This is a genomic window from Rufibacter latericius, from assembly GCF_003721515.1.
Lineage (GTDB): Bacteria > Bacteroidota > Bacteroidia > Cytophagales > Hymenobacteraceae > Nibribacter > Nibribacter latericius.
The window spans coordinates 57,672-115,342 of record NZ_RJJD01000007.1 but is presented as its reverse complement, the minus strand read 5'-3'; the positions used below and the strand labels follow the sequence as shown (position 1 = coordinate 115,342).

The 57,671-nt window shown below is 47.5% G+C and carries 52 protein-coding genes (2 of these 52 cut by a window edge); 26 read left to right on the top strand and 26 right to left on the bottom strand.

What is annotated here, in order from left to right:
• The 10 genes from EFB08_RS12020 to EFB08_RS11975 form a co-directional block, all read right to left on the bottom strand.
• Window positions 1–1,768, bottom strand: partial view of a carbohydrate-binding protein gene (locus tag EFB08_RS12020; protein WP_123127213.1) — the 5' portion only. It extends 764 nt beyond the left edge of the window; 1,768 of the gene's 2,532 nt are visible here — the first part of the coding sequence; the start codon lies at window positions 1,766–1,768; the stop codon falls past the left edge of the window.
• A gap of 982 nt (window positions 1,769–2,750) precedes the next feature.
• A complete protein-coding gene (gene rplT / locus EFB08_RS12015) occupies window positions 2,751–3,095 on the bottom strand; it encodes a 50S ribosomal protein L20 (RefSeq protein WP_123127212.1) in 345 nt (114 codons plus the stop codon).
• 84 nt (window positions 3,096–3,179) lie between these two features.
• Window positions 3,180–3,374 (bottom strand): 50S ribosomal protein L35, encoded by a 195-nt coding sequence (gene rpmI, locus EFB08_RS12010; protein ID WP_062545238.1) that lies wholly within the window; start codon window positions 3,372–3,374, stop codon window positions 3,180–3,182.
• Between the two features lie 24 nt (window positions 3,375–3,398).
• Complete coding sequence (infC, locus tag EFB08_RS12005) at window positions 3,399–3,929, bottom strand: translation initiation factor IF-3 (RefSeq protein WP_223808873.1); 531 nt, start codon at window positions 3,927–3,929, stop codon at window positions 3,399–3,401.
• A gap of 111 nt (window positions 3,930–4,040) precedes the next feature.
• Window positions 4,041–5,978, bottom strand: a complete 1,938-nt coding sequence (gene thrS, locus EFB08_RS12000; protein ID WP_123127211.1) for a threonine--tRNA ligase — start codon at window positions 5,976–5,978, stop codon at window positions 4,041–4,043.
• 46 nt (window positions 5,979–6,024) lie between these two features.
• Window positions 6,025–7,095, bottom strand: coding sequence for a tetratricopeptide repeat protein (locus tag EFB08_RS11995; protein WP_165864875.1), 1,071 nt, complete (start codon window positions 7,093–7,095; stop codon window positions 6,025–6,027).
• A gap of 105 nt (window positions 7,096–7,200) precedes the next feature.
• Complete coding sequence (locus tag EFB08_RS11990) at window positions 7,201–9,687, bottom strand: DUF5686 family protein (RefSeq protein ID WP_123127209.1); 2,487 nt, start codon at window positions 9,685–9,687, stop codon at window positions 7,201–7,203.
• 288 nt (window positions 9,688–9,975) lie between these two features.
• A complete protein-coding gene (locus EFB08_RS11985; protein ID WP_125077724.1) occupies window positions 9,976–10,767 on the bottom strand; it encodes a tetratricopeptide repeat protein in 792 nt (263 codons plus the stop codon).
• 61 nt (window positions 10,768–10,828) lie between these two features.
• Window positions 10,829–13,582: a DNA gyrase/topoisomerase IV subunit A gene (locus EFB08_RS11980; protein ID WP_123127207.1), complete on the bottom strand. Its 2,754-nt coding sequence runs from the start codon at window positions 13,580–13,582 to the stop codon at window positions 10,829–10,831.
• Window positions 13,575–15,446 (bottom strand): DNA topoisomerase IV subunit B, encoded by a 1,872-nt coding sequence (locus EFB08_RS11975; RefSeq protein WP_123127206.1) that lies wholly within the window; start codon window positions 15,444–15,446, stop codon window positions 13,575–13,577. The genes EFB08_RS11980 and EFB08_RS11975 overlap by 8 nt, the downstream gene beginning before the upstream one ends.
• Before the next feature lie 320 nt (window positions 15,447–15,766).
• Between EFB08_RS11975 and EFB08_RS11970 the strand changes: the two genes are divergently transcribed.
• The 3 genes from EFB08_RS11970 to EFB08_RS11960 all read left to right on the top strand — a co-directional run bounded on the left by EFB08_RS11970 (window position 15,767) and on the right by EFB08_RS11960 (window position 19,077).
• A complete protein-coding gene (locus EFB08_RS11970) occupies window positions 15,767–16,864 on the top strand; it encodes an AI-2E family transporter (RefSeq protein WP_123127205.1) in 1,098 nt (365 codons plus the stop codon).
• A gap of 160 nt (window positions 16,865–17,024) precedes the next feature.
• A complete protein-coding gene (locus EFB08_RS11965) occupies window positions 17,025–17,495 on the top strand; it encodes a PA2169 family four-helix-bundle protein (RefSeq protein WP_123127204.1) in 471 nt (156 codons plus the stop codon).
• A gap of 160 nt (window positions 17,496–17,655) precedes the next feature.
• The gene (locus EFB08_RS11960) at window positions 17,656–19,077 is read left to right on the top strand and encodes an exonuclease domain-containing protein (protein WP_123127203.1); all 1,422 of its coding nucleotides are present in this window, start codon (window positions 17,656–17,658) and stop codon (window positions 19,075–19,077) included.
• 34 nt (window positions 19,078–19,111) lie between these two features.
• Here EFB08_RS11960 and EFB08_RS11955 read toward each other — a convergent pair whose 3' ends face one another.
• Window positions 19,112–20,401 (bottom strand): hypothetical protein, encoded by a 1,290-nt coding sequence (locus EFB08_RS11955; protein ID WP_125077723.1) that lies wholly within the window; start codon window positions 20,399–20,401, stop codon window positions 19,112–19,114.
• A gap of 399 nt (window positions 20,402–20,800) precedes the next feature.
• Between EFB08_RS11955 and EFB08_RS11950 the strand changes: the two genes are divergently transcribed.
• A complete protein-coding gene (locus EFB08_RS11950) occupies window positions 20,801–22,417 on the top strand; it encodes a hypothetical protein (protein ID WP_227006315.1) in 1,617 nt (538 codons plus the stop codon).
• 114 nt (window positions 22,418–22,531) lie between these two features.
• On the opposite strand, the gene EFB08_RS11945 is transcribed toward EFB08_RS11950, so the two are convergent.
• Both EFB08_RS11945 and EFB08_RS11940 read right to left on the bottom strand, forming a co-directional pair.
• On the bottom strand, window positions 22,532–23,089 hold the full coding sequence (locus EFB08_RS11945; RefSeq protein ID WP_123127201.1) for a GNAT family N-acetyltransferase: 558 nt from the start codon (window positions 23,087–23,089) through the stop codon (window positions 22,532–22,534).
• Window positions 23,090–23,097: 8 nt separating this feature from the next.
• On the bottom strand, window positions 23,098–24,177 hold the full coding sequence (locus tag EFB08_RS11940; RefSeq protein ID WP_123127200.1) for a DNA topoisomerase IB: 1,080 nt from the start codon (window positions 24,175–24,177) through the stop codon (window positions 23,098–23,100).
• A 196-nt stretch (window positions 24,178–24,373) separates the two neighbouring features.
• On the opposite strand from EFB08_RS11940, the gene EFB08_RS11935 reads away from it, so the two are divergent.
• Both EFB08_RS11935 and EFB08_RS11930 read left to right on the top strand, forming a co-directional pair.
• The gene (locus EFB08_RS11935) at window positions 24,374–25,234 is read left to right on the top strand and encodes a M48 family metalloprotease (RefSeq protein WP_227006314.1); all 861 of its coding nucleotides are present in this window, start codon (window positions 24,374–24,376) and stop codon (window positions 25,232–25,234) included.
• Between the two features lie 53 nt (window positions 25,235–25,287).
• The gene (locus EFB08_RS11930) at window positions 25,288–26,487 is read left to right on the top strand and encodes an App1 family protein (protein ID WP_123127199.1); all 1,200 of its coding nucleotides are present in this window, start codon (window positions 25,288–25,290) and stop codon (window positions 26,485–26,487) included.
• A gap of 154 nt (window positions 26,488–26,641) precedes the next feature.
• On the opposite strand, the gene EFB08_RS11925 is transcribed toward EFB08_RS11930, so the two are convergent.
• Together EFB08_RS11925 and mtgA are read right to left on the bottom strand one after the other, a co-directional pair.
• Complete coding sequence (locus EFB08_RS11925; RefSeq protein ID WP_165864874.1) at window positions 26,642–27,046, bottom strand: hypothetical protein; 405 nt, start codon at window positions 27,044–27,046, stop codon at window positions 26,642–26,644.
• Window positions 27,047–27,384: 338 nt separating this feature from the next.
• Window positions 27,385–28,116, bottom strand: a complete 732-nt coding sequence (mtgA, locus tag EFB08_RS11920) for a monofunctional biosynthetic peptidoglycan transglycosylase (protein ID WP_123127197.1) — start codon at window positions 28,114–28,116, stop codon at window positions 27,385–27,387.
• Between the two features lie 121 nt (window positions 28,117–28,237).
• On the opposite strand from mtgA, the gene EFB08_RS11915 reads away from it, so the two are divergent.
• Both EFB08_RS11915 and EFB08_RS11910 read left to right on the top strand, forming a co-directional pair.
• Window positions 28,238–28,873, top strand: a complete 636-nt coding sequence (locus EFB08_RS11915; RefSeq protein WP_123127196.1) for an LON peptidase substrate-binding domain-containing protein — start codon at window positions 28,238–28,240, stop codon at window positions 28,871–28,873.
• Between the two features lie 49 nt (window positions 28,874–28,922).
• Window positions 28,923–30,149: a metallophosphoesterase family protein gene (locus EFB08_RS11910; RefSeq protein ID WP_123127195.1), complete on the top strand. Its 1,227-nt coding sequence runs from the start codon at window positions 28,923–28,925 to the stop codon at window positions 30,147–30,149.
• On the opposite strand, the gene EFB08_RS11905 is transcribed toward EFB08_RS11910, so the two are convergent.
• A complete protein-coding gene (locus EFB08_RS11905; RefSeq protein ID WP_123127194.1) occupies window positions 30,124–31,011 on the bottom strand; it encodes a diacylglycerol/lipid kinase family protein in 888 nt (295 codons plus the stop codon). The genes EFB08_RS11910 and EFB08_RS11905 overlap by 26 nt on opposite strands.
• Window positions 31,012–31,090: 79 nt before the next feature.
• The gene (locus EFB08_RS11900; protein ID WP_123127193.1) at window positions 31,091–31,897 is read right to left on the bottom strand and encodes a M48 family metalloprotease; all 807 of its coding nucleotides are present in this window, start codon (window positions 31,895–31,897) and stop codon (window positions 31,091–31,093) included.
• A gap of 232 nt (window positions 31,898–32,129) precedes the next feature.
• Here EFB08_RS11900 and EFB08_RS11895 point away from each other — a divergent pair, with 232 nt between their 5' ends.
• Window positions 32,130–32,321, top strand: a complete 192-nt coding sequence (locus EFB08_RS11895; RefSeq protein WP_123127192.1) for a hypothetical protein — start codon at window positions 32,130–32,132, stop codon at window positions 32,319–32,321.
• Window positions 32,322–32,409: 88 nt separating this feature from the next.
• Here EFB08_RS11895 and EFB08_RS11890 read toward each other — a convergent pair whose 3' ends face one another.
• Window positions 32,410–33,207 (bottom strand): murein L,D-transpeptidase catalytic domain family protein, encoded by a 798-nt coding sequence (locus tag EFB08_RS11890; protein ID WP_165864873.1) that lies wholly within the window; start codon window positions 33,205–33,207, stop codon window positions 32,410–32,412.
• A 135-nt stretch (window positions 33,208–33,342) separates the two neighbouring features.
• Here EFB08_RS11890 and EFB08_RS11885 point away from each other — a divergent pair, with 135 nt between their 5' ends.
• Window positions 33,343–33,753: a hypothetical protein gene (locus EFB08_RS11885; protein WP_125077722.1), complete on the top strand. Its 411-nt coding sequence runs from the start codon at window positions 33,343–33,345 to the stop codon at window positions 33,751–33,753.
• Between the two features lie 67 nt (window positions 33,754–33,820).
• Here the strand turns inward: EFB08_RS11885 and EFB08_RS11880 are convergent, their stop codons facing one another.
• Both EFB08_RS11880 and EFB08_RS11875 read right to left on the bottom strand, forming a co-directional pair.
• The gene (locus EFB08_RS11880; RefSeq protein ID WP_125077721.1) at window positions 33,821–34,573 is read right to left on the bottom strand and encodes a hypothetical protein; all 753 of its coding nucleotides are present in this window, start codon (window positions 34,571–34,573) and stop codon (window positions 33,821–33,823) included.
• Between the two features lie 414 nt (window positions 34,574–34,987).
• Window positions 34,988–35,452 (bottom strand): DUF4199 domain-containing protein, encoded by a 465-nt coding sequence (locus EFB08_RS11875; protein ID WP_165864872.1) that lies wholly within the window; start codon window positions 35,450–35,452, stop codon window positions 34,988–34,990.
• A gap of 313 nt (window positions 35,453–35,765) precedes the next feature.
• Here EFB08_RS11875 and EFB08_RS11870 point away from each other — a divergent pair, with 313 nt between their 5' ends.
• A complete protein-coding gene (locus tag EFB08_RS11870) occupies window positions 35,766–37,394 on the top strand; it encodes an ABC-F family ATP-binding cassette domain-containing protein (RefSeq protein ID WP_123127187.1) in 1,629 nt (542 codons plus the stop codon).
• A gap of 93 nt (window positions 37,395–37,487) precedes the next feature.
• On the opposite strand, the gene EFB08_RS11865 is transcribed toward EFB08_RS11870, so the two are convergent.
• Window positions 37,488–37,637 carry a lmo0937 family membrane protein gene (locus EFB08_RS11865; RefSeq protein WP_123127186.1) on the bottom strand — a complete coding sequence of 50 codons (150 nt, stop codon included), beginning with the start codon at window positions 37,635–37,637 and terminating at the stop codon, window positions 37,488–37,490.
• Window positions 37,638–37,696: 59 nt separating this feature from the next.
• Window positions 37,697–37,849 (bottom strand): lmo0937 family membrane protein, encoded by a 153-nt coding sequence (locus EFB08_RS11860; protein WP_123127185.1) that lies wholly within the window; start codon window positions 37,847–37,849, stop codon window positions 37,697–37,699.
• Between the two features lie 276 nt (window positions 37,850–38,125).
• Between EFB08_RS11860 and EFB08_RS11855 the strand changes: the two genes are divergently transcribed.
• Window positions 38,126–39,016 carry a 3-hydroxyacyl-CoA dehydrogenase family protein gene (locus tag EFB08_RS11855; protein WP_123127184.1) on the top strand — a complete coding sequence of 297 codons (891 nt, stop codon included), beginning with the start codon at window positions 38,126–38,128 and terminating at the stop codon, window positions 39,014–39,016.
• 212 nt (window positions 39,017–39,228) lie between these two features.
• On the opposite strand, the gene EFB08_RS11850 is transcribed toward EFB08_RS11855, so the two are convergent.
• Window positions 39,229–40,047, bottom strand: coding sequence for a 2,3,4,5-tetrahydropyridine-2,6-dicarboxylate N-succinyltransferase (locus EFB08_RS11850; RefSeq protein WP_123127183.1), 819 nt, complete (start codon window positions 40,045–40,047; stop codon window positions 39,229–39,231).
• A 47-nt stretch (window positions 40,048–40,094) separates the two neighbouring features.
• Here EFB08_RS11850 and EFB08_RS11845 point away from each other — a divergent pair, with 47 nt between their 5' ends.
• The 9 genes from EFB08_RS11845 (at window position 40,095) to mnmE (ending at window position 49,465) form a co-directional block, all read left to right on the top strand.
• A complete protein-coding gene (locus tag EFB08_RS11845; protein ID WP_123127182.1) occupies window positions 40,095–41,237 on the top strand; it encodes a glycosyltransferase family protein in 1,143 nt (380 codons plus the stop codon).
• A 65-nt stretch (window positions 41,238–41,302) separates the two neighbouring features.
• On the top strand, window positions 41,303–42,313 hold the full coding sequence (locus EFB08_RS11840; protein WP_123127181.1) for a 3-oxoacyl-ACP synthase III family protein: 1,011 nt from the start codon (window positions 41,303–41,305) through the stop codon (window positions 42,311–42,313).
• A 6-nt stretch (window positions 42,314–42,319) separates the two neighbouring features.
• Window positions 42,320–42,979: a metal-dependent transcriptional regulator gene (locus EFB08_RS11835; RefSeq protein ID WP_123127180.1), complete on the top strand. Its 660-nt coding sequence runs from the start codon at window positions 42,320–42,322 to the stop codon at window positions 42,977–42,979.
• 22 nt (window positions 42,980–43,001) lie between these two features.
• Entirely contained in the window at window positions 43,002–43,946 is a 945-nt protein-coding gene (locus EFB08_RS11830; protein ID WP_227006313.1) for a metal ABC transporter solute-binding protein, Zn/Mn family, read from the top strand.
• Between the two features lie 407 nt (window positions 43,947–44,353).
• Window positions 44,354–45,157 carry a metal ABC transporter ATP-binding protein gene (locus EFB08_RS11825; protein ID WP_123127178.1) on the top strand — a complete coding sequence of 268 codons (804 nt, stop codon included), beginning with the start codon at window positions 44,354–44,356 and terminating at the stop codon, window positions 45,155–45,157.
• Window positions 45,154–46,446 (top strand): metal ABC transporter permease, encoded by a 1,293-nt coding sequence (locus EFB08_RS11820; RefSeq protein WP_123127177.1) that lies wholly within the window; start codon window positions 45,154–45,156, stop codon window positions 46,444–46,446. The genes EFB08_RS11825 and EFB08_RS11820 overlap by 4 nt, the downstream gene beginning before the upstream one ends.
• A complete protein-coding gene (locus EFB08_RS11815) occupies window positions 46,443–47,330 on the top strand; it encodes a metal ABC transporter permease (RefSeq protein WP_123127176.1) in 888 nt (295 codons plus the stop codon). The genes EFB08_RS11820 and EFB08_RS11815 overlap by 4 nt, the downstream gene beginning before the upstream one ends.
• A 221-nt stretch (window positions 47,331–47,551) precedes the next feature.
• Complete coding sequence (locus EFB08_RS11810; protein ID WP_123127175.1) at window positions 47,552–48,052, top strand: thioredoxin family protein; 501 nt, start codon at window positions 47,552–47,554, stop codon at window positions 48,050–48,052.
• A gap of 33 nt (window positions 48,053–48,085) precedes the next feature.
• Window positions 48,086–49,465, top strand: a complete 1,380-nt coding sequence (mnmE, locus tag EFB08_RS11805) for a tRNA uridine-5-carboxymethylaminomethyl(34) synthesis GTPase MnmE (protein ID WP_123127174.1) — start codon at window positions 48,086–48,088, stop codon at window positions 49,463–49,465.
• 187 nt (window positions 49,466–49,652) lie between these two features.
• Here mnmE and EFB08_RS23515 read toward each other — a convergent pair whose 3' ends face one another.
• Both EFB08_RS23515 and EFB08_RS11800 read right to left on the bottom strand, forming a co-directional pair.
• Complete coding sequence (locus EFB08_RS23515) at window positions 49,653–49,814, bottom strand: hypothetical protein (RefSeq protein WP_165864871.1); 162 nt, start codon at window positions 49,812–49,814, stop codon at window positions 49,653–49,655.
• A gap of 245 nt (window positions 49,815–50,059) precedes the next feature.
• The gene (locus EFB08_RS11800) at window positions 50,060–52,030 is read right to left on the bottom strand and encodes a glycoside hydrolase family 172 protein (RefSeq protein WP_123127173.1); all 1,971 of its coding nucleotides are present in this window, start codon (window positions 52,028–52,030) and stop codon (window positions 50,060–50,062) included.
• 673 nt (window positions 52,031–52,703) lie between these two features.
• On the opposite strand from EFB08_RS11800, the gene EFB08_RS11795 reads away from it, so the two are divergent.
• The 3 genes from EFB08_RS11795 to EFB08_RS11785 all read left to right on the top strand — a co-directional run bounded on the left by EFB08_RS11795 (window position 52,704) and on the right by EFB08_RS11785 (window position 55,366).
• On the top strand, window positions 52,704–53,063 hold the full coding sequence (locus EFB08_RS11795; protein WP_123127172.1) for a hypothetical protein: 360 nt from the start codon (window positions 52,704–52,706) through the stop codon (window positions 53,061–53,063).
• Between the two features lie 139 nt (window positions 53,064–53,202).
• Window positions 53,203–54,462, top strand: coding sequence for a cysteine desulfurase-like protein (locus EFB08_RS11790; RefSeq protein ID WP_123127171.1), 1,260 nt, complete (start codon window positions 53,203–53,205; stop codon window positions 54,460–54,462).
• 121 nt (window positions 54,463–54,583) lie between these two features.
• Entirely contained in the window at window positions 54,584–55,366 is a 783-nt protein-coding gene (locus EFB08_RS11785) for a pseudouridine synthase (protein ID WP_123127170.1), read from the top strand.
• A gap of 14 nt (window positions 55,367–55,380) precedes the next feature.
• On the opposite strand, the gene EFB08_RS11780 is transcribed toward EFB08_RS11785, so the two are convergent.
• Window positions 55,381–56,193, bottom strand: coding sequence for a hypothetical protein (locus EFB08_RS11780; protein ID WP_123127169.1), 813 nt, complete (start codon window positions 56,191–56,193; stop codon window positions 55,381–55,383).
• Window positions 56,194–56,809: 616 nt separating this feature from the next.
• Between EFB08_RS11780 and EFB08_RS11775 the strand changes: the two genes are divergently transcribed.
• Together EFB08_RS11775 and EFB08_RS11770 are read left to right on the top strand one after the other, a co-directional pair.
• A complete protein-coding gene (locus EFB08_RS11775; protein ID WP_123127168.1) occupies window positions 56,810–57,241 on the top strand; it encodes a CBS domain-containing protein in 432 nt (143 codons plus the stop codon).
• A gap of 84 nt (window positions 57,242–57,325) precedes the next feature.
• Window positions 57,326–57,671 carry the 5' portion of an NADH-quinone oxidoreductase subunit A gene (locus EFB08_RS11770; RefSeq protein ID WP_227006312.1) on the top strand. Its footprint extends 107 nt past the window's final position, so the window shows 346 of its 453 coding nt (coding positions 1–346); it begins with the start codon at window positions 57,326–57,328; its stop codon lies off the right edge, out of view.

Here is a 57,671-nt window from a genome sequence, read left to right as displayed (position 1 = left end):
GATTATACGTGGTGTTTCCGCTTTGAGAAGCTTGTACTGTTATGGTGCCAACTCCTGTTACAGTTAAAGTAGTACCGTTTAAGGTAGCAGGCCCGGATACTACCTTGAAGCTCACAGCTAAACCTGAAGTAGCGGTAGCAGTCAAGGCGAATGGAGCGACACCTAATACTTTAGAACCGATGGTTGGGAAAGTAATGGTTTGGCTTTTCAAGCCGGTTGATGTTCCGGAGATGCCTTTAAAGAAAGATGGGGTAGTATTCAGGGTTAAACCAGTGGAAGCTTGTTGGGTGCTTTTTCCGGTAGCATAGTAATCCCACTCAAAGCGATCCACTTTCGCCAGGTTCATGCCTGCCGGGAAAGAATAAGGCTGGGTATAGGTTTCTGTTTTGTCGTTCGGGTTTTTGGCCCAAAGCACGTATACGTACTCACCGTTCTTCACGAAAGCTGCTCCTTCAACAGCGGCCGGCATATTCAGGGAAGCGGTACGGCCGGCATCATAGTTGTATCCCTTCAGCATCATAGAAGTGGTTTTGAATCCTTTTCCAACTGGGGAAAGTTTCTCTGAACCGAAGGCATCTCTTGATAGGTTTTCGTAAAGGCCCATCAATTTATAATCACTGGTGATGGAAGTGCCTTCGGCGGGAGCATTCATGGCTTCGCCTACCCCATAGATCTGTATTTGTTTGATGCCGTTTTTCTGGGCAAGAACCAAGGCCTTGATCCCGAAGTTACGTTGCATCACATCTGAGCCATAACGCCAGTCAACAGTACGGCGGTTCAGGTTGGTCTCGGTTACAATGAAGTGCTTCTTAGGATAGGTTGTGCCGTTATAGCCGTGTTTTATCAAAACATCCTCCAACCATTTTTTATGGGTAATTACCTGGGCAGCCGCAAAGTCTGAGTTGTGCAGGTATTTGAAGCCTCCAATAGCATTGTCATATTTGCGAAGATTGTACGCAGGGTAAACGTGATAGCTCACCATGTCAAAATAAGCTCCGCCTTTGTTAGGGTACTGGCTTGACACGGCTCCGCCGTTAGGGTTATCGGTGTAACGCAGCATCGCGTCCAGGAACTCAGGGTAACCAATTCCGCCAGGAGTCACAAAATCATCTGGGTTGTATTTCTTAACTACCTCCCAGGTAATCCGAAGCATCCGTAGGTAATTAAAGAACGGGGCTCTGAAGTTTGACATCTCATTTGGCAAAGGCGCCCGAGTAAGCCAGTTAGCAAGCGGAGCAGAACCCAAGTCCGGCTCATTCACTACTTCCCAGTTCTTTACATACGGTCCGTAAGTCTGAACCAGTTTGTACACGTAGTTTGCGTAGTAGTTATTTGGGTTTACCGTACCGTCAGATTTCCAGATGGGCTCATACAGGTTTTTGAATGATTTGGAAGAGTTGGTACAACCCGGATAGGTTGTGAGGTCGCGGTGAGCTTCAGAAGGACCTTCCAGGAAAACGGTCACATCCTTCATGCCTAAATCTATGGCGTAGTACTTGAATTCATTCAGGCGGATGTTGTAGCCCCAGCGTTCTACAAAACTCTCGGGTAAGGTAGGGCGAACAGAATTTCCACCAGCTTTACTTACAATGGTAGCTAAGTTTTTGTCGTTCCAACCGTTGCCAAAAACACCCATGTTAGCGCCGTATCCGAACTCGGCATTATAGGGTTTCACGCTGACATTGGCATTGGGCTGCTGGGCAGAAACGTTAAAAGAGTTGAAAAAGAGGGTTGATGCGAGGATGGTGGAGTAAAAGCCTAATTTCATTTTTTCAAGTTAAAATTAATTAAGGGTTTAGGTGTAGGGGGCGGGATTGCATTGCTGCGATGGTTCAAAACTAAAGCAAATTATTTGGTTAAAAAACCAAAATTGACACAATACAAGTATATAGGTTATTGAATATAAGAATTTTAGGCTTAATCTAGTACTTATACTAACTGAATTGTTATATTATATACAAGTAATTTTATTAAAATAACCCAATAATTAAGTTGTTTAAAAAGTTTAGTACTTTTTAAACAACTTAATATCACAATCAAACATTTTTCGATTTTGTCTTCTAGAACTAAGCTTTACTGAAGCTTTTCAAGCTATATTGAACTTTGAAGGGATAGTAATCATGCAGCGTAACTAGTTTTTAAACAATTTTAAAAACTAGTTTTAGCACAAAACTAATAAGCCATCTTTAACTGTTATTACCAGAGTACTTAAGAACTGATTATCAGTAGATTAACTAAATGTAATTACATAGGTCACTTGACCTCCTAGAGATACTCCATCCAAAGCTTACCTAAGGGAGGGCGTAAGGTCGACCTTTTGCTTTAGTTTGGAGGAAAGGCATAAAATACCTTGCAGCAAAAAGACTATTTGTGGCTTTGACTTAGCGTTAATATTGTGGAAGATGGGAGACCCAGGTCAGGCAATTCTTATGTAATTCCTTGCATTGTAAAGGCCGCAAAGCATTTTAAAACGAAAGGAACCCAAACCCTTTATCAAGTGCACTAGAAGTAGACTCCGGCTTCTCTTGATCTATTCAGTCATTTTAGCTTTGGTTTTAGAAAACCGGCCCCAAAAGGAGTACTTTGATGTCAAACAGAATGCGTTATTATTATGGGCTAGAATCAGGAAGCTCTTGGATACGCTTAATTTATTTAAACTCTTCCCTTTTGGCTTCTGCAATCAGATTATTATAGGCACAAAAAAAAGCCCAGCATAGGCTGGGCTTTTCAAGAGGTATGAGCAGGAAAGCTTATCTTACTTTCTCAACAATTCCGGTGAAAGCTTCTGGATGGTTCAAAGCTAAGTCAGCCAAAACCTTACGGTTCAGGTTGATGTTGGCTTTTTTCAAACCGCCCATTAACTGGGAATAAGACAGACCGTTGATACGGGCTGCGGCATTGATACGCTGGATCCAAAGAGCACGGAAGTCTCTTTTCTTTGCTTTTCTATCGCGGTACGCATAAAGCAAACCTTTTTCAACCGCGTTTTTGGCTACTGTCCAAACGTTTTTTCTACGACCAAAGTAACCTTTGGCCATTTTCATGATTCTCTTTCTCTTGTGGCGGGCCGCCACGACATTGACCGATCTAGGCATTTCTACTTTTTTTTGGGGCTGGTGATCTCGGTTTAATTCTTAGTTACCAGTTCCCGATGAAACAATTGGAAAAATTGAATGTGATTAAGACGCAAGCATTCTTAACACATTGGCTTGATCAGCTTCGCTAACCAGTCCAGTGTGGGTCAGATTTCTCTTCTGCTTGGTGGTCTTTTTGGTCAGGATGTGGCTTTTAAAAGCATGTTTACGCTTTACTTTGCCAGTACCTGTCAGGGTGAATCGCTTCTTAGCCCCTGATTTGCTTTTCATCTTTGGCATTTGGGTGTATATAAAAGTGTACTGTTATTTTTTCACCTTTGGTCCAAGGAACAGAAACATCCGTTTCCCTTCCAGTTTTGGCAGCTGCTCTACTTTTGCTACGTCTTCCAGAGCCTGGGCAAATTTAAGCAAAAGTAACTCCCCGCGTTCTTTGAAGACAATTGTACGGCCAACAAAGTGCACATACGCCTTCACTTTTGCACCTTCCCCCAAAAATTGACGGGCATGCTTCAGCTTGAATTCGAAATCGTGGTCGTCTGTATTAGGGCCGAACCTGATTTCTTTCATCACCACTTTCGTGGTTTTCGCCTTCATTTCCCGCTGCTTCTTCTTTTGCTCGTATTTGAATTTTGAATAGTCAATGATACGGCAAACCGGCGGATCTGCTTTTGGAGAAATCTCCACCAAGTCCAGATTCTGTTCCGTTGCAAGACGGCGGGCTTGGTCTATGCTGTATACACCTGGCTCCACGTTCTCCCCCACTACCCGTACGTCACGGACGCCGGTGATGCGCTGATTGATACGATAAGGTTCTTCGACCTTGCCACGTGGCACGTAGCGTCTATTATTAGTAGAAATAGTTTTACCTCCTAAAGTTTAAGGTTTCACAATCAGGGTGCGAATATCGCCTTTTTCCCTATAAAATAAAAGTAATATTCAAAAATTTTAACTAAGCAGCTCTGCCAGTACCGCCCGGAAGTTGTCTACAAAGGCATCTACCCGCAGGGTTCCCATATCGCCTAAGCCGTGTTTACGAACCGAAACGATCTCGTTTTCCTGCTCCTTCTCGCCTACAATGATCATGTAAGGCACTTTGCTCACCTCGGCATCACGAATCTTACGACCAATTTTTTCATCACGGGTGTCAATGTACCCTCTGATGTCTTGCTCAGCTAATTGTTCGTTCACCTGGTGGGCGTACTCATGGTACTTCTCAGAGATAGGCAAAATGGCAACCTGATCTGGGCTGAGCCACAGCGGGAAATTACCACCACAGTGTTCAATCAAAACAGCCACAAAGCGCTCCAGAGAACCGAAAGGTGCCCGGTGAATCATTACCGGACGGTGCTTTTCATTATCGGCGCCAATGTACTCCAGGTCAAAACGCTCAGGTAGGTTGTAGTCTACCTGAATGGTTCCTAACTGCCATTTGCGGCCCAAAGCATCACGCACCATGAAATCCAGCTTAGGTCCGTAGAACGCAGCTTCACCTAGTTCGGTTACGGTTGGCAAGCCTTTCTCTGTAGCGGCCTCTATGATAGCGCGCTCGGCTTTCTCCCATAGTTCATCTGAACCGATGTATTTGGCTTTGTTTTCTGGGTCACGCAATGAGATCTGGGCAGTGTAGTTCTCAAAGCCAAGAGCCTTGAAGACGTACAACACCAGGTCAATCACTTTGGTGAACTCTTCTTTCACCTGATCTGGGCGGCAGAAGATGTGGGCATCGTCTTGAGTAAAGCCGCGTACGCGGGTAAGACCGTGCAACTCACCGCTTTGCTCATACCGATATACTGTACCGAACTCGGCCAGACGCACCGGCAACTCTTTATAAGAACGCGGACGGGTTTTGTAGATCTCGCAGTGGTGCGGGCAGTTCATGGGCTTCAGGAAGAACTCCTCGTTCTCATTAGGAGTCCTGATCGGCTGGAACGAGTCTGCACCGTATTTCTCATAGTGACCAGAAGTCACATACAATTCTTTTGAACCAATATGTGGGGTAACCACAGGCTGATAGCCCGCTTTCATTTGCGCTTTGCGCATGAATTGCTCTAAACGCTCCCGAAGCAGCGTTCCCTTGGGTAACCAAAGCGGTAAACCCATGCCTACTTTCTCAGAGAAAGCAAACAGTTCCATCTCCTTGCCCAACTTGCGGTGGTCACGGCGTTTGGCTTCCTCCAGGCGCTCCAGGTACTCAGTAAGCTCCTTTTGCTTAGGGAAAGTAATGGCGTACAGGCGGGTCAGTTGTTTGCTCTTCTCGTCACCGCGCCAATACGCACCGGCTACGTTCATCAGCTTAGCGGCCTTGATGAAGCCTGTATTAGGGATGTGCGGACCACGGCAAAGGTCGGTGAAGTTCCCTTGGGTGTAGAACGTGATGGAACCGTCTTCCAAGCCTTGTAACAGGTCAAGTTTATACGGGTCGTTTTTCTCAGTGAAGTAAGCGATGGCATCGGCTTTGCTCACCGGTTTGCGCACGTAGTCACTTTTCTGGCGGGCCAACTCCAGCATCTTCTGCTCAATGGCCGGAAAGTCTTCCTGTGATAGCGACTTGTCCTCACCCAGGTCAATGTCATAATAGAAGCCGTTCTCAATAGCCGGACCGATACCCAGTTTCACTCCCGGATAAAGGGCTTCCAGGGCTTCGGCCATTAAGTGCGCCGAAGAGTGCCAGTAGGTAGCCTTGCCTTCGTCATCGTTCCAGGTCAGCAACTGGATGTTGGCATCCTCGGTGATCGGACGCGTTAAATCCCACACCTGACCGTTCACTTTTACGGCCAATACGTTGCGGGCTAATCCTTCACTGATGGAGGCGGCAATCTCAATTCCGGTTACTCCCTCCTGGTATTCACGGACCGAACCGTCTGGTAAGGTAATGTTGATCATATATAAAGAGATATTCTTCGTTTTAGGCTTGTTTTCGGCAAAATAGCTAAAAAACAGATACGGCGCGCAAAGTATCCATCATTGGTCGTTGCGGCACCGGCCTGCTGAGACGTTGCAAAGCTACACGATACCGTGGGTTCTGCGGATTTTTTCTGATTAAAATTGCATAATGCGTTTTGGCGGCACCCTTTTGACCAGTCCATTCCAGGCAAGAAGCCAAAATCCAGCGGTTATGTTCGGTCATTTTCAGGCCAAGTTCCTGGGCTTTGAGCAACTGCGGCATGGCCGTGCTGTACTGCCTTTTCTTATACCAGGCCTCCCCTAATCCGGCGTATCCTTCAGCCGAATTAGGTTGTAAATTCAAGGCTTTCCCGAAGCAGGCAATAGCGGTGTCGGTTAAGTTACGGTTCAGGAAATACTGCCCCAGTTGCTGCCACCAAAAACCATCCTTGGGTTGTTTCCTGACTCCTACCTGTACAAATGGTATGGCGTTGTCATACAACTGCCGAGCCGTGTAGATGGCACTCAATTCTCTATAAGCCGGAAGGGAAACCGAATCACGCACCAAAGCCCGGTTCAGATTGAAAAGCGCACGAGCGGTGTCCCCGGTGCCCGCCTGGGCTTTGGCCAGCAACACATAGTACTTAGACTCGCCGGGGCTTAACCGAATGGCTTTGCTGCTGTGGGCCAGGGCCCGGTCATACAACTTCAGGCCTACGTAAGTCTCGGCCAGGATGGCCTCAGACTCGGGCGCATAAAAATTGAAAGCTTTGGCTTGCATCATCATTTTCATGGCCTCCTGGTACTGCTGCCCTCCTACCATAATCTTGGCTTTCCAGAAGTAGGCTTCGCCCAGAGAACGGTCAAGGGTTGTGGCGGTGGTTAGGTCCTTCAAAGCCGGTTGCACTTTGTCCTGCGCCAGGTAGAGTTTCGCCCGTTTCACGTACCACTCGGGTTGCGGGTTCCGCTGCTCCAGGGCTTTGCTCAACTCCTTTATCTGGGTGGGAATGGTGCTGTCTACCTTGCGGATGTTGAACATTCTTTCTTCCGATGTTTTCTGGGAACAGGCCGATAGAAAACCAATGCCTACCCATAGAAGCCAAAAGAAATTACGCATGCGGAAAAACAGGAACATGAAACATTGATGACAAAGCGAAGGTACCATTTTCAGTTCAGGTCTGCAGGGTTTATCGGCCGTTTTTAAGAAAACAGCCCCGAAACGCTATGGGTTCACCGAGACTGACATCCGGACACCCCACTGCGGCGAATCCAATTCCCGGTACGTCAGGCGATGCACTAAGTCTACCCGAAGCAGCTGGAAGATGTTCTTGAAACCCACGTTTACTTCCGCGTAAGGGTCCTTGCCCAAGCTCCGAAAATTCATGTTTCGGGTACCGTCGGCAAGTTCCTCGGTGGGTTTGTTTTTATCCGTGAGGCGGCCGTACAGAACGGCTCCGCCGGCAACCATGATCATTTTGGTTTTCTTCAGCAAAGGCAACCGGTTGGTAATGGAAAATGCCCCTTCAAAATGGTGGTCATACCGCAAGGATACATATTCATCGGTGGCAAAGGAAAAGAACGGCATTAGGTTATACCCGTGCAGGATAAAGAAAGGCGTCTCGTTCCCGATGGGCACTTGTAACAAGGGTAATGGAACTTTGGTAAAGGTCTTTCCTCCTTTTAAATAATATCTTCCGTACCCAAAAATACCGGCCCGCACCCGTTGTTCCATGGAAAGGGAAATCTCCTGGTAAGTAAGGTCTGAGTTCATGAGGCCACTCATTCCAGCAGAAACATCCAACCCAATGATGGGAGCCGTAGAATTGGCAATCGGAATTTTTTCGTAATGCCGGATGAGCACTTTCTTGGCCGAAGCATACCGCAAACTCAGGGTAACATCAGTGGTACTGAATCCTGCGTATTTAGAAACGTCTTTGGTGCTGCTCAAAGGCTTGGTGTCAAAGGCAGGCCGGAAGTTGGTGTGCCGGAACGTAACCCGCTGCCGAAACCCGGGGAGCCATTCACGTTCGGCCCACATCTGCATTCGTTCCTGCTGATACGGGAAGTTCATTTTGCCCCATCTGAAAGCAGAGAAAAACAAACTATTAAGTTGGGCATTGTTCAGGTCCATGGAGGCGGGCCCCACATCGTTCAGGTAACTTACGCCCCACTCGGTCCATTGTTGGCGGTTAGCGATGTACCGGATGTTGAACAGACTCTTAAATGACTCATCTTTGGTGCCATATCCCAAGTACCCATTCAGAATCCAGTTAGGATGAAATTCCTGCGTAGTTCGGCCGCCAAACTGAAAGCGGTGCCCTTCCACTTTGTTGAAAACGTAGGTCCCGAACACCGGTCCCCATTCAAACTTGTCGTTGAGCGGCATGTGGCCTTCCACCACTACCCTAATCAATTTTACGGCACTCTGGATTTCAGGAAGCTTGTTGATCTTGGCAATGGACTCCACCCTTTTCTGTTCTTCGGGGGAAAACGCCTGTGGTCGGATGGTCTGCCAATAGTCTTCTTTGTATTTCAAAGCCGAGTCGCTGATCTGGTGCGTGAGGTCAAAGAACTCTTCTGGCTTGGGTTCCCCCAATACCAGGTCAGTGTAGGTTGTGATGGTTTCCACGAACAGCCGAACGTCTGTACCAGGCAAGCCCGTGATCTGGAATTTACGTTTGCTGGACAAGGGCAACAACGAAGGGTTTTTCTCATCCCAGGCTTGCACAATCTGCAGGTTCCGGACGAAGTTCAGCGCCACGTCTTTGTTGAGTTTCAGTTCTACCCGTCGCAGGGAAAAGGATTTATCGGCAATCCACATGTAGCCCTCAAAAGTCAGGTCCTGTGAACGCTTGGGTAAGATTTTAAGGCGGTACACTTTGCCGCTTTCGGTTTCTACACTGTCCTCCAGATCATAATCATAATAATTGGACCACTGGTTGGCAATGGGGCTCACAAAGTCCTTGTCAAACATCCGCATCCAGTTCTGGTTCAGGGAAAAATGCTCCGCCTGCGCATTCAACAGCTGGGCTACCTGGCTTTCGCGCTCAATGCCAACGCCTACTACTTTACTGGCTTTCAGGACTTCTTTTGATTTGCGCGGATTTTTGCTGAAGAAGGTTTCCTTTACCGTTTCTGATTGGAAAATGGGAAGCGAAGCAGATTTAGAGAGAGCGTCACTCAGGGTGAGGCTGTCCAGGAAAGGCGCATATCGTTTAGAAAAGCCTTTCTTTTTGCTTGTGGCTTCCTGCTCCAAAATGCTGCCCTTCATCAAAGTGTACGTCCCGAACTGAATGGCATTCTGGTTTTCGGGGAGGTACAGGTGTTTGTTCTGGGCAGCCGCTCGCACGATTTTATAAGCCGGATTCTCTTTTGGTCGCACTACAATTTCCTGAAGGGCGTAGCTTTGCCGAACTAATTGAATGTTCCCGTTCTGGAGAAGATCTGAGGCTGTTTTTATTAGGGGCACAAACCCCAAAAGTGTAAAGGTGATGGTATCTGTGGGTGCATACTTCCGGATGATGTATACTCCAGCCTCGTCAGTGAAAACAGGAACCTTGGAGGTCTGCAAATGGACGGTGACGTAATCAAGTGGTTTCTGACTTTCAGAATCAATGACTTTCCCGGTCAATGGAACGGTTTGGGCATACGCTCCCCCAACCCCAATCAACAGGAAAAAAAAAGTCAGTACGTTTCTCACCGTTTGCATTATGTTCACTAATATAAAAAAAGGGACGATTTAATATTCAAAAACCTCTATTTTAATTTAATAAGGCACAGGAAATCTCGGTCAACTAAGGCAAAGTTGACCACAATGGCCAGTAAGGTTCTTCCAATAGACAATCTCCAGGCAAAAACCCCTACGCCCCTTGTGTTTTTTACTTATTTTCAGGAAAACGCCTCTAAAACACAGAAGCCCCATTAAGCAAAAAGGCACCCGTATGGGTGCCTTTTTGCTTAATGGGGCTTCTGTTAAATCTTTTTTATAACAGGTATGTCAGGAGGCTCTCACCTTCAATATCTCTTGCAAAAGCATTTTACATCTTCTGCTTAACTCCAGGTCCTCGGTGGTAACTAGTTTTTGATCAAGAGCCCTTTGCAAGGTAGTGACGCACTCGCTTTTTAGGTCGGCTTCACGTTGAACCCGTGCCAGGTCATAGTAATACAACAGGTTGGAAGGATCTAATTCAATGGCTTTTGTGAAAGCATGAATGGCTTCTTCATTGGTGGAAGAAGGCAAAGGAAGTTGGGTAAGCAAACGATTCGCCGACTTCTCGGTGAACGAAAGATTTGCCACTTTGAAGGACCATCTGCCCATCAGGTGCCAGGCTCCTGAATGCCGAGCATCAAGTGAAAGTGCCCGGTCTAAATACGTTTTGATTTGGTTTAACTGCACCATGCGCTCTTTGATGGTCACCAATTGGCACATGTTGCTCAAGGAAAGCGCCATGACATAGTTGGGCTCAGCGGAAAGGCTGTCTACCCACATAGACCTTTGCGCAAAGGTGTACGCTTTCTGAAAGTAAATGCTTTTGTTTGTGTCGTCCAGGAAACGGGTGCCTATGCGGCCGCAGACGATACTAGCTTTGTTTAAAGCCTCCTGCTGCTCAGGATGTTCTGAAAGCAGCAGTTCATATTTTTCCAAGGCTTCGGTGTCCTTGTATTCAAGAAATAATTGATTGGCCTCCCAAAGTAGTTTTTCCGAACCTAAACCGCCGCACATGGCCGTCAGGTTCGGAAAAACCATTAAGGTGATCAATACTAGTACGAGTCTAAATGTTCTGCGCATACTCCCCGGTTATCTGTCTAGTCCAACGTACGGGTAATCTACTAAAAGATTTTAAAAAGACCTAAAATAGATTTAATTGTTTCTTAGGCTTTTGTGCTGGTTTTAAGCCTTCCCCGTTTTGTTCTGTTTCTACGGCTAAATCGAGGACAGGTTTTATATTGTCTATTTCTAACACAACCTCTTCACCCGTTGAAAATGAAGCACTTACATCTTGTACTAACAAAGGCTCTACCTTTACAGTTTTTATGACTTTTGTGCTACTTTTCACCTTCGTAAGCTCTACTTCTTCTTCTTTTTGGATGGTTACTCCAAAGATTTTAAAGTAGTTAAGTTTATTGCCCATAGCCCTCCAACCCTTCACGTCAATGAAGTCGCTCAGGAGTAAGTTCTCTGTTTCTTTGTCAGATTTCTTATCTCGTTGAAACTTGATTTCTGCTTTGGGCTCAGGATGAACCGATGCGGCCAACAGTTTAGATCCCTTAGATTCACTGATGAAGATAAAGCGTTTGCCAATGGTACTGGTCTCCACCACAAACCGTTTCACGTAGGTTACCTTGGTCTCTCCCTCGGTGTACACAGCTGAAACTACCAGTTCCGGAGAGAACTTATGGATCAACTCAATGTTGGGCACATCATAGTGGTTGGAAACATCAAACGAAGTCAGCTCATAGGAACCGTCTTTGTAGATGACCAGGATAGAGTCATCGGTGTTGAAGGATCCCAGGTAACGACCGCGATTCTCGGTGTTCAATCGCCCGATCACCTCATCATAGTAGATTTCGCGTCCACCGCGGGTAGACTCACCCAAGGCTTTCTGCACTACTTTCTTGATGGGGTGCTTGGTCACGATGTTCCCTTGCGAGCCTTTGCCTTTTATGAGCAATTCTGCAAAATCAAAGTCAAACAGCTTCACGCGGGCGGTACTGGCGGGTTGCAACGTGATGCTCACTACCTCAGATTCTGAGTTAGGGTTAGCCGTCAGGTAGACAACTTTGGAGTTCTTCTCGCCTTTGGTGAGGTCATATTCTTTATCTCGGGTAATGGAGGTCACCGCAAAACGCTTCGCGAACGAGATGCCGGTTTTACCATCCACGTAGATCATGTTGTAGACCATGTGCTCATCGTTCTTGTTGTAGACGCCCACATGGATGATGTCTTTGCCCATGAAGATCTTGTCACTGATCTTGGACACCATGAACTTGCCGTCTTTCCGGATGGCAATGATATCATCCATGTCAGAGCAGTCGCACACGAACTCATCTTTTTTGAGTCCATAGCCAACAAAACCATCTTTGCGGTTCACGTACAGCTTCTGATTCGCCACCGCCACTTTCTGGGCTGATACTACATCAAAGGTTCTGATCTGGGTTTTACGCTCCTTGTTTTTGCCGTATTTTGCTAAAAGACCCTCAAAATAGCTGATGGCGTAGCGCACCAGGTTGGCAAGGTTATCCGCCACCTCAGCCATTTCATCCTCCAGCTTTTTAATGTATTCATCGGCTTTGAAGGAGTCGAACTTGGAGATACGCTTGATCTTAATTTCTGTCAAACGGATGATATCGTCTTGCGTCACCTCGCGGCGCAGCAAGGGCTTGTGCGGCTCCAAGCCTTTGTCAATGGCTTCCAGCACGGCTTCCCAAGTCTCGCACTCTTCAATGTCACGGTAGATGCGGTTTTCAATGAAGATCTTCTCCAGGGAGGAGTTGTGCCATCTGTCTTCCAGTTCGCCCAGCTTAATCTCCAACTCGCGCTCCAGTAAGCGAACGGTTTTGCCGGTAGACATCCGCAACAACTCATCCACGTTCAGGAAACGGGGCTTGTCCTCGATGATCACACAGGTGTTGGGCGAAATGGAGATCTCGCAATCAGTGAAGGCGTACAGCGCGTCAATGGTCAGGTCAGGCGAAATACCTGGCGGGATGTGCACCTGAATCTCTACCTCGGCAGCGGTGTTGTCTACTACTTTCTTGATCTTGATCTTATTGTTCTCGCTGGCTTTCACGATGGAGTCCATCAGCGCCGTGGTAGTGGTCCCGTAAGGCACATCCCGGATGATGAGCAGCGATTTGTCTACTTTCTCAATAGTAGCCCTTAAACGGATTTTGCCGCCTCTGCCCCCACCGTTGTAGTTGGTAAAGTCAGCCAGACCGCCCGTCGGGAAGTCAGGAAGCAAAGTAGTCTTTCGGCCTTTGAGCACGTCAATAGAACCCTTGATCAGCTCCCGAAAGTTGTGGGGCATGATCTTGGTGGACAAGCCTACGGCAATCCCTTCTACGCCTTGCGCCAGCAGTAGCGGGAATTTCACCGGTAAGGTGACCGGCTCGTTTTTACGGCCGTCATAACTCAGCTGCCACTCAGTCGTCTGAGCATTGAAGACTACGTCCAGGGCAAATTTGGTGAGGCGCGCCTCAATGTAACGAGGAGCCGCCGCACTATCGCCAGTGCGTACATCGCCCCAGTTTCCCTGGGTTTCAATGAGCAGGTCTTTCTGGCCCAGGTTCACGATGGCGTCGCCAATGGAAGCGTCACCGTGCGGGTGGTACTGCATGGTCTGCCCGATCACATTTGCCACCTTGTTGAAACGGCCATCGTCCATTTCTTTCATGGCGTGCATGATGCGGCGCTGCACTGGTTTGAAACCGTCTTCCAAGGCAGGAACGGCCCGCTCCAGAATTACATAGGAGGCGTAATCTAGAAACCAGTTCTCGTATAGTCCGGAAACAGAGCTTATCTCATGGATGGTCTCCTCTCCTTCAAGTTGCGCGTCCAGTTCCAGGCTATTTTCGTTCTCGTTTTCCAATTCTTCGTTAAGCATAAACCTCCTCTACTATATCTTTCTCTATTTTGAGATTCTCAATGATAAACTGCTGGCGCTCCGGCGTGTTCTTACCCATGAAGTAAGACAAAACCTTCTGAATGTTCTGCTCGGTCTTGCCCATGATCACGGGCTCCAGGCGGATGTTCTCGCCAATGAACTTTCCGAATTCCTCCGGTGAGATCTCACCCAATCCTTTAAACCGGGTGATCTCGGGGTTCTTGCCCAACTTGCGCATGGCGTTCTGCTTCTCCTGCTCGTTGTAGCAATAGATGGTCTCTTTCTTATTCCGCACGCGGAACAAAGGAGTCTCTAAAATGTATAAGTGACCGTTTTTGACCAGATCCGGGAAAAACTGAAGGAAAAACGTCATGAGCAGCAAGCGAATGTGCATGCCGTCCACGTCTGCATCAGTAGCGACAACTACGCGGTTGTAGCGCAAGCCTTCCAGGCCTTCCTCAATGTTTAAGGCGTGCTGTAGCAGGTTGAACTCTTCGTTTTCGTAGACGATCTTCTTCTTCAGTCCAAAGCAGTTCAAAGGCTTTCCTCTCAAGGAGAATACCGCCTCTAGCTCTACGTTTCTGGACTTAGTAATAGAACCAGATGCCGAGTCACCCTCGGTGATAAACAAAGTAGTCAAAGCCTCTTTCTCCAGCTCTTTGCTTTCCCCGAAGTGGAAGCGGCAGTCACGCAGTTTCTTGTTGTGCAGGTTTGCTTTCTTCGCGCGTTGGTTCGCCAATTTCTTGATACCGGCCATATCCTTGCGCTCGCGCTCACTTTGCTCAATTCGCTTGCGCAGGGCATCGGCTACCGCGGGGTTCTTGTGCAGGTAGTTGTCCAGGTGCTCCTTCACAAAATCATTCACGAAGTTCCGCACGGTTGGGCCTTCGTGCGCCACGTTGATAGAACCTAGTTTGGTTTTGGTCTGACTTTCGAAAACCGGCTCCTGAACGCGAATAGCAACAGCCCCTACAATAGAGCCTCTAATATCAGTGGCATCGTAGTCTTTCTTATAGAATTCGCGCACGGTTTTCACCACGGCTTCTCTAAAGGCCGCTAAGTGCGTACCGCCTTGGGTGGTGTATTGTCCGTTAACGAAGGAATAATATTCCTCACCGTAATCGTTGCCGTGGGTCAAGGCCAGTTCAATATCATCCCCTTTCAGGTGGATGATCGGGTATCGCATGGTTTCCTCGGCAATCTTGCGGCTTAACAGGTCTTTCAGGCCATTCTCAGACAAATACTTCTGTCCATTGAAATGGATCGTAAGACCGGCGTTCAGGTACACATAATTCCAGATCTGGTTTTCCAGGAACTCCGGAATGAAGTGGTAGTTTTTGAAAATGGTATCATCTGGTACAAAGACCGTAGTGGTACCGTTGCGCTGGTTAGAGTCCTGTAGCGGCTCATCGTTCACCAGTTCGCCGCGCTCAAACTCGGCCACTTTGGTTTTGCCGTCCCGCACCGACTGTATTCTAAAGCTGGAGGACAACGCGTTCACCGCCTTGGTACCCACCCCGTTCAGACCCACCGATTTCTGGAAGGCGCGGCTGTCATACTTTCCGCCGGTGTTGATCTTGCTCACGCAGTCAATCACTTTTCCCAGCGGAATCCCGCGACCGTAGTCACGCACCACTACTTTGTGATCAGAAATTTTAACTTCAATCGTGCGACCATGCCCCATCATGTGCTCATCGATGGAGTTGTCAATCACCTCTTTTACAAGAATGTATATCCCATCATCGGGAGAGGAGCCGTCGCCCAGCTTGCCAATGTACATACCCGGACGCAGCCGGATGTGTTCACGCCAGTCAAGGGAACGTATACTATCCTCGTTGTAGGTAACATCAGTTTGCTCAGCCATACAAGACTTTTGGGTTTAGTAGAATTAGGTAAAATAAAAGAAAATTTGCGTGTACTTTGGCATCCTAAGCCCGAAACAGCGATTTTAATACCCAAAAAGGGCCAAAAACAGGTAAAAATGCTAAGAATCTTTCTCGGCAAAAAAACCTGTTTTCTTTTTCTATGTAACCAAATATAGGGCTTGGCAGTTCATTCAAGAGGCGATCTTTTGCTTAAATTTTTAGCCAAAAGTCTAAATATTTGCTTTTCAATTCCTTGTGTTGCTATCATTTTTAGCATTCATATTATTTTTTTCTTTAGACTTAGTTTCAAAAATTCACCATGGAAATAAAATTACCTTCTTACTTTAAGTACACTGTCATTCTGCTGGGGCTCTATCTGCTGCTCCATTTTCTTCAGACTTTCAGCCCGGTACTCATCCCCATCTGTTTTGCCTCGTTGTTTGCCTTGTTGCTTCTGCCCATGACCCGGGGCATGGAGAGGAAACTTCCCCGAGCGGTCTCCATTGTTATATCCTTGATTGTAGTTATCCTGGTGCTGAGCTTAATCATTTGGTTTTTGTCTCATCAGATAAGCAACTTTTCTTCTGAGCTAACTGAGATCAACGCCAAATTCTCTATGTTGCTTTCCAAGTTTCAGGCTTTCCTGTTTGACCGGTTCGGCATTAAACCCACGAACAAAAGCGAGTTCCTGCAAAAGGCTTTGGGTAACGTAACCCAAACAGGCACTGCCTTCTTAGGAAGCACCATTTCCCTCACTACCGGCGCTCTCACCGTTTTGTCGCTGATTCCCATCTATGTGTTCTGTATGTTGTACTACCGCGATCACTTGCGTCAGTTCATGTTTCAGTTCATCACCCGCGACCGTCGCGAACCCCTGATGGAAACCGTAGACAACATTCAGCGGGTGGTACAGGGCTATCTTTCTGGCTTGCTGATTGTGATTTTGGTAGTGTCTATCCTGAACTCTGTGGGTTTGATGATTGTGGGCGTGGAGTATGCCATCTTCTTTGGGGTGATGGCCGCCATTCTGACCGTTATTCCTTATATAGGTATTCTCATCGGGGCTTTGTTTCCTGCCTTGTTCGTATTTATAAACACCGGTTCTGCCGCCCAGATGCTGATTGTGATCGGGATCTTTGCCTTTGTGCAGTTCCTGGAAGGCAATTTTATCACGCCTTTCGTGGTGGGATCTAAGGTGAGCATCAACCCGTTCGCCGCTATTCTGGCGTTGATTATTGGCGGCGAAATCTGGGGTGCCCCGGGCATGATTCTTTCCATTCCTATCATCGCTATTCTTAAAGTCATTTTCGATGCTTATGAACCCTTACAGCCTTTCGGCTACCTGCTCAATGACATCAACCAGGGACCTAAGGAAAACGAGTTGATCAAGAAACTAAGAAACAGGCGAAGTAAATAAGTGGCTCCCTACTAGTTCATGGCTTGGTAAATGGTGATATACAAATATGAAACTTATCTATATAGGTGAAGTATAATTAAAAGAATCTGAGGCTTTTAAACATTTATACCCCTCATTGGTTAGATATTTTAAAGAACCCTTCACCTAAAATTATAAGACTATGGACAATGTAAATAGCAATGTTATTAAAGCACTGAATGATTTAGTTGAAACTGCCCGCGATGGCCAGAAAGGATATGAAACTGCAGCCGAAGCGGTACAGGACCCAAGACTTAAAACAGAATTCCACCGATTTGCCCAGCAACGCTCCACTTTCCTGACCGAGTTAGAAAACACCGCTCGTCAATTAGGAGGTAGTACCCAGGATACCACCACCGTGGAAGGAGTTGCCTTACAGGCTGCCGGAGCCGTACACCGGGGCTGGATTAACCTCAAATCGGCTATTGGGGCCAATGACAGCAAAGCCATCCTGAGCGAATGCGAGAACGGCGATGAAGCGGCCCTGAAAGCCTATGACAATGCGTTGCAGGAAAAGAGTCTGCCGGTAGAAACCCTAACCATCATCCAACGCCAAAAGCAGGAAATACAAGCCGCCAAACAAACCATCACTTCCCTTAAACAAGGGTTGTAGTTGAGTCTGGTAACGGCACAAAAAAGGCAGCTTAAATGGCTGCCTTTTTTGTGCCGTTTTCCTAAAAAGGAGCTTAAAACGGAGATGAAACGTTCTTGTCCTTTTCTTGGTTCTAATAATGTTAGCACTGTAGAAGTAACGTCCACTTTAATCCTAGCGCGTGTACGCCATTATAGATATAGAGACCACCGGAGGTCAGCCTGCCGAAGATCGGATTACGGAAATTGCGATTTTCATCCATGACGGCAACAAGGTGGTAGACCAGTTTCACAGCCTGATCAACCCCGGTCGGCCCATCCCTTTTTTCATTTCCCAACTCACTGGCATCACCGATGAGATGGTTCGCGATGCACCTAAGTTCCACGAAGTGGCCAAGCAGATTGTGCAGATCACCGAAGGTAACGTGTTTGTGGCCCATAATGTGCGCTTTGATTATTCCTTTGTGAAAAAGGAATTTGCAGACTTGGGCTTCACCTTTCAGCGGAAAACCCTGTGCACCGTGCGTTTGAGCCGGAAACTTATGCCGGGCCTTCCCTCCTACAGCTTAGGCAAACTCTGCAAGAGCATTGACATCCCGCTGCAGATGCGGCACCGGGCCATTGGAGACGCCGAGGCCACGACCATCCTTTTTGATCGTTTATTGAAAATCGATGAGAAAAAGGTAAACGACTCTCAGGACGATACAACGTTGGAGCCTTCGGCTATTTCTAAGGAAATCAAGACGTCGCTGTTGCCCCCAGCCATCACCAAAGACATGGTTGACGCGCTTCCTTTGGAAGCAGGCGTGTATTATTTCCATGATGAAACCGGCCAAATCATCTACGTTGGCAAAAGCAAAAGCATCCGGAAACGTATCATCCAGCACTTCAACATCGATTTTAAAAGCAAGAAGTCTATTGAATTCAAGAACCGCATCGCCAGCATCACCTATGAACGGACCGGCAGCGAACTGGTGGCATTGCTTTTTGAGTCTGATGAGATAAAGAAACGGAAGCCGTTTTACAACCGGGCTCAGCGCCGGAGCGTGTACCATTCAGGCATTTATTCCTATTATGACCAGGACGGATACCTGCGCCTCACCTTTCAGAAAGCTAAGACCGAAGTTCCGCCGCTCTTGACCATGTCCAACCAGTTTCAGGCCAAGAACTTCCTGTACAACCGGGTGGCCAAGTACAACCTGTGCCAGAAGATGTGCGACCTCTATAAATCTAACGGGCCGTGTTTTGACTACCAGGTGCACCAATGTAAAGGCGCCTGCGTGGGTAAAGAATCGCCGGAGGACTACAACCAGCGGGTCATTGAGTCTATTGACGCCTTCAAGTATGATTATGATACGTTTGTCATCATCGGGAAAGGACGCCAAGCAGATGAGAAATCGGTGGTGGTGGTGTACAACGGCCGTTATCTTGGATTTGGGTACTTTGATGAATCGTTCAGTGCCAGCTCGCTGGAAGACTTTAAAGGGGTGATCAAATACTACAATGATAACAAAGACACTCAGCAGATCATCAGGGGGTACATGCGCACCAAACACCAGGACAAGGTGATGGTGTTTTCAGAGAATTTGAATACTGCGCTTTAAGCCTGTTTTAAGCAAATCAGGCCTAAAACAGACCTTAATGCAAGCGGTGCCGCAACAGCCAGCCTGCTCCATTAAACTCCTGGGCTTTTGGGGTGTACTTCTCTTTCTTGATCATCTTATGGATAGGGTATTCGTTTCCGTCTTCTTCATCCATCAGCTTAATTTTCTGGCCTTTTAGTTGAAAAGAGGGGTCTAAAAGAAGTTTATCTGTTTCTTCGCCTCCGTACAGACGTACCTTAATCCTGGAGGTACCCTTTCCTTGCAGCACAAAGGTGTCTTCCTCCCCGAGGCCATAAATAGAGAGGCTTTTGGTTTGGTTGGGGTAAAATGTTTTCTGATGCAGCAGGTTCCTTTCTTGGTTTTCCTCAAATGCCCAATGCTGCACCATCAGGCTTCCGTCTTCCTGAAACTCTAACACAAACCTATCTTCTGCATCGGTGCCGGGCAGAAGCACGTCTTTGTTCAGTAATTTGTAAAAGGAAGCCGAGGCCGCGGGCAAATCTTCTCGTCGGGATTTCAGTTTCACCAGGAATTCTTCCCTGGATAGTTCTCTTATCTGGGAGGGCCATTGAGCCAGGGCTTGTTCTATTATCTCATCAGTGAGGCGCTGCTGCAATTCCTGGGCGGCTTTCAGAAATTCCTCTTTGGTGAGATACGCCAATAGATAGGCATCCATCTGGTAGGAGCTCTTGATCAAGCCTTTCACGTTTTTGCCCACTATGGTTTGGTCAAAACTTTGGTAATTCGGCTTGAAAACGCTCACCAGTTTAGTCAATACCCCGTCGTTAAATTTAAAGAAGGCGTGGTCACGGTCTCTGGGTATAGGAGAAAATTCGGTTGATGTTCCTTTCCTGGTAATCGTCCAGCGCCATTGGTCTTCCCGGCGGCTCCAGTCACTGAGCCACATGTCAAAAAGCCTGGAGGTGAGATACCGTTTAGCGTCTACCTGGTACATGGGGCTGGAAAGTAGAGATTCAAAGGCCTTTTTGGAGCTTACAATTTCCCTAGGTTTCCCAAAGCTTTCCAGATTTTTCCAGTTCCCGTCGGGGCGTTCTTCCAATAAGACCAACATGTGGGCGAAGTCCTTTCTGAATTCCCCCAGCGCCGGATCATCTGCCAAATACACCAACCGCGGATTGGTATGGTACACGTTTGCCGCCGAAGCCAATTTAGGAACGATAAAAGCCCCGTAAGGATGGATGACACTGGTTTGGTCCTTCATTAATTTAGCCACAAAGGTTTTCTGCAGACCTTTGGGCAAGGCTTTGGAGGGATCTTTGTCTACGGAGCGCAGCACATACTCCCGGCCAGCTTTATCTACCAACCGCAGGTTTTTGGTCTGAAAGCTCCCTCCTTCTTTTAAAGGGGTAACACCTCCCTTAAACTGGCTTATCCAGAGAACGGGTACTTCCACTGGCTCTGCCCACACCTTCCGGTAATGACTACCCCACCAAAACCGGTGGAATCCGGTTCTTAGATAATGTTTACCAGCCGATAACTTGATGGTGGAATCTGCCTTTTGAGGAAAAGCTTCCCTGGATAAAAGCAAAAGAAATGAAAGTACGCCAACCATAAAACTGCTTAAGGGGCTTGGTTTCTTTTGCTTATGAAAAAGTAGACGCATAGATGCGTATTTATACCTAAAAATCAGGTTCTATGTTTTGCGTCATCTGGGTACAAGGTGGAATTAGAGGGAGCAAAACTTTTCTGGTACACTTTCTGTATGGCAAAGAATCAATCTTCTTCTATGCGGAAACTACTGACCCTTTCTTGCTCCGTTCTTCTATTGAGTTACGGCTGCGCCCGAAAAGATTTCTTTCAATCCTCGGCCCTTGTAGGAAAAGTGGAGCAGGAAAAAAATGCAAAATGGGACTCGGCGGAGGTAGTAGCGGGAAAACATTACCAGCGGGGGTTTCTGCACAAGGTTTTCTGGGGAAAGCACTACCGGTCTGTGTGGGCCCAACCCGTGACCTTGCCCGTTTTTGATATTAACCGCATGCACGGGGGCCTTACGCCTGAAAAATTGGGCGGCGGTTTCCAAACCACCAGCCTCACCCTTCAGAACGAAGACGGAAGGCAATTTGCGCTTAGGTCGGTTGACAAAGACCCACAGGATATTTTACCCAAAGCGCTTCGGAAAACCTTTGTGTCTAACCTGATGCGGGACCAAACTTCGGCCGCCCACCCGTACGGGGCAGTGATCGTGGCCGGATTGGCCGCAGGTGCGCGAATTCCACACAGCCATCCGCGGTACATTTATGTGCCGAAAAACGAAGATGGCCTCGGAAAGAATTCTGAGGAGTTCCAGGACAAAGTGTTTCTGCTGGAAGAGAAATATGAAGGCAAGGAAGCCATTACCAGTTACCTTGGCAAGGCCAAAAACCTGGTAGACTCCAAAGATTTCCTGCAGAAGCGGTTCAACCAGCACGGCCACCTCCCCGATCAACTCTCCTTTGCCAAAGCCCGCCTGTTTGATGTTTTCATTGGTGACTGGGACCGGCATGAAGGCCAGTGGCAATGGGCCGTTTATGACACCAGCAACGTCACCACTTACACCCCCGTGCCCAAAGACCGAGACCAGGCTTTCTTTAAATTTGACGACGGGTTAGTACCCTGGCTTTTCAGCCGAAAATGGGCGCCTCTAAGGAAAATGAAAACTTTTCATACGCGCATTTCTTCGCCAGAAGGGTACCTGCAGAATGCGCGCTTTATTGATGAACGCTGCCTGAATGAGGTTACCCTGGAGCAATGGCAACAGTTGGCAATTCAGCTTCAAGCTCAGTTAACTGACAAAGTGATTGCCTCTTCGGTGGAAACCCTGCCCACCCAGGCTTATGCCTTAACCGGAAAGGAAATCCAGGCCAAGCTCCTCTCCCGAAGAGACCAATTGCCCCAACTTGCCGAGGACCTTTACCGCCACCTTTCCCGCCATGTTTTGGTACCCGGGACAGACCGCAAGGAGAAGTTTATCGTGCAACGCCTGCCCAATGGCGACACCCGGGTGTTGGTGTCACAGTTGGCCGGTAATGACAAGGAAAGGCCACTACTCGTGTTTGACCGTATTTTCAAGAAAACGGACACAAAATCCATTGCGCTCCACGGCTTAGCCGACGAAGATGAGTTCATTCTCACCGGCAAAGGCAAACGCGGCATCAAAGTAGTTATCTATGGCGGAATGGGCGAAGACGAAGTAAAAGACGATTCGTTTGTTAAGGGTTGGGGCCGCAAAACCCGCGTGTATGACACCAAGCAAGGGGTTGAAGTAGAAAAAGGAAAGGAAACACGCCTCAAGAAATCCCGTGATGTCAAAGTACACGCCTTTGACCGGGAAGGACTATAATCTGAATGGTCAATGAGTTAATGAATTGAGAATAAGGAAGTCTTTGCGGATGAGGTGAAATTCAAATTAATCTTTTATAGAGAGTTAGACAATCTCTTAAAGTCTTCAAACCCCTCACATCACCAACTCTTTTACTTCCCGCTTCCACCAGGTATTGTCTCGGCCCTGGCAATCTTTAATGAACCCGTTTCTTTCCAGAATTTTCTCTGACGCGGTGTTGCCGTTTTCGGTTTCCGCGAGTACCGTGTTAATATCTGACCGTTGGGCGCACCAATGGAGCAGTCCTTCAATGGCTTCTGACATGATGCCTTGCTGCTGAAATTCTGGATACGTGCCATACCCAATCTCTACCTCGCCGTTTTCATCTGGGTCGCCTTTAAAGCAAAGGTCACCGGCTAGGGTTTGCTCACTTTTCAGTTCAATGGCCCATAAGGTGTAGAAAAAAAAATGCTCCGGGTGTTGAGGGATCAGCCGAAGGAAGTAGGTTTCCAGGGCATCGGCTAAATCAGGTTCAATGGCTTTTGGCGAATACCTGAGGCCAAGTTCCTTTTCCAGGGACCCGTCATTGAGGGCGTACAATTTCAGTTGCGCTTCGGTTAACGGCTGAATCTTAAGTCTTCGGGTTTCTATGTACATCTTCTCGGGCAGATTTACTACCGGAAATATATTCATAAAAACCTTTATTTTACATCTAACTTAATATCTTTCAGCATTTTAATCACAAATTCCTCGGTTCTGGAAAGATAAGGGTTCTCTTTGCGCTTCTTGGCATCGTGTTTCCGTAGGTAGTCAAAAAGTTTGTCTTGTTTGAACAGATTCACTACCTCGGGGTGGATGTAATATTTGTTGCACACGCTGGGGGTGTTGCCTAACTCACGGGCCACCATTTTGGCAGCCTCCTTCACCGATTTGTCTTTGGAAATATTTGGGTCTTCATTTAAAATCTCCTCAAGGCACTCTACCATGAGCACGGTTCCACCCCAGGTTCTAAAATCCTTCGCGGTGAAATCCTCGGTACTCAGGCTACGCAGGTACTCGTTCACGTCTCCTGATTCAATAGGCTGCCGGTTGCCTTCTTCATCATAGTATTGGAAAAGGTCATAGCCGGGTATATCCTGGCACTGTTTCACCAACCGGGCCAACCTTCGGTCTTTGATACTGATCTCGTGCTTCACCCCTTTCTTTCCCACAAAATCTAAGCGAAGGTGATCGCCTTCAATTTTCACGTGTCGGTCTCTGAGGGTGGTTAAACCATACGATTTGTTTGACTTGGCATATGCCCGGTTCCCGATCCTGATGAAGGAGTTGTCTAAAAGTTCTACTACAATGGCCAGGATCTTGCGCTTTTCCAGGTTCTTTAAACTAAGGTCTTTCTCCACCTGTTTCCTGATTTCGGGCAAGGCCTTACCAAATGCCATCATCCGCCCGAATTTGTTCAGGCTGCGCGCCTGCTGCCAATCTGGGTGATAGATGTACTGCTTGCGCCCTTTGTCATCACGGCCTGTGGCCTGTATGTGGCCGTTAGCCGAGGGACAAATCCAAACGTTGGTCCATGCCGGCGGAATCACCAATTTCTGGATGCGCTCCAATACCTTCTCATCGGTGATGGGTTCACCTTTGGCGTTTAGAAAGGTGGTTTTCTTTCCTTTCTGTTCCCGCGTGAGGCCGGGTTTGGTATCGGGAAAATAGCGCAAGCCTGCCTGCTGGGCAGAAGCGGCCACATCGGCATAAATCTCGTGCGCGGTTAATGGGTTTTCCATGGTTGGGGCGAAAAAGAAAGTCTTCCTCCTTTAACTTTTTAAAGCCATAAAAGTTGTAAAAGCCGTTTAGAAGCTGTTTTCAGGAAATCAGCCCTAAAATAACCTGTTTCAATACAGACCTGAAATCTAACCTTCTTGCTTGGTTTGTCATTTTCTGAAAGTTCACGTAAAACAGAAAGCAAAACAATTTACACCCATGACCGCACATGATAATCGGGTTAGCCCCGGCCCCAAAACGTTCCTGTTTTTGCTGATGCTATGCACGGCGCTCCTCACCAATTGCGGCGGAGACAAGAACGGCGACACTGTGTTCTTCCCCATCGAAAACGACCTTCAGTTAGGTCTTCAGGTTTCCCAGCAGGTAGATTCTGCCTACGGTAGCAAAGGCCAGTTGCTGGACCGGAACTCCCGCAACCCTAAGATAAGGGCCGCTTACCTGCACCTTGACAAAATAGTAGCACGCATTTTGGAATCTGGCGAAGTAAGCTACCGCGATGAATTCCCGTGGGATGTGAAGATCATCAATGACCCCAATATTCAGAATGCCTTTGCCACCCCGGGCGGACACATCTACGTTTTCACCGGCCTGATCCAGTACCTTGACTCTGAAGACGAACTTGCCGGAGTGCTGGGGCACGAAATAGCGCACGCAGACCAACGCCATTCCATTAAACAGCTTCAGAAGCAGTACGGCATCTCGGTTATTTCGCGCCTGATTCTGGGAAATGACTCCGGAAACCTGGAAAGGATTTTCACTCAAGTGGGTGGTCAGTTGGTGGGCCTTAAATTCAGCCGTGATTATGAGCGCGAGGCAGACGAGTTCTCAGTGAAATATTTGGGAGCGACTGATTTCTATGCCTGCGATGGTGCGGCTGGTTTTTTCCAGAAAATGCTGAACCTTGAGAAACGCGGCAATCCGCCGGAGTTTATCAGCACCCACCCCTCGCCGGGAAACCGGGTTCAGGAGATCCAGGCCCAGGCACGTCAGCAGGGTTGCCAAACCGCGGCAGCCTCTCAAACCGGGTATCAGGAATTTAAAAGGAATCTGGGTTTATAACTCCGTACATATACCTGGCGTAAAATCAGGTATCTCCACCAGAACACTTCCAGATGGAAAAGGATATAAAAAAAACCTTGGGCAAAATCATTGAGAACGCTGACGACCAGTTCGATTTTTTCATGCAGCGGGTCAGGAACCGTTTTGGCCTTTACAAACCCTTACAGATTGTGGCTTACCGAAGCTACGGAACCCTGAACAGGTTGTACCTGAAGGGACGCGTTTTAGCCAACAAGGGCATCACCTCGGCCGCCGACAATGACACGCTTTTAAAGAACTTGGTGAACATGTACCGCCGCTTTGAAAGCGATGAAGTGCGCGATGCGCAGTTGCGCGTGGTCTTCCAAAACCAGGAACACAACGTCATCACTGACAAAGAAGGATATTTCGTAATCAACCTGGAGCCAAAAACGCCTCTTCAGGTTGAGGACATCTGGCACCCTATGGAAGTGGAGTTGATCAAAGCCGATATTGAATCTTTTGAGCCAGGCATCAAAACCAAGGCCCACGTGCTGGTGCCCCCACCCGATGCTGAATACGGCATCATCTCAGACATTGACGACACTATTGTGCTTACCTCGGCTACTGATATCATCAAGATGTCGCAGCAAACGTTCATGAACAATGCCCGGACAAGGCTACCATTTGCGGGGGTCTCGGCGTTTTACCGGTCCCTTCAGTTAGGGCGCAACGGCAAACGCAACAACCCCTTCTTTTACGTGAGCAGTAGTCCCTGGAACATGTATGACCTGCTTCACGATTTCTTGGATATCAACGACATTCCGGCCGGCCCTCTGCTCCTTCGTGATTTCGGGCTGATGCAGAACAAATTCTTCGGGGCAGATCACATGAGCCATAAGTTCAAAGAAATCCAGAACATCCTGCTCACCTACCCGCACCTGAATTTCGTGCTCATCGGGGACAGCGGGCAACAGGATGCGCCCATCTACAAGGAAGTGATTAAACAGTTTCCGGGCCGTATCATCTGTGTGTACATCCGGGATGTGGAATTACCTGACCGGGCTCAAATGGTAACCACCATCTCAGAGGAGCTGAAAGGAACCGTAGAAATGCTGCTCGTAAAAGACACCGCCACCGCCGCCAAACACGCCGCGGACACTGGGCTTATCTACCATGAAGAAATTGAGAAAGTGGAAGAACAGAAAGCCATAGATAAGAGTGCCGCCCCCGGAACCCCCACCGAGCAGGCTCCTGCGCCTATCAGCAAGGACACCCGTAAAATTCAGTCCTGAGTCTAAAGTAGGTAGCCTCTTCAATATAAACAATTGCGGAGGAAGCCTTAAAAAGCCAATCTGTTTTCAAGCTGTTTTTATCAAAATGGCCTTCAAACGGGATGGCTTATTCATGCCAAAACGGATTGGTATCTTTAGAAAAGCTGGTAATTGGTTATCTTAAATTGTCACGAAGAACTGACCGATAGCGCAAGCGCCGTGAAGCAGAGTTAAGGGAATCTGTCTGGTCCAGGAAAGTGTACAGATTGTAATCCTCGAAGCCGTTCTTCCAAATATCACTGGTGCCGGTACCGTAAGGATTGTGAACACAGGAAGCGGATCCGTTGGGATGGATGTAGATCAGGCCCCAGTTGGCGGGAAGATCGTCTGCCTTTACCAGGTTAGCGGGAACGCAAAGAAACCGGAACCTCCCCATTCCTTTTTCGGGAACTTGCCAAATCTCTTTGTGGATGCTCTGCAAGAAATACGGGCGCGAAACGTCCACTTTAATAGCGATGCTCTTCCCAAAGGAACCCACGCCAATGACATCCGGATACAGTTCTGAATGCTGCTTACTCACGAAATCCTTAAAGGCTATGGCACAACCAGCTTCTTTCAGAACCCATTTATAAACAATCTCAACTAAGTCTGTATGCGTCACGAAGGGTACTCAAATAGGTTATTTCTACTTATTTGAAGGGTAAATAACAGAATTCTTTTCGAAAATGCTGCAAATTCTTTTATCTCTGCTTCTCCTTGTATAGACCAGAAAGCCCTGAAACCTTTGATAAACAAAGCCAAGCCACAAAATTGCACCTTGTTTTTAAACCCATGTTTTTCCTTCCCTTTTCTCAAAACAGGAGTAAAACGAAAGCATAGGCAACCTAAAAATTGGCTGGTGAAGGTTTTAGTGGTTCTCTATTGCAGCCACTTTTTAATGTAGGTGCTGCCTCCCAACCGGTTCATGTTCCGGACGATGTTCCGGCGGCGTCTTAGCGTGTACCCCGAGGGTTTTGCCGCCGAGTACCGGATGGGGTTTGGCAGGACAGCGGCCAACAAGGCGGCTTGCTGTCTTCCCACGTCTTTAGGGGCACATTTGAAGTATTTCCGGCTGGCGGCATGCACCCCAAACACATGGTCGCCCATCTCCGCGATGTTCAGGTACACTTCCATGATGCGTTCCTTGCCCCACAGCAGCTCTATCATGAAGGTAAAGTACATTTCAACCCCTTTTCTCAGGTAACTTCTGCCATGCCACAGGAAAACGTTCTTTGCCACCTGTTGGCTGATGGTGCTTCCCCCTATGGTTTTCTTACTGGACATGTTCCGCTGGAAGGCCTGTTTGATTGCTTTAAAGTCAAAGCCGTTGTGGGTGATGAACAGTTGGTCTTCGGCGGCAATCACGGCCAGAGGTAAATTCACCGACATGTCCTCTAACTCCACAAACTGGTGCTGCACCTGGTCTATCTTCTGGGTTTTAGGTGAGGGCTCAGACCGTTTCAAGAGCATGTGCAGCGTAGCCGGCGGATCTAACCACCGGTAAACCAGCACCCAAAGCACCGTTACCAGGAAAAGGGTAATGCACAGCTTTAGGAAAAGCCACCGGGCATCTGCCCACGTAAAAGGAACCGAAATCTGCTGTTTCGCCATAAAAGAACCTACGCTGCCTGCACTTTAAAAACTACGTGAAAGACAAAAATACAGAAATAGTGGCAGCATGAAGAAAGCCTTTTTATATTAGAAGCTCTTACCTACCGCTTTACCCCCAATTATGAGCAGATTTTTACCCCTTTTCCCGTTGAACATAGTGGTCTTTCCGGGGGAGAAACTCAACCTGCATATTTTTGAACCCCGTTACCGGCAGCTCATCATGGAGTGCCAGACCAATGATACCACCTTTGGCATTCCGGTGTACCTGGAGAAAGGACTTGGCGAATACGGGACCGAAATCAAGATCCTGAGCCTTGAGAAAAAATACCTGGGCGGGGAAATGGACATCAAAACCAAAGGGCTGAGTATCTTCAAGATAAAAGAATTCCAGCGACAGGTGCCGGGCAGGCTTTATTCGGGCGGAGAGATAGAGGACTTGCCCCTCATCCAGGATGAAAAACCCTACCAACGGCTTCAGATCGTGGACTTACTGAAACAGCTGTACGGAGCCTTGGGCATCCAGTCGCTCATGCTCAACCTGCGGGATAACTTTCAGTCCTATGATGTGGCGCACCACCTTGGCTTTTCTATTGAGCAGGAGTATGAACTGTTGCAGTGCGCCCGCGAAAGCGAACGGATGGAAATCATCCTGAATCACCTTACCCGCATTTTGCCGGTGGTCTTGGAAACAGAGCGCCTAAAGGAACGGGTGAAACTCAACGGCCATTTCAAACACCTTATTCCGCCCAACTTTTAGTTCTCCTTAAGAGTATTAAGAAAAGCGATTAAGGCGTATACCTTTCACAATGCTCTACACCATAGCCCTTCTTGTTCTTCTGGCGCTTACTATCTGGTTTACCTGGGCCTACCTGCGGGAACGCAAATACCGGAAAAAACCATTTTACTCTTTGTCTGAAATAGGATGGCGTACCACTTCTCCGCCGCCGCTTGACCAAAGAACCCATTCCATTGCCATGGTAGGTGATATTGGAAAGAACGGCTCCGTAGAAGATGATCCGCTGATGCAAGCTGTTCAATCCTGGATAAATGAGGCGGGGGAAAACAGTACCATTCTTTTACTGGGAGACAACGTCTACCCTACAGGCCTTCCTCCGGTTGAAAGTTTCAGACACCCGGCTGCCATTCAGAAACTGGACTACCAGCTTTCACTTTTCCAGAACTACCGGGGCAAGGTCATTTACCTGAGCGGAAACCATGACTGGAACAAGGGACGACAAGACGGTTATTCTTTTGTATTGCGGCAGGAAAAGTACATCATTGAAAAACTGCAGGACAATAACGCCTACCTACCCCGTGGAGGAACTTTGGGCCCTGTGACATGGGAAATCAATGACCAGCTTCTGATACTGGTAATCAATACGCAGTGGTGGGTGCAGGCAGGCTTTAAACCCCTTGAGAAGAAACCTGGTGAAGCTTACCGTATCTCTCGTGATTTTTACCCGGCCTTACAGGCTTTGCTGGAAGAGAACAAACATCGCTTCATTGTACTGGCCGCTCATCATCCGTTGTACAGCAATGCCCTGCACGGCGGTAAGTTCACAGTAAAACAGCACCTGTTTCCGCTTACGTTTATTAACAAGAGAGCATTGATTCCGTTGCCTTTGGCAGGTTCCCTCTTCAGGTTATACCGCAAATACATGGGCATGCACGAGGACATGTCTTATCCGCCTTACCGAAAGTTCAGACGAAGGCTGCTCCGGATTCTGCACCAGTACAACTCCATTTTTTACGTGGCGGGCCATGACCACAACCTGCAATATTTTCAGGTTAAAGGAAACCATTATGCGGTGAGCGGCTCAGGAAGTAAAACCAATTTTGTGGCTAAAGGAGGCAAGGCTTCATTTGCGCACGAAAACAAAGGGTTTATGGTTTTAGACCAGTACAAAGACGGCACCATCTGGCTGCGCGTGATTGAACCTGCCCTCACCCTGGGCGAGGAGCCAATACTCGCTTTTCAAAAGTGTATCTACCCGGCCCCAGTGGCTCCTACTCTTCGGGCAGAGGCAAAATAACTTTAAGGCTTTTGTGCTGCACGGTAAATTCAATTTGGTTGCCTAGATCCTCGGGCTCTCCGTCAATCTGCGACATTTCCCCGGAATGGTTGATGATAGTGGCGGCGCTGCAACTGAAGCGGTGAGTATAAACGGAGTCATCAATTGTGTCTGTATACAATCGATACAGAATTCCCAGGCTTGAAGCTTTGGGGAAAGGCTCCAAAATGCAAATCTCGAAGTTCCCGTCATTAATTACGCCCGTTGGATTGATAGCGGCATTACTTCCGAAGGCGCGGGCATTGGTCACAGTGATCATGAATGCCTCACCCTCGAATATGGTTTTCCCCTCGGCCATGATGGTGTATTTCTTGGGTTCGTAGCCCATGAATTCCTGCATGGCAATCCAGGCGTAAGCTCCAGGACCACGGGTATCTCCGTTACAGAATCGATTCACCACCAAAGCATTGAAGCCCATATCGCAGATATGAATGGAAAGTAATCCGTTTACATCCAAGGTGTCAATGGAGAGTTTTTGATGGGCTACCAACAACTGCAAGGCTTCGTCAAAGTTCTGCGGAATACCCAAATCCTTTGATAGTCCGTTCCCTGAGCCTTGCGGGATAATGGCCAGCGCCACGTCTGTTTTCACCACCGACTTCGCTACCAGGCTGACCGTTCCATCTCCCCCCACGGCACATACTATCTCCGGATCATAGGCTTTGATTTTTCCTTTCAACTTTTCCTCATCCTTTTCCCCGGTGGTCTTGAACAATTCTGCCGGGAACTCATGCTGCCGGCAAAAAGTCATCAGGTCTTCAATCAACTCCTCCTTGTCAATATCACCAGATATTGGATTCACCACGAAAAGTATCTTAGCCATAATTTCTACTACCGTAAAGATTTTTGATAAAGCCGTTTAACGGCTCTTTTCTGGAAAGTACGCTTAAAATAGGAATTATTTACTGGACCAATCCCCGGGGTAAGCCATTGGGGAAATTCTCGGCAATGGCTTGTTCAATCCGGGCAACCCTGTTCTCAGGATTGGGATGGGTCTGGAAGAACTCTGACCCTCCCCTGCTCCCTCCTTCTGAAAGAACTTCCATCACCCCAATCATGGCTCTTGGGTCATACCCTGCCTGAGCGGTAAAGGAAACTGATAAAAAATCAGACTCCAATTCATCGTCCCGGCCATATTTAAGATCCAACAGTTTCCCGATCATGGCGGCCGCAGCGGCGGCACTGGCACTGGATGGATTCTGCGGGTCGAAGGTAGCTACGGCAGCGGCACCGGTGAGACCTTGGGTAAACCTGCTTTTGGCAATCTGCTCCGCTGAGTGGCGGGCCACCACGTGGCCAATTTCATGTCCTAAAACACCTGCTACCTGGCCTTCGGTCTTCAACCTGGAAAGCAGCCCGGCGGTAATAAACACCTGACCACCCGGTAAGGCGAAAGCATTGATGGTGCTTTCATCGGCGAGTAGGTGGAAATCAAATTGGTACGGGGTCTCCCTGGCTTTGGTGCTTTGCACTATCCGTTGGCCTATCTCTTTTACCTTGGCAGCGGCCTGCTGATCTTGGTGAAGGCCGCCATATTGCTGGGCCATTTCTGGGGCCGCCTGTAACCCTAAGGCTATTTCCTGGTCAGCGCTCATGTTCACGTGTTGGGTCTCGCCGGTCACCGGATTATACTCCCGGTTACACCAATAGGTAAGAAAGGAAAAGGCCGCAATCAGCAAGCCAATCACCAACCGTATAGAACCTCTCATATTTGCAGTTTTCTTAGTCCTTTGTTTCTATTCTCTCTTGATGCCTTATTCGAACTACAAAGAGAGTATGTGTGAAATAACGGCAATGCTGGTACTTGGTTGCGAGAACTACGTAGGGGTTCAGGAGATTAATCCGCTTGATATAGGTAGATTACTATATCAATTTTGATTGTACATACGTAAGAATGCCTGTAGCGCCAATGGGCGTTTTTTTCACTTAGAATAAACTGAAATGAATCTAAAAAGAACTTTCGGCGCTATTTTAACAATCCTAGGGATTGTGGGCGTCATTTGGGGGGCTTACGCCTTTTTGGCCCATGGTGATTCCATGAACCAGATTTCCTCTTTGGTTCCGTTTGTGGTAGGACTGATCTTCTTCTTTACCGGAATCAGTCTCATCAAAGGCACCAAGGATACTGCCTGATCAAACCCAATCAATAACGCATAAAAAGCAGAAGCCGACCTTTTCAGGTCGGCTTCTGCTTTTTATGGAAAAGTTAATCTCTGATTTCTTATTTGCTCAACAATTTTGCCTGCTTCGCCAGGATTTCGGTCTCAAAACGCTTAATGGCAGAATCTGTATCGAGGAAGGCTGAAGTGTAGTTGGCAGAAGGCCCATCGATGTACAGGCAGGTTCCGCCTTTGATCAACTGCACTACCTCTGTGGTGATCTCTTTAGGTAAAGCGGGGCAACCGTGGCTGCGACCTAATCGGCCATGTTGCTTTACAAAAGACTCACTTACATAATCAGCTCCGTGTACCACTACGGCGCGGCTTTTAGCATTGGTATTGAAGCCCCGGTCTAAACCGTTCAGCTTAAGCGATAAACCATGCTTGCCTATGTAGGTGTTCTCAGTGACATAAAAACCAAGGCTGCTCATGTGTGAGTTTACCACGTTTGAGAATTTCACGGCTTTTTCATTTCCAGAACCCATACCGTGGGCTACAAGGCTGTGGTATAATACTTTCTTTTTATTCAGGTCAACAATCCACAAACGCTTTTCAGTGCTGGGTTTGTTGAAATCAATTACTGTTAGAAGATCTTTGGTGCGGCTTAATTTGTTCTTCTCTTTCAGGTTATAAAAACCTGTAGCGGCTCTTTTGAAAACATCAAAGTCTAATCCTTTTTTTCTAAGGTCCGCCTCATCATAAAGGTTCTCCAGGAAGTCGTCAAAGGCTGCTCTGCTAGAGGCAACAACAACTTCAGAAGCGGCCGCAGTAGAACCGTTGCTGGTAGCGGTAGCACTGTTGGCAGGAGAAATAAAAGTGAGTATGGAGAAGAAAGAGAAAGCCGAAATTATTTTGTTCATGCTGTTTTTCTTAGCGTGTGACATCGTTATAACCCAGTTACTGTCTACTTTTGTTCCAAGTTTAGCAAAATAAGCCCAAATAGACTACAAAAACAGATGGTTAAAAATGGGTTTATGACACAATTTCAAAACATTATGAAGATACTAACTTCCGCAAAACAATATAGAATTTACTTCTTGTTTTTCTATTTCTTAGCTGTCTTTCTCTGCTCCTGCACTTCACCGGTGAGCGACTTTGATTTCGATTCCAAAACCTGGAAAAACGACTTAAATGGCTGTAAAGGAGATCGGGTGAACTTAAGAGAGCAGATTGAATCAATCAGGCTTAAACTAGGTGGTTTACACGAGAGTGACATAAGGAAGTTGCTGGGTAAGCCAGATGCACAGCAGTTACTGGAAAACAGCCAGGAAATCTATATTTACTACATCACCTCCGGACCAAAATGCACTTCTGCGGCCAGCCAGCAAAGCAAGGAGAAAGAAGCCCTCACCGTTCGGATGGATGCCCTAGGCAACGTTCGGGAGGCGAATATCTTCAAGGAATAACTCCTGCCTAAAAAAAGAAAGCCATTCTCCTCTAGGGGAGAACGGCTTTCCAGGCAAGCGTCAAATCTTAGTTTTTGACTTTCTTTTTCGTTGTTTCTGTTTTAATCTTCACCTTATCGTTCTCCACTTTAGATTTACCTTCTGGAGTGATGATCTTAGTTTCTGATGGGGAAGATTTATACTTAACGGCATCTGTTTTCAGTTTCTCAGAGTTGCCTTTCACTTTCATCTCGCCGCTGGCAGACTCGGCTTTCATCTTGTTGTCTTCCAGCTTCACTTTATCTGAACCGCTTTCCATTTTCACTTTATCGTCCTTCACCTTAATTTCGGTGTTGGCAGATCCTGTTGTGGTGGTTCCGGTTGTGGTAGAAGCATCAGTAGCCGTTCCGGTAGTTAACGTGGTAGAACCTCCTGAGGTATTGGTGCTGGAAGCTTCTGTTCCTGTTGTGGAAGGAGAAGTAGCTACTGCGCGGCCATCCATTTCAAGATAAGCGGTAAATTGCTTTGGAGTTAGAATTTGAGCGAACTCCTGATCCAATTGCTCGTTTACTTCTTTGATTTTGGCATCGCGCATTTGCGCATCGGTAGCATACATTTTCTCAATCTCGCTGAACTTGTCAAATCTTGCTTGGTTCAGGGCTTTCAATTTAACGTACTGGCCTTCGTTTAACTCCAGTTCATTGTACATTTGGCGGCTCATTTCTTGGGCGCTCATAGAAAGAACGGCACGGGAAGCGGCGGCAGTACCCGTTAAATTTGTTTGAGCTTGGGCTGAATAAACGGCTCCGATAAAAAGGGCTGATAGTAATAATTTTTTCATGGTGTTGTTGACGCTTTAGGTAGATTTAGATCAAATTTCTTCGTGTTATTATATATGTCCTTTAACGCATCAAAAACCATCATAGTTATAGGAAATTTAATATTTTGTTATTGCACTTAACTCATATTCACAAATTGAACTACCAAAACAATTGTCTTTGCAAGAAGCTATTATATATAGCTAATAACGCATATTTAAACCATATTTCGCATTTTCCAGCTTCTATTCTCTCAAAACAGCGTTTAAAGGTATAATCTTCAATAGTGTTTTACCTGTTTTTACATTCATTGTTTCTACAAACATCTTTTCTTGAATTCCCTAAATAGTATACTTTATTTATCTCAAAGATTTTTTCCATAAAAAAAGCCCGACTATCAAATAGCCGGGCTTAAGGTTTAAATGGAATATTCCGTATCAGGAGGTGAGTTTATGGTCTGGTTTCTTGAAAAACTGCATGGCAATGTACCCTACAAAGGCCCCGATTACCACACCCATCAGAATCCAGGTGATGGCCAAAAGCCAAATGGCTTGTTCGTTGCCATATGATTCATCTGCCATGTAAGGATAAGACAAAGCCAGGTTGAAGACTTTATCAATAACTACCTGGAAAATGGTAAACAGCACAGATGCTACCAGGCCCACGAAAAAACCTACGCCAATTCCTTCTAAATACCCAATCTTACCTGCTTTCCCTATTTTATGCCGGCGAATGGCCATGCAAATTCCAATGACCAGGATAATACCGGTTAAGAAATGAAGTGATACATTTTCTAGGAGGCCCAGCAACCTTAGCAAGACCATATAAATGATTGCGGCAATGCCCGTCATAATTCCAAAATAGGTACCCGTTTTCTGTACCGTTGTCCTACGTTGTTCCATTTTAGTTTTATTTTGTTTTAAGTTCAGTTTAAGAGAGAACAGGTTCTCAGGGCCTACCTTTAAAAAGTAGATATGATTAATTATATACTTGATTCCGGGAAGAGGTGTTGTGCTAATGCTGTATTTTTTACGTTGGCCTGCCTCTTTGTAACACCTGAAAGCCATTCTTGTTTTCGCTGAACTGATTTAAGGCTTTGATTGTCTGTAATCTAGGGCAAGGAACCCCAAAAGCGGTTTTGAGCGACAGGTAAGGCGCTTTTCAGTTCTTTTGGTAACTTCGCCCCAGAAACTCTATTATATAGAAAGAAAAAGCATGATCAGTACTAGCAACGTTAGTCTTGGCTACGGCAAACGAACCCTTTTTGAAGATGTCACCATCAAGTTCTCTCCCGGCAACTGTTACGGTCTTATTGGGGCCAACGGAGCGGGTAAGTCAACTTTCCTTAAAATATTATCTGGGGAGATAGACCCCAACACCGGTACCGTTGATATTCCCGCTAAAATGCGCCTGGCGGTTCTTAAACAGAACCACTATGAGTATGATGAGTTTCCGGTCCTTCAGACTGTGATCATGGGCCACAAACGCCTGTGGGACATCATGAATGAGAAAGACGCCATCTACGCCAAAGAAGACTTCACCGAGGAAGACGGCATGCGTGCCTCTGAACTGGAAGCCGAGTTCGCTGACATGGAAGGCTGGAACGCTGAGTACGAAGCCGGTGAATTGCTGAGCGGTTTGGGTATTCAACCAGACATGCACTATACTTTGATGAAAGATCTTGGTGGTAATGAGAAAATCCGTGTCTTATTGGCGCAGGCGTTGTTTGGTAACCCAGACATTCTGCTCCTGGATGAGCCTACCAACCACCTGGACGCTGAGTCCATCATGTGGCTGGAGAACTTCCTTGACAATTTCCAGAACACCGTTATTGTGGTTTCCCACGACCGCCACTTCCTGGATGCCGTGTGTACCCACGTGGCAGACATTGATTACGGCAAGATTCAGCTATACGCCGGTAACTACTCATTCTGGTATGAATCAAGCCAACTTGCCTCAAAACAACGCACCGACGCTAACCGCAAAACCGAAGATAAGCGTAAGGAATTACAGGCGTTTATCGCCCGTTTTAGCGCAAACGCCTCTAAATCAAAGCAGGCAACCTCGCGGGCTAAATTGTTGGAGAAGCTGACGCTGGAAGATATTAAACCATCTAGCCGTCGGTACCCTTACATCCAGTTCAAGCAGGAACGTGAAGCTGGTAACCAGTTGTTGCAGGTAGATAACCTGACAAAAAGCGGCGAAGACGGTCTTCTGTTCAAGGATGTTACCTTCACCGTTGACAAGAAAGACAAAATCGCCCTTATCAGCCGGAATGACCTGGCGGCGACTACCTTCTTCAAGATTATCATGGGAGAAGCCACGCCAGACAAAGGCGAATATAAGTGGGGAACTACCATCAGCACCGCTTACTTCCCTAAAGACAATAACGAGTTCTTTGACACTGACCTTAACCTGGTAGATTGGCTTCGTCAGTTCTCCGTGGAGAAAGACGAAAGCTTCATCCGTGGATTTTTGGGCCGGATGCTTTTCTCCGGCGAGGAGTCACTGAAGAAAGCTAGGGTATTATCAGGAGGGGAGAAAGTACGCTGTATGCTGTCCCGCATGATGTTGCAGAGCGGTAACATGCTGGTACTGGATGAACCCACCAACCACTTGGATCTGGAATCCATCACCGCTTTGAACAACGGCCTGAAAGATTTCCAAGGCTCCCTCCTGTTCAGCTCCCATGACTTGCAGTTCGTGAACACCATTGCCGACCGCATCATTGAAATCACCCCTAGCGGAATCATTGACAAACGGATGAGCTATGAAGAGTACCTCACCAACGAAGACATTAAAGCCTTGCGCGCTCAGATGTACGGGGTAAACTCCCTGGTGTAATCCTGATTCAGGGCTGGTTTTCCAGAAATAAGCTTAAAACAAAAAGGGCGACCCATTTGGGCCGCCCCTTCTGTTTTTGGTATAGTCTACACTTTACCCGCGTATCAATCTTAGTAAAACAGCCACAATGGCAATCACCAACAATACGTGGATGATCCCGCCAACCTGATCGCCGAATCCTAAGAACCCGATGAGCCATACAATTACAAGCACTACCGCAATGATGTACAGTAAGTTTCCCATAATTCTATTTTAAACTGTTTTCACAAAGTGACAGTGCTACCTTATGCGGAGCAGTAACGTTAGGCCCTGCGTATCAGGCGAAGCAACACGGCGATCACCGCGATTACTAACAGAACGTGAATAATGCCACCTACTTGATCTCCGAATCCTAAGAAGCCGATCAGCCAGATAATTACCAGCACTACTGCGATGATATACAATAGATTTCCCATAGTTTTAGTTGTGTTTGGTTTTGGTTAGTTGTTTTAAGAAAGCAATACAACTTGCGTTCCTATATTGATTTTTCTGCTTGTACGCAAGAATATTTGAAAAGATTTATATAGGTTTTTAAAAACATTTAAATCGTTCAACTTCTGCATTTTAATTTTTCAAAGGATGATTGGTTGATGCTTCCCTCCTTTTCGGGAAACCTTGCGCCCCTTTGGAAATATCATAGCTTTGTACCTTTATCGTACGAACTAACGCTCATTCACTAATTTTCCCTCTATATGAACATAGCCGTCATCGGATCAGGCACTATGGGCAACGGCATCGCCCACGTTTTCGCCCAGAACTCCTTCTCCGTTTCCCTGATTGATATTTCCCAGGATTCCCTCACCAAAGCACTGGCCACCATCTCCAAAAACCTGGACCGAATGGTCAGTAAAGGGATCGTGACCGAGGAGCAGAAAAGTGAGACCCTTCAGCGCATCACCACGTTCACCAGCCTGCAGGAAGGCGTAAAGAACGCTGACTTAGTAGTAGAAGCCGCCACCGAAAAAGTAGACATCAAACTGGACCTTTTCCGCCAGCTGGAGAGTTTCACCAAGCCTTCCTGTATCCTGGCCAGCAATACCTCCTCTATTTCTATCACCAAAATTGCCTCGGTAACCCAGCGTCCCGACAAAGTGATTGGCATGCACTTCATGAATCCGGTGCCGGTGATGAAACTGGTGGAAGTAATCAGAGGCTATTCCACCAGCGATGAGGTGACGAACCAAATACTTGACCTTTCCCGACAACTCGGAAAAATCCCCGCTGAGGCAAATGACTACCCTGGCTTTGTGGCCAACCGCATTCTTATGCCCATGATCAATGAAGCCATTTATTCTTTGTTTGAAGGAGTGGCCGGAGTAGAGGAAATTGACACCATTATGAAGCTGGGCATGGCGCACCCCATGGGCCCCCTTCAACTCGCCGACTTCATTGGCCTAGACGTTTGTTTGTCTATCCTGCGGGTGCTGCATGACGGTTTCGGAAACCCCAAATATGCACCATGCCCACTGCTGGTGAATATGGTACAGGCAGGGCATAAAGGGGTGAAAAGCGGCCAGGGCTTCTACAGCTATACCCATGGCACCAAAGACCTTGTAGTAGCAGACACTTTCAAGAAGCGATAAACTACTAAATAACCAAAAAGGGTTATTTCCTGATATTACATTTAATGGGGAGCTTGAGCCAGCTTAAATAAAAACCTTCTGTATGGGTTCGTTCAGGTTGACCTAAATCGAGATGCTCACCATCATGAACAATTAGGAGTTGATGATAAAACAGAAGGGACCAGTAAATGCTGGTCCCTTCTGTTTTTAGGGTGTTATATGAAAAACAGGTCCTAAACGGCTACTGCGTTTTCGCGCAGGGCATCGTTCAGTGAGGTTTTCAAGTCAGTGCTTTCTTTCCGCTGCCCGATGATCAAGGCGCAAGGAACCTGGAAAGAACCAGCTGGGAATTCTTTGGTATATGAACCTGGGATTACAACTGAACGAGGCGGCACATAGCCTTTGTATTCTTTTGGTTCAGCGCCAGTCACGTCAATGATTTTAGAGGAACCCGTGATGCACACGTTAGCCCCAATCACCGCTTCTTTACCGATGTGGCAACCTTCCACCAAGATGCTGCGAGACCCGATGAAGGCACCATCTTCAATAATAACGGGAGCAGCCTGAACGGGCTCCAACACGCCCCCCAATCCAACACCACCGCTCAAGTGCACGTGCTTGCCTACTTGCGCACAAGAACCTACCGTAGCCCACGTGTCTACCATGGTTCCTTCGTCTACATAGGCGCCAATGTTGGTGTAAGAAGGCATCAAAATAACTCCTTTAGAAATGTACGCTCCGTACCGCGCCAACGCATGAGGTACCACCCGAATACCCAGTTGGGCGAACCCGCTCTTCAACGGAATCTTGTCGTGGAACTCAAAAGGACCCGCCTCAATTGTTTCCATCTGCTGGATGGGGAAATACATGAGCACGGCTTTTTTAACCCACTCATTCACCTGCCACTTCTCAGTGCCGGTGGGCTCCGCCACGCGCAGTTCCCCGCGGTCCAGGTGGTGGATCACACATCTGATGGCTTCCTGGGAGCTTTTAAGCCCCAATAAAGACCGGTCATCCCAGGTCTTTTCTATCGCTTCTCGTAAATCGTTCATTTCGTCTTTGTGAAAGAATAAGAGGTCAAAATTATTAAATTGTGGCGATGATTCGAAAACGAATTCTGCTGGCCTCTTTGTTGAAGCCGGTTTCTGACACCCGTTTATACGAGAAAATAGGCCAAAGCCTGGTTAAACTCCCTGAGTTTGACGTACATATAGCCGGATTTCAATCCAAAGCTCCCGCTGCTTCTCAAAGTCAACGAATTACCGCTCACCCCATCTTTAACTTCAAAAGGATGTCGGTTCAGAGGTTCACAGCCCAGGTGAAATTTTGGAGACTTCTGAAAGAACTTAAACCTGATTTGCTTCTGGTGGCTACCCATGAGCTCTTACCCATTGGGTGGTGGTATTGCAAGCAACACAACTGCAAGTTGGTGTACGATGTGCAGGAAAACTACTTCCTGAACCTTACTACCCAAAAGGTATACCCTGGTATCTTGGGAAAGGCCTTCGGATTCGGCGTGCGCCTCCTTGAGAAACTCCTAGCACCGGGGGTTGACCATTTTTTTCTGGCTGAGAAATCCTATGCCCAGGAGTTGCCGTTTCTGGACAACAGGTACACGGTTCTTCAAAACAAATATCTTCCGCCTGCCGCTTGTGAAACGCCTAAAAGATCTTTGCCGGTTTCCCTGAAAGAAGTGCAGCCGCTTAGATTGCTTTTCTCGGGGACCATTTCACGGTTGTATGGCGTGCTGGAAGCAATAGAGTTCACAAAGCAGCTACGGGCCTGGGTGCCGGATGCAGAACTCATCATTATTGGTTATTGCGCCGATGCTGCCTTTCTGCAGGAACTTACTTCACGGATACAAGAACTTCCTTTTGTGCAATGGATAGGTGGTGCTCACCTGGTGCCCCATGAAGAGATCCTGACCCAGGAGCAAGTACATCACATCGGTCTTCTCCCCTATCATCCGCACCCAAGCACGTTTAATTGTATCCCTACTAAGTTATTTGAATACATGGGGAACGGCTTGGTGGTGATCACCCAAGAAAACCCCTTGTGGGAGGAAATACTGAAACAAACCAACGCTGGGTTTTCTCACCGTTTTTCCGAAAACCTTACCAAAAACAAAGTGGAGGTTCTCCTAAACAGCACGTACTACCATCGGGGAATTCCCTCAGAGGTGTTCTGGCAGGAAGAAGAGCAGCAAACGCAAGTCATCCTAAAAGGTTTGCTGAAAATTTAAGTTGCTTCAAAATATTTTTAGACAAACCTAAACTTTTATTTCCTTTCACGTATATTTGACAAACTATGAGCAAAGAACTAAGAAACTCCCGTATTGCTGGCCTCGGCCACTATGTACCTGAAAAGGTTGTGAAGAATTCTGATCTGGAAAAATTAATGGATACCTCAGATGCCTGGATTGTAGAACGGACCGGCATAAATGAGCGTCGTTACTTTGAACCAGGCAAGGATACCACCGCTAACATGGCAGCTAATGCAGCCCGGAAAGCCTTGGAGAAAGCCGGTTTGGAGGCCAAAGACCTGGACATGATTGTCTTCGCAACGTTAAGCCCAGACTACTTCTTTCCGGGATCAGGGGTATTGCTCCAGCGCGAATTGGGCATCTCAGACATACCTTGCTACGATGTCCGCAACCAGTGCTCGGGCTTTATCTATGCGCTTTCACTGGCAGACCAGTTCATCAAAACCGGCATGTATGATAATGTGCTGGTAGTGGGTTCTGAAATCCATTCCTCGGGGCTGGACTTTTCAGACAAAGGCCGGTCTGTTTCAGTGATTTTTGGCGATGGCGCCGGAGCCGCGGTTTTGACTCCTTCTGGTAGCTTAGACCGGGGCATTCTGTCCACCCACTTACATGCTCAGGGAGAATTTGCTGAAGAACTCATGACCAAAGGGCCATCCAGCAATGATGCGGAGCGGCTTACGTACCAGACCATTGACAGCGGGGACATTTTCCCTATTATGAACGGAAGCACCGTGTTTAAACACGCGGTAACCCGTTTTCCAGAGGTGATCAACGAAGCTCTGACTCATAATGGCGTTACTGCCGAGGATTTGGACTTAGTGGTACCGCATCAGGCTAACCTGCGCATTACCCAGTTCATTCAGCAGAAAATGAAATTACCAGACAACAAAATCTTCAGCAACATTCAGAAATACGGGAACACTACGGCTGCCTCGGTACCCATCGCGTTTTCCGAGGCTTTTGAGGAAGGCCGCGTGAAAGAAGGTGATCTCATCTGCCTGGCAGCTTTTGGAAGTGGTTTCACCTGGGCTTCTGCCTTAATACGTTGGTAGATTATAATGCAAAGTACCGCCGAAGAAAACTACATCAAGGCCATCTATAAATTATCTGGGGGTGGGGACCACGCAGTGAGCACGACTGCGCTGTCTGACACCCTGGAAACCAAACCTGCCTCGGTGAGTGACATGCTGCGGAAACTGAGCGCTAAAGACCTGGTGCATTACGTAAAATACCACGGCGTGCAACTCACCGATGAAGGAAAGCGGGTGGCCCTGAAGATCATCCGGAAACACCGCCTTTGGGAGGTGTTCCTGGTGCAGAAACTCCACTTCACCTGGGACGAAGTGCATGAGGTGGCCGAACAGATGGAACATGTGAAATCTGAGTTGCTCATTCAGCGCTTAGATGAGTTCCTGGGCCACCCGCGCATAGATCCACACGGCGACCCCATTCCTACCGAAGCGGGCGAACTGCCCGAGGTGGAGCAACGGACTCTCGCCTCCTTGTCGGTGGAGCAAAAAGGGGTGGTTTGTCGAGTAAAAGACTCGCAACCTGCTTTCCTGCAATACCTTAACCGGGTGGGCATTCAGATTGGCACGCAACTGCAAGTATTGGATAAGATACCGTATGATAACTCTTTAGAAATAAGCATCAATAAGTCTAAATCCGTGATTTTGTCTTCAGATGTACTGGAGAAGATTTTTGTCATCAACCCTTAAGGTGCGATTTAGCGCTGATTTTATGAAAACAGGCTCTAAACGCCTAGGGCTTTGGCCTTTGTTCCTGGCTTTCTTGTTGTTGGCCGCCTGCAACCCAGATGATACTCCGGGAGCCAAGGCCCACCAGCAAGGCAAGCTGTACATCGTGACCACAACCAGCATTCTTCGCGATGCAGTGGCCAACGTGGTAGGCGACCGGGCAGTGGTGACTTCCCTGATGGGAGCTGGCGTAGATCCGCACTTGTACAAAGCCGCCTTAGGTGATTTACAAACTCTGCGCGAAGCAGACGTGATCATCTACAACGGCCTCCATTTAGAGGGCAAAATGGGAGAAGTATTGGAAAAGCTGGCCCGCCAGAAAGTAGTCTGGGCGGCCGCCGAAACCATTCCGGAAAGTCAGCTTCGCAGGCCCCCGGAGTTCCAGGATAGTCATGACCCCCATATTTGGTTTAAAGTGCAGCTTTGGAGCCAGGTGGTGGAGCACATTTCTGAGAAACTACAGGAGCAAGACAAACGCAATGCAAAGGTTTACCAAGCCAACACACAACGCTACCGGGCGCAACTAGACAGCCTCCACCGCTGGACCTTAGAGCAGATCACCTCTATTCCAGACCAGCAACGGATTCTGATCACCGCCCATGATGCCTTCGGGTATTTCGGGGATGCCTACAAAATTAGAGTACAGGGTCTGCAAGGCATTTCAACGGTTTCTGAGTTCGGGCTGCAGGATGTGTCTTCCCTGGTCAACTTCATTGTCTCGCGCAAGGTGAAAGCTGTTTTCGTGGAGAGTTCGGTCTCACAGAAAGCAATTGAAGCGGTGCTGGAAGGATGCCGCCAAAAAGGCCATGAAGTGAAACTAGGCGGCACCCTCTACTCCGATGCCCTCGGAGAAACTAATGGCCCTGCCGGAACTTACGCCGGCATGGTGAAGGAGAACGTTGGAAAGATCGTCAAAGCGCTGAAGTGAAAATCGAAGGAGGGAGTGTTTGAATGATTGAGAGAATGATCCTGGGTAAAATGAAGGTTTGAAGGAATAAATAAAGGAATAGATTGAGGTTGATGGAAGCCTGATTGTTTTGGATTCCTGTTTAAAGCTTTCTTTCAAGAAAATGGGTCTAAATCAAAATGCCTTCTTCAAGTCAAAATTTCAAAATTTGTCATGGGCCATTTCCCGTCCATTGTCCTACCGAAAGGAACTTATGGGCAAATGGTAACATAGCAGCTAAATGAATTACTCAGCAGTTTGATGCTAAAGTGTTTCTAAGTGGTACTTTAAAAAATAAAAGAGTCTTGATCCCCCTTAAAAAATTAGCTTCTAAACACTTACAACCAAATTATTAAACAAAGTCTTAAGCTTGCTTTCATATAAAATCCATGATACAACACGTAACGGATCCGGTTTTAGAGGTGCATGATCTTACGGTAAGCTATCAGCGGAAACCTGTGCTGTGGGATGTGGACCTTACCCTTCCCAAACAGGCCTTGGTGGGCATCATCGGGCCAAACGGGGCCGGTAAATCAACCTTGATCAAGGCTATTATGGGATTATTGCCCCTGAACAGCGGCTTTGTGGAGTTGTTCGGGAAATCACTGGAGGAGGTCCGGAAAAAAGTTAGTTATGTGCCTCAACGGGAGTCGGTGGACTGGGATTTTCCTGCCTCAGCCTTGGATGTGGCCATGATGGGAACCTACGGAGGATTAGGGCTTTTCAGGAGGCCAGGGTCAAAGCAACGCCAACAGGCCATGGAGGCCCTGGAAAAAGTAGGCATGCAGGACTTTGCCAACCGGCAGATCTCCCAGCTTTCCGGCGGACAGCAACAGCGGGTGTTCCTTTCCCGCGCTTTGGCTCAGGATGCTGACCTATACCTCATGGATGAACCTTTCGCGGGCGTAGACATCGCCACCGAAACTGCCATAATTGAATTGTTGCGCCAGATGCGGGATACCGGTAAAACAGTAGTTGTGGTGCACCATGACCTGCAGTCGGCGCAGGATTACTTTGACTGGATCATTCTGCTCAATATGCGCCTGGTAGCCTCCGGGCCTACAAGCCAAACCCTTACGCCCGATTTGCTAGAAAAGACCTATGGAGGCCGTTTAACCGAGCTAAGCCGCGTGAGTGAATTGCTGCAAAAACAAAACTTCCCCATCAGGGAAACTAAACCGGTGCGCAAATGAACACTCTCTGGGATTTCCTGAGCATGTCAGACGCCAACGTGCGGTTTGTGACCATTGGGTCGGTGTTGCTGGCGGCCAGTTCGGCGGTAGTGGGCTGCTTCACGGTGCTCCGGAAAAGGGCCTTAGTGGGCGATGCGGTGGCGCACTCGGTACTTCCTGGTGTATGCCTCGCCTTTATCTTAACCGGTGAGAAAAACCCGTTGATTCTTCTTCTGGGCTCCTTCCTGACTGGTTGGCTCTCTCTGGTTATCATTGATGTGATCACAGCCAAAAGCCGCATCAAGGAAGACACCGCTATCGGGTTGGTGCTTTCAGTGTTCTTTGGGGTAGGCATTCTTTTTCTGACTTCCATCCAACACTCGGGTAACGCTAACCAGAGCGGCCTGGATAAATTCCTGTTCGGGAGTGCCGCGGCTTTGGTGGGAAAAGACCTCATCACTTTTAGCGCGGTGGCTTTGCTCCTTTTATTGAGTGTGGTGCTGCTGTACAAAGAATTCAAGCTGATTTCCTTTGACATGGCGTATGCCCGTACCATCGGGTTACCGGTACGGGGCCTGGAACTTTTGCTTACGACCCTTACCGTGTTGGCCGTGGTGGTGGGCATCCAATCGGTTGGGGTGGTCCTTATGTCCGCCATGCTCATTACTCCGGCAGCAGCGGCCCGTTTCTGGACCGATCGACTGGGAATGATGATCTTGATTGCGGCCCTCATGAGTTCCTTCTGCGGAGCCGCCGGGGCGTTTGTGTCCTTCACCGCTCCTGCTATGCCCACCGGCCCCTGGATCGTGATGCTTTTGTCTATATTAGCTATTTTCTCGTTCATCATGGCTCCCAGAAAAGGGCTATTGGCCCGGTACCTGCTTCAACGAGGGGTACGGCGGCAAATGACCCGCGAGAACATCCTCAAAACCTTGTTCCACCTGGGCGAGGCAAAGGGAGAATACGAAAGCAGCTATTCGCGTCAACAGATTCTGGAACGCCGCCAGCAACCTCTGAAGCGCATGAAAAAAGCTTTGCAGCAATTAAGCCGCCAGGGGCTCATCAAAAAAAGCAACCGAAATTGGGCACTTACCCCAGCGGGTAAGAAAGAAGCTCAACGGGTGGTTCGGCTGCACCGTCTTTGGGAACTGTACCTGACCCAATACTTGCAGGTGGCTTCTGACCACGTGCACGAAGATGCCGAATCCATTGAACACGTGCTCACGCCTGAACTGGAAAAACGATTGGAAGAGCTTTTGGACTTCCCCACCGCAGATCCGCACCACTCCTCTATTCCGCAACAGCCATGAACATAGATGCCTTCTGGATCATATTTACCGGTGCCCTGGTAGCTATTTGCTGCAGTTTACTGGGCTGTTTCCTGATCTTACGCCGAATGGCCATGGTGGGCGATGCCATTTCCCACGCGGTTTTGCCCGGCATTGTGTTGGCTTTTCTATTCAGCGGTTCCCGCGAAGTCTGGACCATGCTCATTGGGGCGGCTACCTTGGGTGTGGCCTGTACCTTCCTCATCGAGTTTTTCCATAAAAAAGCAAATGTCTCTGCCGATGCTTCCATTGGCGTCACCTTTACCTGGCTGTTCGCGCTGGGTATTATCCTGATTTCGGTGTATGCCGGAAAGGTAGACCTGGACCAGGATTGTGTGCTGTACGGAGAGATCGCTTACGTTCCCCTTGACATCTGGCTAACGGATAATGGACTGAATCTTGGTCCGCGTACGGTCTGGATTATGGGTGGAGTACTGGTAGTATTATTGCTTTTTATAAGCCTGTTTTACAAACAGTTATACCTCACTTCTTTTGATCCGGCTTTTGCTGCAGCCATTGGCCTTTCCACTACGCTTTGGTATTATCTTTTGATGGGTGCGGTATCATTGACTACTGTGGCAGCCTTTGAATCTGTGGGCGCGATTCTGGTGGTGGCTTTGATGGTGGGACCTCCTGCTACCGCTTACCTGCTCACTGACAACCTAAAGAAAATGCTGTTGATCTCGGCAGGTTTGGGGGTAATTGCGTCAGCCGCAGGATTTTACCTGGCCTTGTGGCTCAATGGATCGGTGGCAGGTGCTATCTCGGCAATGATTGGCCTCCAGTTTCTGCTGGCCTTCATTTTCTCGCCTACCCATGGTCTCCTCTCCCGCCGCCGCAAACCAAACCTTTTGGTGAATGCGTAATTTGCCAGTTTCCTTTTAGGCCTGTTTTCCGGGAATTACCCTTAAAACAGAAAAATTACTTTTGGTAGTCGTCCTTAACTAAACTTGTTTTAGCAGAGGGATTTTAGGCCTAAAGTTTTCCAGGAACACAATAGATGCTTCGGGGTAGCGTATAAGAAGTTGACGTGCTCCTCCCTATTCCAGAACCGGAGGTCACTCCTTTATAGACCCATTACCACAACATGCACTTTCTCTTTTTATTTCTTACTACTTTCTCTTATCTGCTTCCTTCCCCCGCTCTCAAAAAGGCTGCGTTAAATAGTCCCAGCACCCTGGTTCCTGCCAGTGAATTGCAATGGCTAACCTTAGAACAGGCCCTTCAAAAGAACAAGACGAAGCCTCGCAAGATCCTGGTGGATGTCTACACCGATTGGTGTGGCTGGTGCAAGAAGATGGACAAACAGGTGTACCGGAACCCCGAAGTAGTAAAAAAACTGAACCAGGACTTCTATGTGGTAAGACTAAACGCCGAGCAGCGGCAGTCCATCACGGTGCAAGGCAAGACGTACAAGTACCTGGAAAAGTATAAAGCCCACGAATTAGCCTTATCTCTTTTGAACGGGCAGATGAGCTATCCCTCCACCGTTTTCCTTAACGAGAAGCAACAGATCATGGAACGGGTTCCCGGCTATATACCACCCAAAGACTTTCTGCGTGCTTTGGCGTATCTTTCGGAAAAATAGCCCTTAAACGGCTACATACCCAGAAATACCGCTTTGATACCTTCTATACTTTCCAAAGATACCATTGTGGCCTTGGCCACCGCCTCGGGTCATGGGGCCATCGCCATCATTCGGCTTTCAGGTCCTGAGGCCATCTCCATTGTGCAGCGTGTTTTCAAAGGAAAGAACCTGGAAAAACAAGCCTCGCACACCCTGCATTTCGGGACCATCCGCGACGGGGAGAAGATTCTGGATGAAGTAGTGGTTTCCCTGTTCAAAGGGCCTTCCTCGTACACCAAGGAAGACGTGGTGGAAGTTTCCTGTCACGGCTCCCCTTATATCACCGAACAACTCCTGAAACTGTTCCTGCGCCATGGTGCCCGCCTGGCGGAGCCCGGAGAATTCACCAAACGTGCCTTCCTCAACGGTCAGTTTGATTTAGCCCAGGCCGAAGCTGTCGCAGATCTCATTGCCTCTGACTCTGCCTTAACGCACCAGGTGGCCATGAAACAGATGCGGGGCGGGTTTTCGCAGGAAATCAAAGGCCTTCGAGCCCAGTTGATCCATTTCGCTTCCATGATTGAACTGGAACTTGATTTCAGCGAGGAAGATGTGGAGTTCGCTGACCGCGAAGCCCTGCGCCGATTAATAGCCTCCCTCCAACGGCTGATCTCGGACTTGTTGCAGTCCTTTGAAATGGGCAATGTGCTGAAGAACGGGGTACCCACCGTGATCGCCGGTAAACCAAACGCCGGGAAATCTACTTTGCTTAATGCCCTTCTTAACGAGGAAAAAGCCATTGTATCTGACATTCCCGGCACCACCCGAGATGTCATTGAAGACGAAGCAAACATCGGGGGAATCCGGTTCCGGTTCATTGATACGGCCGGACTTCGGGAAACATTGGATACGGTGGAAGCCATTGGGGTAGCTCGTACCAAAGAACAACTCCGCAAAGCGGCCGTAGTCTTGTACCTTTTTGACGTCACCTCCACCAGCCCTACAGAACTGCAAGAGGAACTGAATGCGTTGGACTTACCGCAGGTACCTTATCTTTTACTTGCCAATAAGAAAGACCTTGCCACTGCAGAGCAATTGGCGGCTTTCGCAAGCCAGGAAAATGTGGTCTTTCTATCTGCCGGCACCAAGGTAGGCCTAGACGATCTTAAACAAGCCTTGCTGGATCAGGTAAACGCCAACGAAGCCATGACCGGAGACCGCACCATTGTCACCAACCTTCGTCACTTCCAAAGCCTAAAGAAAACAGATGATGCACTTCTAGAGGTTCTTCAGGGCTTGGACAGTGGCCTCACCGGTGATTGGCTCGCCGCCGATATTCGCCGGTGCCTGTTCTACCTGGGCGAAATAACAGGTGAAATTACTACTGATGATCTGCTGGATAACATCTTCACCAAGTTCTGCATCGGAAAGTAAACAGAGGCTTCCTTTTTGAATAGGCTCAGTAATATTATGGCTGATAAATCCTCTAAGAGGGTAAAACTATCCTGGTTTCTATTGTCATTGGTTCTCTTAAAAAGGTAACTTCATCTTTGTTTTTACAACAGATGGTATAAGCTCCAAAAAATTATAGGGCTAATTTACTTAGAAACGAATTCCAAGCTTAGTCATCAGATTTGCGCTTCCTGTCATTCGCATCTTCATTGTTGGAGGTATCGCTTTCTGCTTTTTTTGCTGCAGCTTTCAAGCGCTCCTGATTTTCTTTTCTTTCCTTGAATTCCTTTTGGCGCTGCTTTTTCTGCTGGTCTGCTGATCTGGTACTCATTGTCTACCTTTTTTAATGTTATTTCAAAAAAATTATAGGTGATTTAATATACTGTTTCTCCGCCTCTTAGATGTACAAAATCTAATTTATAAGTATTTAGATAATCATAGATTAGAGACTTAATGATAAATGATTTAGAAACCTTATTTGTATCAACCAAGCTCTAAACTAAATAACAGCTTAGTTTTCATTCAATTAATTAAACATCCTGCCTTCTTATCAGCTAGTAAACACCCCTACTAGAATCACCTTCCAGTTTCCCCCATTTTCTCGAAAAGGAAGCTAAAAATGCGGATTGAAGCTACATCTGAGGGTCTTTTGCGGAGGGTAATGGTTTTCAGTTCATCGGTAATATCAATTTCGCCGGCGTATTCTGTCTTTGGCCCTTGTTCCTGGGTTCCCACCTCCGTGGGTATCCACCCGGATATTTGGGAGGACCGTTGCCAAACGCTGAAGGGACTTGCCTGGGTTGTTCGGCCATATTCTACATAGACTTTGTAGCGGCCATTATCCAGGCCATGCAGCGATACCTGCGCTATGGGAACGGCGTCAATGTCAATCTTTGCGGTCCATGAATCGGAGGGTTTCAGGCCGAATACGATAGAGGGATCCTGGTAGTCGGCGGTTGCCAGCCAATATAGGGAATACACCATGCCTTGGGGCGTTAGCTTATGCCTTTGAGGAACTTTGGTGATCTGGTCTTCTATCCTGATCTCGGTGTTTTCGAACTGAGGTTTATCGGCATAAAACAAACCCACCGAGGTATAATCCGTCTTAACGTTGATTTTGTCTTCGGGCTGGTGCTCGATGGTGAGCCGAAGCGAATCGTTGAAGTTCAGTTTATCGGAGAGATAGAAACGGTACCCACCTGTGCGGGAGGTCATCAGGTCATAAGCCAGTGCTCCATGGATGGGCAGACTCAGGCCTTTGTCCCACTTGTCTTGAACCGCGTACCAGCCGCCGTTGAAATAATCCTCAGAGCCGGTCCCGTGCAGTTTCAGTTTCCCGTCAAGAAAGGCCCGGTCATCGCCTTCAAAGTAATAGGTGCTGCCCTCTTCCAGTCCCTGGGTTTGCAGGATGGTACCAATATAATGGCCTCTTCCTTTAACATTGGCAATTAAATACGGAACAGCCTGTGGTATATTATATTGCCTCCTGGCCTGCGCGTACAGTTTTCCTTCGTGGGCGGAATCCCTTTTATCATTGGTGTAATAAACGGTGCCTGAAACCAGAATTTCTTCAGGATTCCCCGTTGTTCCTTTGTCGTACTTCAGCCGCACCTCGGCTGATCTATCAACGGGCATGGGTAAATAAGAATACAGTTTATGTTTGTCGGAGCCCAACAACATGGATTGCATGGCGGGTTTTCCAAAGGCAAACCCGAAGAAGGTGTGCAGGGGTAGTTCAAGTGCATTGGTTTTCTCATCATCCCATCGGGCAGTCAGCAATACTTTCTGGTAGGCCTGCAGCAGGTCACTTCCTGCTCCTATTTCAAGCCCTACAATGCGTCCTCCATTATTCATCTCAAAAAGTGTTGCCTCGGCCCCTTTCCGCAGCACCACATTTACTTTCTGGGACTTCAGTTTATCTCCGTACAGAAGGAGCGGCGAGGTTTGTTTGCCCCAGGCGGAGGCGATCTTTTCTAAAACATCTTTGTTTTGGTTTAGCAAAGCGGGAGTGAAAGAACCCATTCTTTCCTTTCTGTCTAAACTGCGGAACTGAATCTGATGGAAGCGGAGGTTCTTGCCGGTGTAAAGAATCTTCAACGACTTCTCGTAAGGGATAGGCAGATAACAGTAAAATCCTCCCAACTGGGTACCACAAAGCGGTGCCACAAAGGGATCATGTTTCCCGGTGAAAAGGTTAATGAACGGAATGCTGATCCTGGGTTTCTTTTCTCCGTCAAAGAAGAATTTAACCGTGTCGGCTTCGGGAGTGGGAGTCCAGATGCGGTTGACCACGCCGGGGCCTTTCAGGTCGGCGAGAACCAATCCGCCGGGTTCCTTTCTGACCGCCGAGTACTTCCCCGAGAACCCGTCATCATTCCCCCCGGTCCTGTCAAAACTGGAGAGTTGTTCCATGTTTCCGGACCGGTATAGAGGAAGCCGGGAGATATCCGCTAAGTTGAGCAACTCCTTCTGGTAATTGGCGTTTTGTCCTAATGCATTCAGACAAGCACCAAAAGAGAACAGGGTAACCAATAGTTGCTTCTTCATACGACTTAGGTTATTTGTTATAAAGGATAGATGAAGCTATATACAATAGAGACTTGCACCCATTTTCAGGAATGAGGCCCTCCTATTCCCTTTTTTAACTTTCCATTGGTCTATTGAGCGTTTGTTTACCAAGCTAAACTTCTACCCTGCTCAACCTCTTTCTGGCTGGAATTCAGCTCAGAAGCAATTAAGACAAGCTAGGCAGCAGGTTGTTTCCTCTCTTAAGATACCTAAAAGAATTAGAGATAAGTATTCAACCAAACCCCTAAGGCGGAAAAGTTATTTTTCCTCTTAAATGCAAATGATTTTAATGCGTTTTGAAGATAAATGGCAAAAAACGGCTTAAAAGTAAATTCTAAGGTTGCCTCGTTTAGAACAACCTCCTTTAAGAACGTAGGTTAATCCAATCAACTGGTAAAGAAAACTTAAGCTTTAGGTGAATTCCTGCCCTTTCATTTGAAAGTTCTTCCCATAAAACCCTATTGCTCTTTAAACCTACTATATCCACCAATGAGAATATTATAATTAATATAAAAATAATTTAAAGCATTTGGAATTAATACTTCTATTTGTTATAATCGTACAATAAATCCTTTATATTATGAAAGATACTATTTCAATAGGACATTATTTAAGACTTACCCAAGGCTTAAAACAGGAACACCTTCAAAGAATGATCAAAAACCAGAATCTGTTGAAACTGGTGACAGGTGAAGCGCACGAACCTGCGGAGTACATCTGTGCCTCTTCTTTCATTGATGAACCTTCTCTTTTTGGGCAATACCTGGCGAACATCACCTACCTGGGCTTTGATAAAGAAAGCTTCTATTTTATTGATATAGATGGATACCTGATCAAGAGCAACTATACTGTCACCAATCTCGGGCAAAACTCAGTTATTGTGTTGACCAGTACCAGTGTTCACCCAACCGAAGATGCCGTAAACGTGTTGCAGTTCAATCTCGCCACCAATATTACCCACCTGATCAGGAAGAACATTTTTTCCCGACAGGTAGCAGCGGTTTGCTCTTAAAAGAACGAAGCTTTTCATTGACCTTTGGCTTTTCGGGAAACCAGGTAAAGTAAAAATGCCTTATCTTCCCGGAAAATAGCTTTTCCCCTGTTTTTGTAAAAGGAGCCTTAAAGCGTCTACAGCTAAAGCAACATCCTACATGAGCCAACTTTCCGTTCAGCAGCTACGGGCTGCCTTTCCTGCCTTAAGAGAAAAAGAAAACCAGAAAACCTTTATTTTTTTCGATGGTCCGGGCGGAACGCAGATGGCGCAGCAGGCGGTAGATGCCATAGTCAGCTACATCACCAACGGGATGGCGAACTTGCACGGGGCTTTCCCCACCAGTGTCAAAACTGATGCCTTGCTGGAGGATGGCCGCACCGCAGTGGCCGATTTATTGAACTGCTTTCCTGCTGAAGTTGCTTTTGGGCAAAACATGACTTCTTTGGCTTTTTCCATTGCAAGAAGTCTTTCGCCCTTTATTACCTCTGAAGATGCGATAGTAGTCACCGAATTAGACCACCGGGCGAATGTTGATCCCTGGGTGACGTTGGCGAAAGACAAAGGAGCCAAGGTTAATTTCATTCCCGTTCATCCCGAAACCTATACCCTGGAACTGGAGAACCTGGACGAGATTATCACCGAGAATACAAAACTGGTAGCGGTGGGCTTGTCTTCTAACGTCACCGGCACTGTCACCAACATTAACAGAATCATTGCTCGGGCAAAAGAGGTGAAAGCCTTGGTGATAATAGATGCGGTGCACGCTGTTCCCCACCTTTCCCTTGATTTCAAAGCGATGGGGTGCGATGTGTTGCTGTGCTCGGCTTACAAGTTTTTCGGGCCGCATGTGGGCATTGCAGTCATCGCCGCTTCGCTGTTCGAGAAATTACCGGTCTACAAACTGGCTCCGGCTCCGCAGAACATCCCAGACAAATTGGAAACCGGAACCCAGAACCATGAAGCCATCGCCGGTTTGATTGGGGCTATATCTTTCATCGAGAGTTTAGGGGAAGGCAGTACCCGGCGCGACCGACTGCAATCAGGCATGCACCGGATAGCCGCCCACGAACAGGAACTGACTGACCGACTGGAAACTTTCTTAAGGGAAACTCCCGAGGTCCGTCTGTACCGGGCTCCCGCCGATACCCAAAAAACCCCAACCTTTGCCTTTACCCTGGGCCAAGTGAATGCCCGCGAGGTGACCCAATGGTTTGCCCAAAACTATAACATGTGCATCGCCGATGGTCACTTCTATGCCTCTACCATGGCCGAGAAACTGAACGTCAACCCTCAGGGTGGCTGGGTCAGGATTGGTTTGGCGCCTTACAATACCTTGGAAGAAGTAATGCTCTTTGAGAAGGGCTTGCGGGAGTTTATTTCTTCCCATGTCAGGGAACGACAAGGTTCTCTGGCTTGATGATCTTTTTGTTTTAGGCCTTCTTTTCTGAAAACGGCCCGATATCACTTGGTCACTCAAGGAAGGTTTCTTCGCTCATCCTTATTTTCCGTAAATTGCGCGGTACCTAAGCTAGAGAGAAGTGCTGGAGATTATTTATGAAGACGCGCACTACGTAGCCATCAACAAGCCCAACGGGTTACTGGTGCACCGCACGCGCATTGCCGAAGAGAAAAAAGAGTTTGCTCTTCAATTGCTACGCGACCAACTGGGTTACCGACTTCACGCCGTGCATCGGTTGGACCGGGGAACATCTGGCGTGCTTCTTTTCGCAAAATCGCCGAAAGCCACGGCCCCTTTGGTGAAAGCCTTCGCTGAACGCCAACCAGACAAAACGTACCTGGCTATTGTGCGCGGGTACGCTCCCGAAGCAGGTACCATTGATAGCCCCATCCGCCCTGATAAAGACCACCCCAACAAGGAAGCCCAGGAAGCGGTTACCCATTTCAACCGTTTGGGCACCATTGAATTACCCATTCCCGTGGGGCGGTACGAGACTTCGCGTTATAGTTTAGTCAGGATAAAGCCAGAGACCGGGCGTATGCACCAAATAAGGAAGCACTTCGCGCATCTCAGGCATTATATCATCGGAGATAAAAAACACGGGGATTGGCGCCATAACCGTATGTTTCTGGAGGAATTAAATAGCCCCAGCCTTCTGCTGCACGCGGCTTCGCTCACTTTTGAGCATCCTTTTACAGGTGAAAGTATTCAGATGAAAGCCCAGATTCCTGAGAACATGCAACGGCTTTGCCAGCGGTTCTCTTGGTTAACCCTGCTGGAAAACGAAGAAGACCTTCCGCAGCCCTTGCCTGTTTACCCAGATACCATCCTCCAGAACATCGGTGGTGATTTAAAGGCCTAGAAATTTTAGATTTCCTACCGGTAAACTTCGGATTTCTTTTTAGAAGTTCGCCGGGCCGGCGAGGAAACATAATACAAGACAAACCCCGAGAGTACCGTTAAAAGGCCCATAAGGGAAAATACCTTTAGGAGAAGGTTCCCGATGTTGTCCCGGCCCTGATAGTCCATGGTGTGCAGCATCCAGAGAAAGTCAAACCTGCGCCATTGGTTGTGCCTGATGGCTTGAAAAGTTCCTAGCTCAGCGGAGATATACACGGTGCAGGCAGGCTCCCGGAAGGTGATGGCCCAGGCGGGTAGAGGTTTTTCGCGGTATTCGTGGTGCCCTCCTACCTGGGTCAGGTACTCTGTTTTCTCTACCTCGGCCGGTTCTTTCACGGTGTTCCGGGCAATCTGCAGGGCCTCTTTTTTACTCACCGGAGACCTCAGTTCACCAGTCATTGCGTTGGCTAACTGCACCTTTTCTATTCCGGATGACAAACTTTCAGCCGAATGAGAGTTGCTTTCATGCGTGGGCTGCCTTTTCTCGGGAGAAGTGAAGTAACGGATCTGGTAGGTAGGAACCCCTACTACCTCAATAAGCTGGATGGATTGTAAGGAATCTACCTGTATATTGGTCTTTAAATGGGTTAAGGGAACCTGCGGAGAGACCATAAATAAGGCCGCTGATAGGTACCTTTTCTCTTTCCTTAAATGATCGCCATGCACTTTATCCAAATCGTTCCAACTGAAATAAAGGCCGCCTAAGGTCCAGAAGAGAAACTGAATCCCTAAGACCAGCCCAAAGTACCGGTGGAACTTTCTTATATAATAGTGTGAGGTTTTAGCCATGGCCCATCAAGAGCAGACAAGATAAAGAACACCTTGCGAATCTTTCCGTTTAGAGGCTCCTTTTGAAAAAAGCCCCTAAAAAATTTCGTTTATTTCGGGGAGCAATAATCCTTTAGGTAAGTGGAACGAAGCAAACCGGTCACTCACCAACCAATTTCAACCTTTAATAAGGGTAATTTGCATGATTCTATTTTGGATTAGATGCTATCTCTTGACCTAAAGTCCAATACAAAAAAGTAGTCTTGCGTTTTTTCATCGCGTTTAGTAACTGCGAGCCTCAATATACTACTAATCAACATATTATTGGATATTGAGTAATCTAGGAAGCTTCTTAGCTCCCTACCGGATACGTTCCAAAATCCAGATTTATGGCGGTTTTCTTAAAACTTCCTCAAAACCAGAAATTCTCCTTACAGGATATGCTAGACCTTTGCAGATTTTCTATTCAGAAGAGCGGAGTAATAGAAAAATAATTTATTTTATCTTTCTATTTTTAAAATAATTATTGAAATGTTAAAACATAATAGTATATTTCTCTACCTTAAGGGATGTCAGCCTAGGCAGATCTAAGTTCCATTTTCAATAAACCTATTACTCTTATGGAGGAAGAGGAAAAATGGGTAAAGTCAGAAATATCTTAGCAAACAAAGGGCACAAAATCTATTCCATTGAACCCGACGACACCGTGTACCAGGCACTGGAGTTGATGTGCGAGAAAAACCTGGGCGCTTTACTGATCATAGACCGAGGGAGGTTTACCGGCATCTTCACCGAGCGGGACTATGCCCGCAAAGTAATCTTGAAGGGAAAAGCCTCCAAGGAAACCCTGGTTAGGGAAATCATGAGCGAACGCCCCGCTACGGTCACCCCAGACACGTCCATTGAAGATTGCATGAAACTGATGACCTTAAGCTACATTCGGCACCTTCCCGTGTTAGAGAACGACGAATTGGTAGGGTTGATCTCCATCGGGGACGTGGTAAAGTACATCATTGACGAACAGAAATTCATCATAGAGAACCTGGAGCATTACATAACCGGTCACTAAGGCACAAAGGCCCTGGTGTGTTCACAAAATTCTTTCTTCATGCGGTAAACCAGAATCCAAACGATTCCCTGGAGGGGATGCGCTTTGACCAATTCTCCCGAAACTCCTACCCTGCTTTGGCCCTTGTTGGTCTACGCGGCCATTGTGCTTAGCCTGGCGGGCATCATCCTTACCATTTCCCATTTCCTGGGCGGCCGGCACAACGAGCGTGCCACCGCCGAGCCCTATGAAGGAGGCATCATCAGCACGGGTACGGCCCGCCTGCGCTTCTCCTCGCAATTCTACCTCATTGCCATGCTCTTCGTCATCTTTGACGTGGAGACCATTTTCATTGTGTCCTGGGCCATCGCGTTCCAGGAACTGGGCTGGTACGGGTATTTCGGGGCGCTGGCGTTTATCGTGCTGCTGGTGGTGGTGCTTATCTACGAGT

What these genes read in the sequence shown, in the direction of transcription:
- EFB08_RS11870 (WP_123127187.1), top strand. Translation starts at nt 35,766, where the DNA reads ATGATCAGTACTAGCAACGTTAGTCTTGGCTACGGCAAACGAACCCTT.
- EFB08_RS11840 (WP_123127181.1), top strand. Translation starts at nt 41,303, where the DNA reads ATGAGCAAAGAACTAAGAAACTCCCGTATTGCTGGCCTCGGCCACTAT.
- EFB08_RS11980 (WP_123127207.1), bottom strand. Translation starts at nt 13,582, where the DNA reads ATGCTTAACGAAGAATTGGAAAACGAGAACGAAAATAGCCTGGAACTG.
- EFB08_RS11825 (WP_123127178.1), top strand. Translation starts at nt 44,354, where the DNA reads ATGATACAACACGTAACGGATCCGGTTTTAGAGGTGCATGATCTTACG.
- EFB08_RS11880 (WP_125077721.1), bottom strand. Translation starts at nt 34,573, where the DNA reads ATGAAAAAATTATTACTATCAGCCCTTTTTATCGGAGCCGTTTATTCA.
- EFB08_RS11795 (WP_123127172.1), top strand. Translation starts at nt 52,704, where the DNA reads ATGATCAAAAACCAGAATCTGTTGAAACTGGTGACAGGTGAAGCGCAC.
- EFB08_RS11970 (WP_123127205.1), top strand. Translation starts at nt 15,767, where the DNA reads ATGGAAATAAAATTACCTTCTTACTTTAAGTACACTGTCATTCTGCTG.
- EFB08_RS11875 (WP_165864872.1), bottom strand. Translation starts at nt 35,452, where the DNA reads ATGGAACAACGTAGGACAACGGTACAGAAAACGGGTACCTATTTTGGA.
- EFB08_RS11835 (WP_123127180.1), top strand. Translation starts at nt 42,320, where the DNA reads ATGCAAAGTACCGCCGAAGAAAACTACATCAAGGCCATCTATAAATTA.
- EFB08_RS11985 (WP_125077724.1), bottom strand. Translation starts at nt 10,767, where the DNA reads ATGCGCAGAACATTTAGACTCGTACTAGTATTGATCACCTTAATGGTT.
- thrS (WP_123127211.1), bottom strand. Translation starts at nt 5,978, where the DNA reads ATGATCAACATTACCTTACCAGACGGTTCGGTCCGTGAATACCAGGAG.
- EFB08_RS11830 (WP_227006313.1), top strand. Translation starts at nt 43,002, where the DNA reads ATGAAAACAGGCTCTAAACGCCTAGGGCTTTGGCCTTTGTTCCTGGCT.
- EFB08_RS11815 (WP_123127176.1), top strand. Translation starts at nt 46,443, where the DNA reads ATGAACATAGATGCCTTCTGGATCATATTTACCGGTGCCCTGGTAGCT.
- EFB08_RS11940 (WP_123127200.1), bottom strand. Translation starts at nt 24,177, where the DNA reads ATGGAAAACCCATTAACCGCGCACGAGATTTATGCCGATGTGGCCGCT.
- EFB08_RS11890 (WP_165864873.1), bottom strand. Translation starts at nt 33,207, where the DNA reads ATGAACAAAATAATTTCGGCTTTCTCTTTCTTCTCCATACTCACTTTT.
- EFB08_RS11780 (WP_123127169.1), bottom strand. Translation starts at nt 56,193, where the DNA reads ATGGCTAAAACCTCACACTATTATATAAGAAAGTTCCACCGGTACTTT.
- EFB08_RS11885 (WP_125077722.1), top strand. Translation starts at nt 33,343, where the DNA reads ATGAAGATACTAACTTCCGCAAAACAATATAGAATTTACTTCTTGTTT.
- EFB08_RS11900 (WP_123127193.1), bottom strand. Translation starts at nt 31,897, where the DNA reads ATGAGAGGTTCTATACGGTTGGTGATTGGCTTGCTGATTGCGGCCTTT.
- rpmI (WP_062545238.1), bottom strand. Translation starts at nt 3,374, where the DNA reads ATGCCAAAGATGAAAAGCAAATCAGGGGCTAAGAAGCGATTCACCCTG.
- EFB08_RS11820 (WP_123127177.1), top strand. Translation starts at nt 45,154, where the DNA reads ATGAACACTCTCTGGGATTTCCTGAGCATGTCAGACGCCAACGTGCGG.
- EFB08_RS11990 (WP_123127209.1), bottom strand. Translation starts at nt 9,687, where the DNA reads ATGCAAACGGTGAGAAACGTACTGACTTTTTTTTTCCTGTTGATTGGG.
- EFB08_RS11895 (WP_123127192.1), top strand. Translation starts at nt 32,130, where the DNA reads ATGAATCTAAAAAGAACTTTCGGCGCTATTTTAACAATCCTAGGGATT.
- mtgA (WP_123127197.1), bottom strand. Translation starts at nt 28,116, where the DNA reads ATGGCGAAACAGCAGATTTCGGTTCCTTTTACGTGGGCAGATGCCCGG.
- EFB08_RS11800 (WP_123127173.1), bottom strand. Translation starts at nt 52,030, where the DNA reads ATGAAGAAGCAACTATTGGTTACCCTGTTCTCTTTTGGTGCTTGTCTG.
- EFB08_RS11790 (WP_123127171.1), top strand. Translation starts at nt 53,203, where the DNA reads ATGAGCCAACTTTCCGTTCAGCAGCTACGGGCTGCCTTTCCTGCCTTA.
- EFB08_RS11930 (WP_123127199.1), top strand. Translation starts at nt 25,288, where the DNA reads ATGGAAAAGGATATAAAAAAAACCTTGGGCAAAATCATTGAGAACGCT.
- EFB08_RS11905 (WP_123127194.1), bottom strand. Translation starts at nt 31,011, where the DNA reads ATGGCTAAGATACTTTTCGTGGTGAATCCAATATCTGGTGATATTGAC.
- EFB08_RS11865 (WP_123127186.1), bottom strand. Translation starts at nt 37,637, where the DNA reads ATGGGAAACTTACTGTACATCATTGCGGTAGTGCTTGTAATTGTATGG.
- EFB08_RS11855 (WP_123127184.1), top strand. Translation starts at nt 38,126, where the DNA reads ATGAACATAGCCGTCATCGGATCAGGCACTATGGGCAACGGCATCGCC.
- EFB08_RS11860 (WP_123127185.1), bottom strand. Translation starts at nt 37,849, where the DNA reads ATGGGAAATCTATTGTATATCATCGCAGTAGTGCTGGTAATTATCTGG.
- EFB08_RS11965 (WP_123127204.1), top strand. Translation starts at nt 17,025, where the DNA reads ATGGACAATGTAAATAGCAATGTTATTAAAGCACTGAATGATTTAGTT.
- EFB08_RS11975 (WP_123127206.1), bottom strand. Translation starts at nt 15,446, where the DNA reads ATGGCTGAGCAAACTGATGTTACCTACAACGAGGATAGTATACGTTCC.
- EFB08_RS11845 (WP_123127182.1), top strand. Translation starts at nt 40,095, where the DNA reads ATGATTCGAAAACGAATTCTGCTGGCCTCTTTGTTGAAGCCGGTTTCT.
- EFB08_RS11850 (WP_123127183.1), bottom strand. Translation starts at nt 40,047, where the DNA reads ATGAACGATTTACGAGAAGCGATAGAAAAGACCTGGGATGACCGGTCT.
- EFB08_RS11945 (WP_123127201.1), bottom strand. Translation starts at nt 23,089, where the DNA reads ATGAATATATTTCCGGTAGTAAATCTGCCCGAGAAGATGTACATAGAA.
- EFB08_RS11915 (WP_123127196.1), top strand. Translation starts at nt 28,238, where the DNA reads ATGAGCAGATTTTTACCCCTTTTCCCGTTGAACATAGTGGTCTTTCCG.
- EFB08_RS11775 (WP_123127168.1), top strand. Translation starts at nt 56,810, where the DNA reads ATGGGTAAAGTCAGAAATATCTTAGCAAACAAAGGGCACAAAATCTAT.
- EFB08_RS23515 (WP_165864871.1), bottom strand. Translation starts at nt 49,814, where the DNA reads ATGAGTACCAGATCAGCAGACCAGCAGAAAAAGCAGCGCCAAAAGGAA.
- EFB08_RS11810 (WP_123127175.1), top strand. Translation starts at nt 47,552, where the DNA reads ATGCACTTTCTCTTTTTATTTCTTACTACTTTCTCTTATCTGCTTCCT.
- EFB08_RS11950 (WP_227006315.1), top strand. Translation starts at nt 20,801, where the DNA reads ATGGCAAAGAATCAATCTTCTTCTATGCGGAAACTACTGACCCTTTCT.
- rplT (WP_123127212.1), bottom strand. Translation starts at nt 3,095, where the DNA reads ATGCCTAGATCGGTCAATGTCGTGGCGGCCCGCCACAAGAGAAAGAGA.
- EFB08_RS11910 (WP_123127195.1), top strand. Translation starts at nt 28,923, where the DNA reads ATGCTCTACACCATAGCCCTTCTTGTTCTTCTGGCGCTTACTATCTGG.
- EFB08_RS11935 (WP_227006314.1), top strand. Translation starts at nt 24,374, where the DNA reads ATGACCGCACATGATAATCGGGTTAGCCCCGGCCCCAAAACGTTCCTG.
- EFB08_RS11995 (WP_165864875.1), bottom strand. Translation starts at nt 7,095, where the DNA reads ATGCGTAATTTCTTTTGGCTTCTATGGGTAGGCATTGGTTTTCTATCG.